The organism is Micromonospora sp. U56 (assembly GCF_018070095.1).
Classification (GTDB): domain Bacteria; phylum Actinomycetota; class Actinomycetes; order Mycobacteriales; family Micromonosporaceae; genus Micromonospora; species Micromonospora purpureochromogenes.
Map to the genome: position 1 here is coordinate 1 of NZ_JAGPYL010000032.1, position 53885 is coordinate 53885.

50 protein-coding genes and 1 pseudogene are annotated in these 53885 nt (G+C 73.0%); 33 read left to right on the forward strand and 18 right to left on the reverse strand.

Annotated elements, in window-relative coordinates; translation table 11 throughout:
* Window positions 1-125: 125 nt before the first annotated feature.
* A complete protein-coding gene (locus KBX37_RS13695) occupies window positions 126-1085 on the reverse strand; it encodes a heme A synthase (protein WP_210776276.1) in 960 nt (319 codons plus the stop codon).
* 161 nt (window positions 1086-1246) lie between these two features.
* Here KBX37_RS13695 and KBX37_RS13700 point away from each other — a divergent pair, with 161 nt between their 5' ends.
* The 9 genes from KBX37_RS13700 to KBX37_RS13740 all read left to right on the forward strand — a co-directional run bounded on the left by KBX37_RS13700 (window position 1247) and on the right by KBX37_RS13740 (window position 8831).
* Window positions 1247-1987: a helix-turn-helix transcriptional regulator gene (locus KBX37_RS13700; RefSeq protein ID WP_374103744.1), complete on the forward strand. Its 741-nt coding sequence runs from the start codon at window positions 1247-1249 to the stop codon at window positions 1985-1987.
* Window positions 1984-3414 (forward strand): Fe-S cluster assembly protein SufB, encoded by a 1431-nt coding sequence (sufB, locus tag KBX37_RS13705; protein WP_210776277.1) that lies wholly within the window; start codon window positions 1984-1986, stop codon window positions 3412-3414. Before KBX37_RS13700 ends, sufB begins: the two co-directional genes overlap by 4 nt.
* 87 nt (window positions 3415-3501) lie before the next feature.
* Window positions 3502-4644, forward strand: coding sequence for a Fe-S cluster assembly protein SufD (gene sufD, locus KBX37_RS13710; protein WP_210776278.1), 1143 nt, complete (start codon window positions 3502-3504; stop codon window positions 4642-4644).
* Window positions 4644-4970, forward strand: a complete 327-nt coding sequence (locus KBX37_RS13715; protein WP_210776279.1) for a non-heme iron oxygenase ferredoxin subunit — start codon at window positions 4644-4646, stop codon at window positions 4968-4970. Before sufD ends, KBX37_RS13715 begins: the two co-directional genes overlap by 1 nt.
* A complete protein-coding gene (gene sufC, locus KBX37_RS13720; RefSeq protein WP_088961258.1) occupies window positions 4970-5743 on the forward strand; it encodes a Fe-S cluster assembly ATPase SufC in 774 nt (257 codons plus the stop codon). Before KBX37_RS13715 ends, sufC begins: the two co-directional genes overlap by 1 nt.
* 25 nt (window positions 5744-5768) lie before the next feature.
* Window positions 5769-7073, forward strand: a complete 1305-nt coding sequence (locus KBX37_RS13725) for a cysteine desulfurase (RefSeq protein WP_210776280.1) — start codon at window positions 5769-5771, stop codon at window positions 7071-7073.
* Complete coding sequence (sufU, locus tag KBX37_RS13730; protein ID WP_154943622.1) at window positions 7073-7546, forward strand: Fe-S cluster assembly sulfur transfer protein SufU; 474 nt, start codon at window positions 7073-7075, stop codon at window positions 7544-7546. The genes KBX37_RS13725 and sufU overlap by 1 nt, the downstream gene beginning before the upstream one ends.
* Window positions 7543-7977 (forward strand): metal-sulfur cluster assembly factor, encoded by a 435-nt coding sequence (locus KBX37_RS13735; protein ID WP_210776281.1) that lies wholly within the window; start codon window positions 7543-7545, stop codon window positions 7975-7977. The genes sufU and KBX37_RS13735 overlap by 4 nt, the downstream gene beginning before the upstream one ends.
* A 230-nt stretch (window positions 7978-8207) precedes the next feature.
* Window positions 8208-8831, forward strand: coding sequence for a LysE family transporter (locus tag KBX37_RS13740; RefSeq protein WP_210776282.1), 624 nt, complete (start codon window positions 8208-8210; stop codon window positions 8829-8831).
* Between the two features lie 10 nt (window positions 8832-8841).
* Here KBX37_RS13740 and KBX37_RS13745 read toward each other — a convergent pair whose 3' ends face one another.
* A complete protein-coding gene (locus KBX37_RS13745) occupies window positions 8842-12108 on the reverse strand; it encodes a penicillin acylase family protein (protein WP_210776283.1) in 3267 nt (1088 codons plus the stop codon).
* 128 nt (window positions 12109-12236) lie between these two features.
* On the opposite strand from KBX37_RS13745, the gene KBX37_RS13750 reads away from it, so the two are divergent.
* The gene (locus KBX37_RS13750; protein WP_210776284.1) at window positions 12237-12896 is read left to right on the forward strand and encodes an acVLRF1 family peptidyl-tRNA hydrolase; all 660 of its coding nucleotides are present in this window, start codon (window positions 12237-12239) and stop codon (window positions 12894-12896) included.
* Between the two features lie 57 nt (window positions 12897-12953).
* Window positions 12954-13637, forward strand: a complete 684-nt coding sequence (locus tag KBX37_RS13755) for a TMEM175 family protein (RefSeq protein ID WP_210776285.1) — start codon at window positions 12954-12956, stop codon at window positions 13635-13637.
* A 114-nt stretch (window positions 13638-13751) separates the two neighbouring features.
* Here the strand turns inward: KBX37_RS13755 and KBX37_RS13760 are convergent, their stop codons facing one another.
* Window positions 13752-14666: a neutral zinc metallopeptidase gene (locus KBX37_RS13760; protein WP_210776315.1), complete on the reverse strand. Its 915-nt coding sequence runs from the start codon at window positions 14664-14666 to the stop codon at window positions 13752-13754.
* A 244-nt stretch (window positions 14667-14910) separates the two neighbouring features.
* Here KBX37_RS13760 and KBX37_RS13765 point away from each other — a divergent pair, with 244 nt between their 5' ends.
* Window positions 14911-16515, forward strand: coding sequence for an ABC-F family ATP-binding cassette domain-containing protein (locus KBX37_RS13765; RefSeq protein ID WP_210776286.1), 1605 nt, complete (start codon window positions 14911-14913; stop codon window positions 16513-16515).
* Window positions 16516-16664: 149 nt separating this feature from the next.
* Here KBX37_RS13765 and KBX37_RS13770 read toward each other — a convergent pair whose 3' ends face one another.
* Window positions 16665-17267 carry a cadmium resistance transporter gene (locus KBX37_RS13770; RefSeq protein ID WP_307849062.1) on the reverse strand — a complete coding sequence of 201 codons (603 nt, stop codon included), beginning with the start codon at window positions 17265-17267 and terminating at the stop codon, window positions 16665-16667.
* A gap of 210 nt (window positions 17268-17477) precedes the next feature.
* On the opposite strand from KBX37_RS13770, the gene KBX37_RS13775 reads away from it, so the two are divergent.
* The 3 genes from KBX37_RS13775 (at window position 17478) to KBX37_RS13785 (ending at window position 20613) form a co-directional block, all read left to right on the forward strand.
* Window positions 17478-17705, forward strand: a complete 228-nt coding sequence (locus tag KBX37_RS13775; protein WP_007462679.1) for a helix-turn-helix domain-containing protein — start codon at window positions 17478-17480, stop codon at window positions 17703-17705.
* A gap of 46 nt (window positions 17706-17751) precedes the next feature.
* Window positions 17752-18519, forward strand: a complete 768-nt coding sequence (locus KBX37_RS13780; protein WP_210776287.1) for an enoyl-CoA hydratase/isomerase family protein — start codon at window positions 17752-17754, stop codon at window positions 18517-18519.
* 114 nt (window positions 18520-18633) lie between these two features.
* Window positions 18634-20613, forward strand: coding sequence for an ABC transporter ATP-binding protein (locus KBX37_RS13785; RefSeq protein ID WP_210776317.1), 1980 nt, complete (start codon window positions 18634-18636; stop codon window positions 20611-20613).
* Here KBX37_RS13785 and mug read toward each other — a convergent pair.
* The 6 genes from mug to KBX37_RS13815 all read right to left on the reverse strand — a co-directional run bounded on the left by mug (window position 20610) and on the right by KBX37_RS13815 (window position 25089).
* The gene (gene mug / locus KBX37_RS13790; protein ID WP_210776288.1) at window positions 20610-21149 is read right to left on the reverse strand and encodes a G/U mismatch-specific DNA glycosylase; all 540 of its coding nucleotides are present in this window, start codon (window positions 21147-21149) and stop codon (window positions 20610-20612) included. The two genes, KBX37_RS13785 and mug, sit on opposite strands and share 4 nt — an antisense overlap.
* 209 nt (window positions 21150-21358) lie before the next feature.
* Window positions 21359-22120, reverse strand: a complete 762-nt coding sequence (locus KBX37_RS13795) for an SDR family oxidoreductase (protein WP_210776289.1) — start codon at window positions 22118-22120, stop codon at window positions 21359-21361.
* 85 nt (window positions 22121-22205) lie between these two features.
* Window positions 22206-22691 carry a hypothetical protein gene (locus KBX37_RS13800; RefSeq protein ID WP_210776290.1) on the reverse strand — a complete coding sequence of 162 codons (486 nt, stop codon included), beginning with the start codon at window positions 22689-22691 and terminating at the stop codon, window positions 22206-22208.
* On the reverse strand, window positions 22688-23506 hold the full coding sequence (locus tag KBX37_RS13805) for a DUF692 domain-containing protein (protein WP_210776291.1): 819 nt from the start codon (window positions 23504-23506) through the stop codon (window positions 22688-22690). The genes KBX37_RS13800 and KBX37_RS13805 overlap by 4 nt, the downstream gene beginning before the upstream one ends.
* On the reverse strand, window positions 23503-24411 hold the full coding sequence (locus KBX37_RS13810; RefSeq protein WP_210776292.1) for a TIGR04222 domain-containing membrane protein: 909 nt from the start codon (window positions 24409-24411) through the stop codon (window positions 23503-23505). Before KBX37_RS13810 ends, KBX37_RS13805 begins: the two co-directional genes overlap by 4 nt.
* A 105-nt stretch (window positions 24412-24516) precedes the next feature.
* Complete coding sequence (locus KBX37_RS13815) at window positions 24517-25089, reverse strand: TetR/AcrR family transcriptional regulator (protein ID WP_154936047.1); 573 nt, start codon at window positions 25087-25089, stop codon at window positions 24517-24519.
* Between the two features lie 105 nt (window positions 25090-25194).
* Here KBX37_RS13815 and KBX37_RS13820 point away from each other — a divergent pair, with 105 nt between their 5' ends.
* The 3 genes from KBX37_RS13820 (at window position 25195) to KBX37_RS13830 (ending at window position 27887) form a co-directional block, all read left to right on the forward strand.
* Window positions 25195-26067: a carbon-nitrogen hydrolase family protein gene (locus tag KBX37_RS13820; RefSeq protein WP_210776293.1), complete on the forward strand. Its 873-nt coding sequence runs from the start codon at window positions 25195-25197 to the stop codon at window positions 26065-26067.
* A gap of 60 nt (window positions 26068-26127) precedes the next feature.
* Window positions 26128-26772, forward strand: a complete 645-nt coding sequence (locus KBX37_RS13825; RefSeq protein WP_210776294.1) for an HAD family hydrolase — start codon at window positions 26128-26130, stop codon at window positions 26770-26772.
* 185 nt (window positions 26773-26957) lie between these two features.
* The gene (locus tag KBX37_RS13830) at window positions 26958-27887 is read left to right on the forward strand and encodes a serine protein kinase RIO (protein WP_210776295.1); all 930 of its coding nucleotides are present in this window, start codon (window positions 26958-26960) and stop codon (window positions 27885-27887) included.
* 82 nt (window positions 27888-27969) lie between these two features.
* Here the strand turns inward: KBX37_RS13830 and KBX37_RS13835 are convergent, their stop codons facing one another.
* Window positions 27970-28218 (reverse strand): DUF2630 family protein, encoded by a 249-nt coding sequence (locus KBX37_RS13835; protein WP_210776296.1) that lies wholly within the window; start codon window positions 28216-28218, stop codon window positions 27970-27972.
* Window positions 28219-28302: 84 nt separating this feature from the next.
* Here KBX37_RS13835 and KBX37_RS13840 point away from each other — a divergent pair, with 84 nt between their 5' ends.
* The 8 genes from KBX37_RS13840 to KBX37_RS13875 all read left to right on the forward strand — a co-directional run bounded on the left by KBX37_RS13840 (window position 28303) and on the right by KBX37_RS13875 (window position 37405).
* Window positions 28303-29223 carry a GNAT family N-acetyltransferase gene (locus KBX37_RS13840; protein ID WP_210776297.1) on the forward strand — a complete coding sequence of 307 codons (921 nt, stop codon included), beginning with the start codon at window positions 28303-28305 and terminating at the stop codon, window positions 29221-29223.
* Between the two features lie 181 nt (window positions 29224-29404).
* Window positions 29405-30787, forward strand: coding sequence for a cytochrome P450 (locus KBX37_RS13845; protein ID WP_210776298.1), 1383 nt, complete (start codon window positions 29405-29407; stop codon window positions 30785-30787).
* 5 nt (window positions 30788-30792) lie between these two features.
* Window positions 30793-31695: a terpene synthase family protein gene (locus KBX37_RS13850; protein ID WP_210776299.1), complete on the forward strand. Its 903-nt coding sequence runs from the start codon at window positions 30793-30795 to the stop codon at window positions 31693-31695.
* A complete protein-coding gene (locus tag KBX37_RS13855) occupies window positions 31692-33305 on the forward strand; it encodes a prenyltransferase/squalene oxidase repeat-containing protein (RefSeq protein ID WP_307849063.1) in 1614 nt (537 codons plus the stop codon). Before KBX37_RS13850 ends, KBX37_RS13855 begins: the two co-directional genes overlap by 4 nt.
* Window positions 33306-33395: 90 nt before the next feature.
* Window positions 33396-35924: a nitrate- and nitrite sensing domain-containing protein gene (locus tag KBX37_RS13860; protein WP_210776300.1), complete on the forward strand. Its 2529-nt coding sequence runs from the start codon at window positions 33396-33398 to the stop codon at window positions 35922-35924.
* Between the two features lie 86 nt (window positions 35925-36010).
* Window positions 36011-36433 (forward strand): roadblock/LC7 domain-containing protein, encoded by a 423-nt coding sequence (locus tag KBX37_RS13865; RefSeq protein ID WP_088961283.1) that lies wholly within the window; start codon window positions 36011-36013, stop codon window positions 36431-36433.
* A 5-nt stretch (window positions 36434-36438) separates the two neighbouring features.
* Window positions 36439-36822 carry a DUF742 domain-containing protein gene (locus KBX37_RS13870; RefSeq protein WP_210776301.1) on the forward strand — a complete coding sequence of 128 codons (384 nt, stop codon included), beginning with the start codon at window positions 36439-36441 and terminating at the stop codon, window positions 36820-36822.
* Window positions 36803-37405 carry an ATP/GTP-binding protein gene (locus tag KBX37_RS13875; RefSeq protein ID WP_210776302.1) on the forward strand — a complete coding sequence of 201 codons (603 nt, stop codon included), beginning with the start codon at window positions 36803-36805 and terminating at the stop codon, window positions 37403-37405. The genes KBX37_RS13870 and KBX37_RS13875 overlap by 20 nt, the downstream gene beginning before the upstream one ends.
* A 173-nt stretch (window positions 37406-37578) precedes the next feature.
* Here the strand turns inward: KBX37_RS13875 and KBX37_RS13880 are convergent, their stop codons facing one another.
* From KBX37_RS13880 to KBX37_RS13895, 4 genes are all read right to left on the reverse strand, one after another.
* Entirely contained in the window at window positions 37579-37767 is a 189-nt protein-coding gene (locus tag KBX37_RS13880; protein WP_210776303.1) for a DUF397 domain-containing protein, read from the reverse strand.
* The gene (locus KBX37_RS13885; RefSeq protein WP_210776304.1) at window positions 37758-38522 is read right to left on the reverse strand and encodes a DUF5753 domain-containing protein; all 765 of its coding nucleotides are present in this window, start codon (window positions 38520-38522) and stop codon (window positions 37758-37760) included. Before KBX37_RS13885 ends, KBX37_RS13880 begins: the two co-directional genes overlap by 10 nt.
* Window positions 38523-39323: 801 nt before the next feature.
* On the reverse strand, window positions 39324-39569 hold the full coding sequence (locus KBX37_RS35215; RefSeq protein WP_210776305.1) for a type II toxin-antitoxin system Phd/YefM family antitoxin: 246 nt from the start codon (window positions 39567-39569) through the stop codon (window positions 39324-39326).
* Between the two features lie 114 nt (window positions 39570-39683).
* Window positions 39684-42536, reverse strand: coding sequence for an aconitate hydratase (locus KBX37_RS13895; RefSeq protein WP_210776306.1), 2853 nt, complete (start codon window positions 42534-42536; stop codon window positions 39684-39686).
* A gap of 160 nt (window positions 42537-42696) precedes the next feature.
* Here KBX37_RS13895 and KBX37_RS13900 point away from each other — a divergent pair, with 160 nt between their 5' ends.
* Window positions 42697-43056: a VOC family protein gene (locus tag KBX37_RS13900; RefSeq protein ID WP_210776307.1), complete on the forward strand. Its 360-nt coding sequence runs from the start codon at window positions 42697-42699 to the stop codon at window positions 43054-43056.
* A 294-nt stretch (window positions 43057-43350) separates the two neighbouring features.
* Here the strand turns inward: KBX37_RS13900 and KBX37_RS13905 are convergent, their stop codons facing one another.
* Window positions 43351-44073: a hypothetical protein gene (locus tag KBX37_RS13905; RefSeq protein WP_210776308.1), complete on the reverse strand. Its 723-nt coding sequence runs from the start codon at window positions 44071-44073 to the stop codon at window positions 43351-43353.
* Between the two features lie 101 nt (window positions 44074-44174).
* Here KBX37_RS13905 and KBX37_RS13910 point away from each other — a divergent pair, with 101 nt between their 5' ends.
* Entirely contained in the window at window positions 44175-44555 is a 381-nt protein-coding gene (locus tag KBX37_RS13910) for an ArsC/Spx/MgsR family protein (RefSeq protein WP_210776309.1), read from the forward strand.
* A gap of 15 nt (window positions 44556-44570) precedes the next feature.
* On the opposite strand, the gene KBX37_RS13915 is transcribed toward KBX37_RS13910, so the two are convergent.
* Window positions 44571-44750, reverse strand: a complete 180-nt coding sequence (locus KBX37_RS13915; RefSeq protein WP_179806561.1) for a hypothetical protein — start codon at window positions 44748-44750, stop codon at window positions 44571-44573.
* 31 nt (window positions 44751-44781) lie between these two features.
* Between KBX37_RS13915 and KBX37_RS13920 the strand changes: the two genes are divergently transcribed.
* The 5 genes from KBX37_RS13920 (at window position 44782) to pulA (ending at window position 53168) form a co-directional block, all read left to right on the forward strand.
* Window positions 44782-45438: a hypothetical protein gene (locus KBX37_RS13920; protein ID WP_210776310.1), complete on the forward strand. Its 657-nt coding sequence runs from the start codon at window positions 44782-44784 to the stop codon at window positions 45436-45438.
* 37 nt (window positions 45439-45475) lie between these two features.
* The gene (locus tag KBX37_RS13925) at window positions 45476-45865 is read left to right on the forward strand and encodes a hypothetical protein (RefSeq protein ID WP_154936066.1); all 390 of its coding nucleotides are present in this window, start codon (window positions 45476-45478) and stop codon (window positions 45863-45865) included.
* Window positions 45866-46057: 192 nt separating this feature from the next.
* The gene (locus KBX37_RS13930) at window positions 46058-46723 is read left to right on the forward strand and encodes a cellulose binding domain-containing protein (protein ID WP_210776311.1); all 666 of its coding nucleotides are present in this window, start codon (window positions 46058-46060) and stop codon (window positions 46721-46723) included.
* Window positions 46724-46826: 103 nt separating this feature from the next.
* A complete protein-coding gene (locus KBX37_RS13935) occupies window positions 46827-47507 on the forward strand; it encodes a cellulose binding domain-containing protein (protein ID WP_210776312.1) in 681 nt (226 codons plus the stop codon).
* A gap of 162 nt (window positions 47508-47669) precedes the next feature.
* Window positions 47670-53168 (forward strand): pullulanase-type alpha-1,6-glucosidase, encoded by a 5499-nt coding sequence (gene pulA, locus KBX37_RS13940; RefSeq protein ID WP_210776313.1) that lies wholly within the window; start codon window positions 47670-47672, stop codon window positions 53166-53168.
* A gap of 77 nt (window positions 53169-53245) precedes the next feature.
* On the opposite strand, the pseudogene KBX37_RS13945 reads toward pulA, so the two are convergent.
* A pseudogene (locus KBX37_RS13945) lies at window positions 53246-53885 on the reverse strand (hypothetical protein); the annotation flags it as partial.

Genomic DNA, 53885 nt, shown 5'->3' on the forward strand with positions numbered 1-53885 from the left:
CACTCACCCCCCACCCCACCCCACCCCCAACCCCCTCAGCCCCGCACATACAGAGAAAGAGTGGCTATCCGAGCCGGAATAGCCACTCTTTCTCTGTATGAGCGTCCCCAGAGGGGTGGCGCCGGTCAGGCGGTGGCGGGGATCCGTTGCTCGGGGGAGGCGGTGGCCGGGACGGGGGCCGGGCGGCGTTCGCGGGTCGACCAGAGCACCGACAGGGTGGCCAGCAGCACCAGGCAGGAGCCGAGCATGTGCGCGCCGACCAGCAGCGCCGGCAGGTCGGTGAAGTACTGCACGAAGCCGATCACGCCCTGACCCAGCTCCACGGCGACCAGCACCACGGCGGCCCGGGCCGGGCCGGTCGCGCCGGCCGCCCGGAACGCGAAGACGAGCGCCACCGAGAGCCCGAGCAGCAGGAACACCGCGTCGGCGTGCACCTGCGAGATCTGTTCCGGGTCGAGGCCGTTGCGCGCCGCGCCGCCGTCGCCGGCGTGCGGGCCGCTGCCGGTCACCCAGGTGCCCACGACCAGCACCGCGACGCCGACCACCGTGGTGAGCGCCGCCAGGGTGCGCAGCGGGCCGGGCACCACGGCGACCGCCGGGCCGTCCGGGTCCTTGACCCGCCGCCAGAGCGCGTACGCGGCCGCGATGACCGCCATCGAGGCGAGGAAGTGCAGCCCGACCACCCACGGGTTGAGGTTGGTCAGCACGGTGATCCCGCCGATCACCGCCTGTGCCGGGATGCCCAGGAACACCGCCACCGCCAGCCCCAGCAGCCCCTTGCGGCGCGGCCGGTGCGCCAGCACCGCCAGCAGGGTGGCCAGCGCGATGAGGCCGACGGCGAAGGTGAGCAGCCGGTTGCCGAACTCGATCACCCCGTGCACGCCCATCTCGGCGGTGGTGTGGTACGACTCGTCCGTGCACCGCGGCCAGGTCGGGCAGCCGAGCCCGGAGGCGGTGAGCCGGACGGCGCCACCGGTCACGACGATGGCCACGTTCGCCACGATCGAGGCGTACGCGAGGCGGCGCAGCAGAGCGGTGGAGACCGGGAACCGGACGGATCGCTTCACGGAGCGAATCCTACGCACCGTAGTGGAGCACGATCGGGTGACTCCGCCGACCCGGTGTCAGGGATCACCGGGGGGCGGGTTTGCGGGCCTCCGGCGAATTACGTAACGTTGGCGTTGTGAAAAACGCGGCGGCGCTCTCCGAGCAGCAGCCGGCGACCGGGACGGTCGTCGGCGGCGGCTTGAGGTCGCGGCGCGGCGTCGGACGCGCCGAGCTGGAGTTGTCGCAGGCCGCGTCCACCGACCTCTCCACCCGGGACCGGGTCACCCAGCTGCTGCTGGAGCAGGGGGCGACCACCGCCGCCCAGCTCGGCTCGGCGCTGGGGCTCAGCCCGGCCGCGATCCGCCGGCACCTCGACGCGATGCTCGCCGACGGTGACGTGGTCGCCCGCGAGCAGGCCGTGCGCGGCAGCCGCGGGCGCGGTCGCCCGGCGAAGGTCTTCCTGCTGACCGAGGCCGCCCGGGTCCGCTGCGGCACCCACCACTACGACAACATGGCGACCGCCGCGCTGCGCTGGATCGCCCGCAACGGCGGTTCGTCGGCGGTCGAGGCGTTCGCCGCCGACCAGGTCGCCGCGTTGGAAGCCCGTTGTCGGGCCGCCATGGAGGACGCGGGGGACGACCCGCTCGCGCGGGCGGAGGCGCTCGCGAGCGCCCTCACCGCCGAGGGTTACGCTGCCAACGCCTCCACGATCGCCTCCGGCGGCCAGCTCTGCCAGCACCACTGCCCGGTGGCGCACGTGGCCGCCGAGTTCCCCCAGCTGTGCGAGGCCGAGACCGCGGTGATCTCCCGTCTGGTCGGCACCCACGTACAGCGCCTGGCCACCATCGCGCACGGCGACGGGGTGTGCACCACGCACATCCCGGCCCAGCCGCGTGCCCAGTCCGGTAACACCGTCACCACTGTGAGGACAGATAAATGACCGAGCAGATCGTCCAGCCCCTGACCCAGGAAGAGCAGCTCGCCGCCCTGGGTCGTTACGAGTACGGCTGGTCCGACCCCGACGTCGCCGGGGCGGTCGCCCAGCGCGGCCTCAACGAGGCGGTGGTACGGGACATCTCGGCGAAGAAGAACGAGCCGGCCTGGATGCTCGACCTGCGCCTGAAGGGCCTGCGACTGTTCGGTCGCAAGCCGATGCCGGCCTGGGGCGCGGACCTCACCGGGATCGACTTCGACAACATCAAGTACTTCGTCCGGTCCACCGAGAAGCAGGCCACCAGCTGGGAGGACCTGCCCGAGGACATCAAGAACACCTACGACCGGCTGGGCATCCCGGAGGCGGAGAAGCAGCGCCTGGTCGCCGGTGTCGCGGCGCAGTACGAGTCCGAGGTGGTCTACCACAAGATCCGTGAGGACCTTGAGGAGCAGGGTGTCATCTTCCTGGACACCGACACCGCGCTGCGCGAGCACGAGGACATCTTCAAGGAGTACTTCGGCACGGTGATCCCGGTCGGCGACAACAAGTTCGCCGCGCTGAACACCTCCGTGTGGTCCGGTGGCTCGTTCATCTACGTGCCGAAGGGCGTGCAGGTGGAGATCCCGCTGCAGGCCTACTTCCGGATCAACACGGAGAACATGGGCCAGTTCGAGCGGACGCTGATCATCGTCGACGAGGGTGCGTACGTGCACTACGTCGAGGGCTGCACCGCGCCGCTGTACTCCTCCGACTCGCTGCACAGCGCGGTGGTGGAGATCATCGTCAAGAAGAACGCCCGGTGCCGCTACACGACCATCCAGAACTGGTCGAACAACGTCTACAACCTGGTCACCAAGCGCGCCGTCTGCCACGAGGGCGCGACCATGGAGTGGGTCGACGGCAACATCGGGTCCAAGGTCACCATGAAGTACCCGGCGGTCTACATGACCGGCGAGCACGCCAAGGGCGAGGTGCTCTCGGTGGCCATGGCCGGCGAGGGCCAGCACCAGGACGCGGGCGCCAAGATGGTGCACGCCGCGCCGCACACCTCCTCGACCATCGTGTCGAAGTCGATCGCCCGGGGCGGTGGCCGGACCTCGTACCGGGGTCTGGTGCAGGTGCTGGAGGGTTCGCACCACAGCCGGAGCACGGTCAAGTGCGACGCGCTGCTGGTCGACACCATCTCCCGCTCGGACACCTACCCGTACGTCGACATCCGCGAGGACGACGTGTCGATGGGGCACGAGGCGACCGTCTCGAAGATCAGCGACGACCAGCTCTTCTACCTGATGAGCCGCGGTCTGAGCGAGGACGAGGCGATGGCCATGATCGTGCGCGGCTTCATCGAGCCGATCGCCAAGGAGCTCCCGATGGAGTACGCCCTGGAGCTCAACCGCCTGATCGAGCTCCAGATGGAGGGCGCGGTCGGCTGACGCCGCCCGCCGCACGGGCGGGCCGGCATCCCCGGTCCGCCCGACCCGGCACCAGACATTGTCGTCGTAGAACAGACCAAGGAAGAGATGACTACCCAGGCTTCCGCGCCGCCCAGCACCAAGACGCAGGCGCTCCGCTCGTACGACGTCGCCGACTTCCCGGCCCTCACCGGCCTGGAGGAGGAGTGGCGCTTCACCCCGCTCAAGCGGCTGCGCGGGCTGGTCGGTGAGCCGCAGGCCACCACCGCCACGGTCCGGCACGAGTACGGCGACCTGCCCGAGGGCGTCACCGTCGGGCGGATCGGCGCGGACGACCCGCGGGTGGGCAGCGTGCTCACCCCGGTCGACCGGGTCAGCGCCCTGGCGTACGGCAGCGCGGGGGACGCGCTGCTGGTGGAGGTCGCCCGGGACGCCGTGGTCGGGGCGCCGGTGTCCCTGCGGGTGGTCGGCGACGGCGCCGAGGGGCTGGCCTTCGGGCACACCTTCGTCGACGTGGGCCGGTTCGCCGAGGTCACCCTGGTGCTGGAGCACGTCGGCTCGGCCACCCTGGCCGACAACGTCGAGGTGTCGGTGGCCGAGGGCGCGAAGCTGATCCTGGTCACCGTCGCCGACTGGGCCGCCGACGCGGTGCAGGCCCAGCACCTCAAGGTCAAGCTGGGGCGCGACGCCAAGGTGACGCACATCCAGGTCAGCCTCGGCGGCGACCTGGTCCGGCAGTACACCTCGGTGGAGTACACCGGCCGGGGCGGCGAGGCCGAGCTGTACGGCGTCTACTTCGCCGACGGCGGCCAGCACCTGGAGCACCGCCAGCTGGTCGACCACAACGTGCCGGACTGCCGCAGCTACGTCGGCTACCGGGGCGCCCTGCAGGGCGACGACGCGCACACCGTCTGGGTGGGTGACGTGCTGATCCGCGCCGAGGCGACCGGCACCGACACGTACGAGATCAACCGGAACCTGCTGCTCTCCGACGGCGCGCGGGCCGACTCCGTACCCAACCTGGAGATCGAGACCGGCGAGATCGCCGGCGCCGGCCACGCGAGCGCGACCGGCCGCTTCGACGACGAGCAGCTGTTCTACCTGATGGCCCGGGGCATCCCGGAGGGCGAGGCCCGTCGCCTGGTGGTGCGTGGTTTCTTCGCCGAGCTGATCAACAAGATCCCGGTCGAGGAGCTGCGCGAGCGGCTCGGCGACGCGATCGAGGCCCGGCTGGCCAAGGCGGGCGCCTGATGATCAAGATCTGCTCGACCGAGGACGTGCCGAAGGGCACCGCGATCAGCGCGGACGTCGACGGCACCGCGATCGCGATCGTGCACGGCGAGGACGACACTTTCTACGCCGTGTACGACGAGTGCTCGCACGCCGCGGTCGCCCTCTCCGAGGGTGAGGTCGACGGGTGCACGCTGGAATGCTGGCTGCACGGATCCCGTTTCGACCTTCGGACGGGCGAGCCCACCGGGCTGCCCGCCACCGAACCCGTCCCCGTCTATCCCGTCGAAGTCCGCGACGGCGACATCTACGTCAGCCTGACGCCGAGCAATGGAGTGACCCGATAATGAGCACCCTGGAGATCCGCGACCTGAAGGTGTCGGTCAAGCTGCCCGAGGGTGAGCTCAAGCCGATCCTGGCCGGTGTCGACCTGACCGTCCGCTCGGGTGAGACGCACGCGATCATGGGGCCGAACGGTTCCGGCAAGTCCACCCTGGCGTACTCGATCGCCGGCCACCCCAAGTACGAGATCACCAGCGGCTCGGTGACCCTCGACGGCGAGGACGTGCTGGCCATGTCCGTCGACGAGCGGGCCCGCGCCGGCCTCTTCCTGGCCATGCAGTACCCGGTCGAGGTCCCCGGCGTCTCGGTGGCCAACTTCCTGCGTACCGCCAAGACCGCCATCGACGGCGAGGCACCGAAGCTGCGCACCTGGGGCGGCGAGCTGCGCGGTGCCATGGAGCGCCTGCAGATGGACCCGGCGTTCGCCCAGCGCAACGTCAACGAGGGCTTCTCCGGCGGTGAGAAGAAGCGGCACGAGATCGTGCAGCTGGAGCTGCTCAAGCCGAAGATCGCCATCCTCGACGAGACCGACTCCGGCCTCGACGTGGACGCGCTGCGCGTGGTCAGCGAGGGCGTGAACCGGGTCCGCGACACCGGCGACACCGGCGTGCTGCTGATCACCCACTACACCCGCATCCTGCGCTACATCAAGCCGGACTTCGTGCACGTCTTCGTCGCCGGCCGGATCGTCGAGCAGGGCGGGCCGGAGCTGGCCGACAAGCTCGAGGCCGAGGGCTACGAGCGGTACGCCGCCGGGGCCGGTTCGGCGCGGGCCTGACACGACACGACAGGGGCCGGCTGAGATGACCACCATCGCGATCCCGTCCGGGATGCCGCAGTACGACGACGTGCCACGCTTCGACGTGGCAGGAGTGCGCGCCGACTTCCCGATCCTGGACCGGGAGATCAACGGGCACCGGCTGGTCTATCTCGACAGCGCCAACACCTCGCACAAGCCGCGTCAGGTGCTCGACGTGCTCGCCGAGCACTACGCGATGCACAACGCCAACGTGTCGCGCTCGGTGCACACCCTGGGCACCGAGGCGACCGAGGCGTACGAGGGTGCGCGGGCGAAGATCGCCGCGTTCATCAACGCGCCGAGCGTGGACGAGGTGGTGTTCACCAAGAACTCCACCGAGGCGATCAACATCGTGGCGTACGCGTTCTCCAACGCGTCGCTGCGGCCCGACGCCGACCCCCGGTTCCGGCTCGGCCCGGGCGACGAGGTGGTGATCTCCGAGATGGAGCACCACTCGAACATCGTCCCGTGGCAGCTGCTCTGCGAGCGCACCGGTGCGACCCTGCGCTGGTTCCCGGTCACCGACAACGGGCGGCTGGACGAGTCGGGGCTGGAGGAGCTGGTCACCGAGCGGACGAAGATCGTCTCGCTGGTGCACATGTCCAACATCCTCGGCACGGTCAACGCCACCTCCCGGATCACCCAGCGGGTCCGTGAGGTGGGTGCGCTGCTGCTGCTCGACTGCTCGCAGTCGGTGCCGCACATGCCGATGGACGTGGTCGACTACGACGCCGACTTCATCGTCTTCACCGGCCACAAGATGTGCGGCCCGACCGGCATCGGCGTGCTCTGGGGCCGGGGCGAGCTGCTCGCCGCGATGCCCCCGGTGCTCGGCGGCGGGTCGATGATCGAGACGGTGTCGATGGCGGGCTCGACGTTCGCCGCGCCGCCGGCCCGGTTCGAGGCCGGCACCCCGCCGATCGCCGAGGCGGTCGCGCTCGGCGCGGCGGTGGACTACCTCACCGGCATCGGGATGCGCGCCATCCAGTGGCACGAGAAGGAGCTGACGGCGTACGCGCTGGACGCCCTCGCCACCGTGCCGGGGTTGCGGATCTTCGGGCCGACGGTGCCGGTCGGCCGGGGTGGGACGATCTCGTTCGCGCTCGGTGACATTCACCCGCACGACGTGGGGCAGGTCCTCGACTCGCTCGGCGTGCAGGTGCGGGTGGGGCACCACTGCGCGAAGCCGGTGTGCACGCGGTTCCGCGTGCCGGCCATGACGCGGGCGTCGTTCTACCTGTACACCACCACGGAGGAGATCGACGCCCTGGTGGCGGGGCTCGAGCAGGCGCGGAAGGTGTTCGACTGATGCAGCTCGACCAGCTCTACCAGGAGATCATCCTGGACCACTACAAGCACCCGCACGGGCGTGGCCTGCGCGACGCCGACCCGGACGCCCGGGTCGCCGAGGCCCACCACGTCAACCCGACCTGCGGTGACGAGATCACCGTCCGGGTGGCCACCGACGGCGACACGCTCGACGACATCTCGTACGACGGGATGGGCTGCTCGATCAGCCAGGCGTCGGCGAGCGTGCTGCACGAGCTGCTGCGCGGTCGGGGTGCGGGTGAGGCGTTCGCCGTGCACGAGGCGTTCGTCGAGTTGATGTCCGGGCGTGGCCAGGTCACGCCGGACGAGGACGTACTCGGTGACGGGGTGGCTTTCGCGGGCGTCGCCCGCTACCCCGCCCGGGTCAAGTGCGCGCTGCTGCCGTGGATGGCGTTCAAGGACGCCGCGGCACGCGCCGGCGTGGGCGTGAGCCCGACGGAGGTGAAGGCATGAACAGCGAGGACACCGCCACCGCGGCGACGCCGGAGGCCGGTGACGCCGCCACGACGCCGGCGACCGGCGCCGTGGCGACCGACGGCGCTCCGACGCCGGCGGGCGGCAAGGCCGTCGTCGCCGACATCGAGGAGGCGATGAAGGACGTCGTCGACCCGGAGCTCGGCATCAACGTGGTCGACCTCGGCCTGGTGTACGGCGTGCACGTCGACGACGAGAACGTCGCGACGCTGGACATGACGCTCACCTCGGCGGCCTGCCCGCTCACCGACGTGATCGAGGACCAGGCCCGGCAGGCGCTGACCACCGGCCCCGGCGGGGGACTGGTCAACGACATCCGGATCAACTGGGTCTGGCTGCCGCCGTGGGGCCCCGACAAGATCACCGACGAGGGGCGCGACCAGCTCCGCTCGCTCGGCTTCAACGTCTGACCCACTGCGCCGGCTGGCCGGACGAAAGGCCCCGACCCCAGGTCGGGGCCTTTGTCGTAGGTGCGGCCCGCACGCACCCACGGATAACCGGTGGCGCGCCCGGACGGCGTCCGGTGACAATCGCTGCGTGATCGAGTCGAAGTCGTCCCGCACCGTCCCTGTCGCCGCGGCCACCGCCGCCGGTCGACAGCGGTCGCTGCCGCGGCGGCTGCGACCCGGTACCCGCCGCCATGGGTGACGCGCTGCTCGCCGGCCTGCTCGCCGGCTACGGGGTGGCGGTGCCGGTCGGGGCGATCGCCATCGTGGTCATCGGGCTCACCGCCCGTACCTCGTTGCGGGTCGGCGCCGCCGCCGCCCTCGGGGTGGCCGCCGCGGACGGCCTCTACGCCGCGCTGGCCGTGCTCGGCGGCGCGGCCCTCGCCGGTCTGGTGCGCCCGGTGGCGACCCCGTTGCGCTGGGCGGCCGTCGTGATCCTGCTCTTCCTCGCGGGGCAGCTCGCCGTGGGCGCGCTGCTCCGGCACCGTCGCCCGCCCGGCCCGGCGCGGGCCGAGCGGGGTCTGGCCACGCCCGGCCGGGCCTTCGCCGGGCTGCTGGCGCTCACCCTGCTCAACCCGATGACCGTCGTCTACTTCGTGGCCCTGGTGATCGGCCGGCAGGCGTCCGGTGGGTGGACGCCCGCCGGCCAGGTGGTCTTCGTGGCCGCGGCGTTCGCCGCGTCGGCGAGCTGGCAACTGCTGGTCGCCGGCGGCGGCTCGCTGCTCGGCCGGCTGCTCACCTCCGACCGTGGCCGGCTGGTCACCGCGCTGCTGGCCAGCGCGCTGATCGTGCTGCTGGCGTTGCGGATGGTCTGGTGAGCCGGCCGGCTCAGTGCGGGTACACCTCCAGTTCCCAGAGCGAGAAGCCGTAGGGGGTGGCCCGGGTCAGCCCGACCATCCGCACGTAGCGGGCACTTGTCGCGGCGAACCGGTTGTTGTCGGTGCCGCCGTCCCCGGCGGTGGTGGACCAGACCGTCCGCCAGCCGGCGCCGTCGGTGGAGACGTCGATCCGGTACGACCGGGCATGCGCCGCCTCCCAGCGCAGCACCGCGCGGGCCACCGGCCGGACCGTACCGAGGTCCACGGTGATCGACTGGTTGTCCGACCAGCCGCTCGACCACCGGGTGCCCGGGTCGCCGTCCACCGCCCGGCTGGCCGGGAGGAAGAGCTGGCTGCTGGAGGCGGTGACCGGGCGGCCGGCGGCCAGGTTGGTCAGGTCGTCACCGCGGCGGGCCGGGAACGACACCACCTGCTGGTAGGTCGGCCGGTTCTGCCAGGCGATCACGGGCTGCCTCAGCCCGCCGAGCGGGGACTGCACGATGGCGTCGGCGCACCACTGGTCGCCGGCCGCGCAGCTCGCGTCGCCGGGATAGACCTCGGTCGCCGGCCGGGCGGCGGCGCTGCGCAGCGTGTCCAGCAGGATCTGCCGGCAGGCGGCGAGGTCGCCGCCGCCGCAGTACCGGCGGTCCGACCCGCCGGGCACCGGCTCGCCGAGCACCGCGCGCAGGTCGGCGTCGACGTAGCCCCACCAGCCGTACTGGAACGACGAGCCCTTGTGCCCCTGCGCCTCGTTGGCCGCGGTGGGCAGGGTGGACTCGTCGCCGCGCTGCTGCCCGGACGGCGACTCGTTGATCTGCATGGCGTTGACCAGCGCCTGGTACAGCTCCGGGCCGAGGGGTGCCTTGAACTGGCCGTTGACCAGCAGCGGCCACCAGGCGTCGAAGATCCGGATCGCGTCCGCGTGCCGGTACACCTTGGTGCCGGGGGCCGTCTCGACCCGCAGTGCGCCGTCGGCGCGCCAGGCCCGGAGCTTGCCCACCACGCCGGCCAGGTCGGCGTCGGTGACCGGCTGGCTCTCCAGCACCCGGATCAGCTCGTCGAGCACCTCGACGCCGCGCAGGTCGGTCAGGCCGGCCCGCTCGACCAGCGAGGTCAGCGTGGCCCGGTCGAAGGTGCGCCCGTCCGCCAGCGCCGCCCGGATCGGCCGGTCCAGCAGGTTCGCCCGGTGCACCGGACCGAAGCTGAAGTTGCCGTCGGCGGCGCCGAAGTCCTTGGCCTGCTTGTTGTTCCAGCTCACGTAGTAGTCCTGGTCCACCGAGTACGGATGCTCGGCCAGGGGTTGGTACGCGGCGGTGTTGGCGACCGGGTCGAAGTCGCGCCACTCGTACGCCGGGTCGGCCTTCATCGGCAGGTTCGGATCCGATCCGGCCGCGCGCACCGGGTTGAGCCCCGAGTTGGCGTACGCCGACTGGGTGGAGTTCACGTAGAACCAGTTGAACGCGTACCCGATGGTGCCGGCGGACTCGCGGAACGCCGCGGCGTCGCCCATCGCGGCCGGGTCGTTGAACATCTGGAAGCCGATCGCCGAGTCCGCCTCGTGCCGGTAGGTGGAGCGCAGGTGGGTGAAGGCGTGCGGCTGGCCGTCCACGGTGCCCCGCCAGGCGACCAGGCCGAGCGCGGTGCGCCGGGCGACCAGCCGGTACGACCCGGCGGCGGTGCCGTCGGCGAGGGTGGGCCGCCAGGCGTTGACGTGCGAGATCTCCTCCATCGGCTGGCACCGGCCCCGGTGGCGGTAGTGGTTGCTGGCCAGGGTGGGTGCGCTGCCGTCCACCGTGCACAGCGGCAGGGCGTAGGTGTCGGTGATGTCGTGGGCCGACGAGGTGGCGCTCCAGGCGTAGTCCTGGCCCCGGCCCAGCAGCACGTAGAGGTTGAGCCCGGCGAAGGCGGCGCCGCGCGCGCTGATCCCCGGCCCCTGCAACTCCTGCACCATCAGCAGCTGGGGTGAGAAGTAGCCGGTCTGCGGGCCGAACACGGCGATCGGGTGGCCGGTGGCGGAGTGCGCGGCCGAGATCACCGCCGCGTTCGACATACCTCGGCTGGCCCGGCCGATGGTCAGCCCGGACAGTGCGGCGGCCAGCTCGGACGGCCCGCCGGCGGCGGCACCGGTGGCCGCGCCGGTGGCGTCGCTGACGACGGGTTCCACCCGGGCCGAGCCGCCGTCCGGCAGCACCACGCTGGCCGCGTTCGCGGGGGCGCCACCGTACGGGAAGCTCTGCCCGTCGTGCAGGGTCAGCACCGCCTCCGGGTTCTCCTGGCTGCGGAAGGCGGTCCAGACCCGGTCACCCTCGACCACGCCGTAGCGGGCCCGCGCGGCCAGCCGGACCAGCGCCGACTGCATCTCGTTGCCGCCCCCGCCGCCGAACAGCCCGCCCACCACGCCGGCGATGGCGATCAGGTCGGTCATCCGGAACGGCTCGGGCCCACCGGCGTTGGTGACCGCGTCCAGGTGCCCGGTGAGCACGTACTCGCCGGGGCAGTTGCGGTGCGCCATGCAGTGCCCGATGTAGGCGTTGACACCGGCGATGTACTCCTGCACGTCGGCGTGGAGCTGCTCGCCCCGGGGGCCCTTGCGCCGCAGCGCCTCCACCTGCGCCGCCAGGTCCGCCTCGGTGTACGGCGAGTTGCGCCAGACGCTCTGCTCCAGCGCCCGGTTGCCGGGCGCGCCCCCGGCGAACGGGGTGAGGGTGCCCCGCCCGACGTGGCGCAGCAGGTCGATGGTGAACAGCCGGTCCTCGGCGCCGGCGTAGCCGGCCCCGAACATGGTGCCGCCGCGGGTGCTGCCGGTGACGTGCGGGACGCCGGTCGCCCGGTCGCGCACGATGGTCACGTCGGCGCGCGGCGAGTAGCGGCGCTCGACCTGATCGGCCGGCACCCCGAAGCCGGCGTCGTTGAAGAACGCGCCGAGCTGGTCCTCGCGCAGCCCCGCGTAGCCGTAGACCAGGTCGGCGTACCGGCCGAGCTGGTCACCGGCGTGCCGGGGCAGGGTGCCGAGGGCCTGGTTGGCGAGCACCTCGACGAGGGTGGCGTTGCCGTTCTGCCCCGGCGGCAGGATGTCGGAGCACTCGCCGAGACAGTGGTCGGCCGCGGCGAAACCGCTGGTGGTGGCGGTGGTGGCGGCGGGCGCGGCGGCGGCGGGGGCGGTGGGGGAGACGGTGAGCAGGGCCGCCACGGTGACCGACGCCGCGGCGGCGGCGGTCAGCCGGCGGGCGACGGCGCGACGGGCGGGGTGCGGTGGGACGGGACCGCGTGGCTGCATGGGGACCTCGCAGACGGAGGATGGATCCGAGAAACATTCGGTTACCGGATGGTAAGCGCTCATCGATGCCCATGAAAGCCCCGGAGTCGGGCGCCGCCCGTGGTCCGGCAGTTCGGTACCGTTCGGCCATGACCAGTCGACCCGCAGCCGGAGGTGGCCGGTGGGTCGAGGTCGACCCGACCCGCGTCGCCCGCTGGGTCGAGGGCTTCGCCGGCCGGCACGGCCCGCCCACCACCACCGTCGGCGGGTACGGCCTGCTGCTCGCCGCCCCGGACGGCGCGACCGCCGAGCTGCACACCCCGCCCGGGGCGCCGCCCACCCGGGACGTACCCGGATTCGTGGCCGCCGCGGCCGAGCCGCGCCGGATCGGCCTGCTGCTGGCCCGCAAGGGCGCGGTGGCGGTCGGCGTCGCGGTGGGAGAGGAGCTGGTGGTCTCCAAGGTGGACACCCGCTACGTGCAGGGCCGCACCGCCGCGGGCGGGTGGTCGCAGCAGCGCTTCGCCCGGCGGCGGGACAACCAGGCGAAGGCGGCCCTCGGCGACGCGGCCGAGCTGGCCGTACGGCTGCTGCTGCCGGAGGCGGCGACGCTGCGCGCGCTGGTCTGCGGCGGTGACCGGCGGGCCGTCGACATCGTGCTCGCCGACCGGCGGCTGGCCCCGCTCGCCGCGCTGCGGGCCGAGCGGCTGCTCGACGTCCCCGAGCCCCGGCACGCGGTGCTGGTCGCCGCGATCGCCGCGGCCCGCGCGGTGCGGATCCTGGTCCGCGACGCCGCACCCGACGCCGCCTGAACCGCTGCCCGGTGTGGCGTGGCCTATTCGTTGCGTGCCGGCCGCTAGCCTGCGGAAATGGCCGCACGCGAGGGGGCCGTGCCGCCGGCGCAGGGCACGACGACGACCGGGACCGACCGGATGACGGCGTTCAGCGACGGGGTGTTCGCGATCGTCATCACCCTGCTGGTGCTGGAACTTCGCCCACCGGCGTACGAATCCGGTGGGCTGCTCGACGCGCTCCTGCACGAGAAGGCCGCCTACCTCGCCTTCGTCATCTCGTTCGTCTACATCGGCGTGCTCTGGCTGAACCACCACGCGCTGCTGCTACTGGTCGGCCGGACGAACCTCGCACTCAACTGGATCAACCTCGCCCTTCTGCTCGGCGCCGTGATCATCCCGTTTCCCACCGCGGTGCTCGCGTCGGCATTCGCCCATGCGGGCACCGCCGACCAGCGGGTGGCCGTGGTCCTGTACGCACTGTCCGCCGCGCTGATGTCGGTGCCCTGGCTGGCCTTCTTCGCCTACCTGGAACGCCACCCCGCGCTGCTGGCACCCGAGATTTCCCCCGAGCACCTCCACGCCCAACGGGCCCGCCCCATCACCGGCATGATCCTTTACGGCAGCAGCGCCGCAGTCGGCTGGTTCGTCAACCCCGTCGTGGGCCTGATCGGGATCATCGTCATGATCATCTACCATGCCGTCACGAGCCAGGGCCTCCGGCGGCGCAGTCGCCGGCTGCCGGGTCGACGGCGAACCTGACTCGACGACAGCCGTCCTGGCCGGACGCGGCCGGAACCGGTGACCCGGAAACCCCACGGCGGCCGGTGGGTGGGGAACCCACCGGCCGCCGCCGGGTGCCTCGGACCGGGGCTTTCAGAGGCTGCCGCCGAAGGTGTCGCAGGACTTCGGGTCGCCGCTGTCGTAGCCGCGGCTGAACCACTCCTTGCGCTGCGCGGAGGAGCCGTGGGTGAACTCCTCGGGGTTCACCGGGCGGTTCGCCCGCTCCGAGATGGCGTCGTCGCCGATCTTCTCGGCGGTGTCGATCGCCTGCGCGATGTCCTGCTCGCTGACGCTCTCGAAGATCTTCTGGCCCTTCGCGTCGGCGGTGCCGGTGGCGTTCTTCGCCCAGGCGCCCGCGTAGCAGTCGGCCTGGAGCTCCAGCTTCACCGACAGCGCGTTGGCGTTGTCCGGGTCGCGCTGCTGCTGGCGGCGCATCTGCGCCTCGGTGCCGAGCAGGTCCTGCACGTGGTGGCCGTACTCGTGGGCCAGCACGTACGGCTGGGCGAACTCGCCCTCCGCGCCGAGCTGGTCGGCCAGCACCCGGTAGAAGGTCAGGTCGATGTAGACCAGGTCGTCGGCCGGGCAGTAGAACGGGCCCACGCCGGAGTCGGCCTGGCCGCAGCCGGTGTTCACGCCCTGGCTGAAGAAGACCGTCTTGGACGGCCGGTACTGCTCGCCGAACTTCTCCGGCAGCGCGGCCTGCCAGTAGGCCTGGATCGAGTTGACGTACGCGGTGTTGCGGCAGTCCAGCTGCTGGAGCGCGTCGTCGGCCGAGCACCTCTGCTGCAGCGAGGTGTTGTCGCCCTGCTCACCGCCGCCGCCGTTGGTCGCGGCGTTCAGCCCGAAGCCGCCGCCGACCAGCGCGACCAGGACGGCGATGATGATGCCGACGATCCCTCCGCGACCGCCACCGATCGGGATGGGGATGCCCATCCCGCCGCCCCCGCCGGACCCTCGCCGATCGTCCACCTGACTGGTGTCGATCTGCGCGTTCTCGTTCAGCTCCATGTTGACCCCGATCACCGATTCATCACGTTTGGTGGTTGCGGTACCGGACCGGGTCCGGACGGCGTTTCGGTACCCGATGATCTTGCTCGGTAATCCGGGCGGGGCGCCGAAGCCGGCCCGGTACACTTGCCCCGTGCTGCTCTGCGAAGGCTGAACCGCCCCGCGCCGACGGTCCATCGGGCCCGCCGGCCGTTTCGCGTGCCCTGAGTCAGCCCTTCCAGACCCCGAGAGCGAGTACCGGAAAATGATCACTGCCACCGGCCTGGAGCTGCGTGCCGGCGCCCGGATCCTGCTGTCCGACACCACCCTGCGGGTGCAGCCCGGTGACCGGATCGGCCTCGTGGGCCGCAACGGCGCCGGCAAGACCACCACGCTGAAGGTGCTGGCGGGGGAGGGGCAGCCGTACGCCGGCCAGATCGACCGGCGCAGCGCGATCGGCTATCTGCCGCAGGACCCGCGTACCGGCGACCTGGAGGTCACCGGGCGGGACCGGGTGCTCTCCGCCCGCGGGCTGGACGTGCTCATGGCCCAGATGAAGGAAGTCGAGGAGAAGCTCGCCGACGACGCCGACGACAAGCTGGTCCGCCGCTACGGCGCGCTGGAGGACCAGTTCGCCGCCCTCGGCGGGTACGCCGCCGAGGCCGAGGCGGCCCGGATCTGCGCCAACCTCGGGCTGCCCGACCGGGCGCTCGCCCAGACCATCGGCACCCTCTCCGGCGGCCAGCGCCGCCGCATCGAGCTGGCCCGGATCCTGTTCCGTGACGCCGGCGAGAACGGCGGCGGCATCCTGCTGCTCGACGAGCCGACCAACCACCTCGACGCCGACTCGATCACCTGGTTGCGCAACTTCCTCGCCAACCACAAGGGCGGCCTGATCGTCATCTCCCACGACGGCGCGCTGCTGGAGTCGGTGGTCAACAAGGTGTGGTTCCTCGACGCCACCCGCTCGGTGGTCGACGTCTACAACCTGGGGTGGAAGGCGTACCTGGAGGCACGGGAGACCGACGAGCGGCGCCGCCGGCGCGAACGGGCCAACGCCGAGAAGAAGGCCGGCGCCCTGATGGCCCAGGCCGACAAGATGCGGGCGAAGGCCACCAAGACCGTCGCCGCGCAGAACATGGCCCGCCGCGCCGAGAAGCTGATCTCCGGCCTGGAGGAGGTACGCGTCTCCGACAAGGTGGCGAAGGTGCGCTTCCCCACCCCGGCGCCGTGCGGCAAGACCCCGCTGACCGCGACCGGCCTCTCCAAGTCGTACGGCTCGCTGGAGATCTTCACCGACGTGAACGTCGCGGTGGACCGTGGTTCCCGGGTCGCCATCCTCGGGCTCAACGGCGCCGGCAAGACCACCCTGCTGCGGATGCTCGGCGGCCTGCTCACGCCGGACACCGGCGAGGTGCACGCCGGGCACGGCCTGCGGCTGGGCTACTACGCCCAGGAGCACGAGACCCTGGACGTCGAGCGGACCGTGCTGGAGAACATGCGGGCCGCCGCCATCGAGCAGTCCGACACCGACCTGCGCAAGATCCTCGGTGCGTTCCTCTTCTCCGGGGAGGACGTGGACAAGCCGGCCGGGGTGCTCTCCGGCGGCGAGAAGACCCGGCTCGCCCTCTCCACCCTGGTCTGTTCCGGGGCCAACGTGCTGCTGCTGGACGAGCCGACCAACAACCTCGACCCGGTCAGCCGGGAGCAGGTGCTCGACGCCATCGCCAACTACCCGGGCGCGATCGTGCTGGTCACCCACGACCCCGGCGCGGTGCTCGCGCTCAAGCCCGATCGGGCGATCCTGCTGCCCGACGGCGACGAGGACGCCTGGAGCGACGACCTGCTCGAACTGGTCGAACTGGCCTGACAGGCCCGTCCGGCGCCGCTGTCGTCGCCCGTCAGCATGATCGACTCCAGGACGGCGACGTGGCGGTGTCGGTAGCGTCCCGACCCCGCCACCTCGCCGTGACGGGGTCGATCACGGCGGCCGGACGGGGCCGCGCCCGGCGGGCGGGCTCAGGTGGCCAGGTCGGCCAGGCGGGTCAGCACGCCGGAGGTGACCAGGATGACCAGGCCGACGCCGACGAAGATCGCCGGTACCAGCCAGTGGCCGGCCCGGCCGACCAGCCGGACCACCCGGGGATGCCCGCCGAGCAGGGCGGCGACCGCGCACCAGAGCGCCACCAGGGCGGCGAAGACCACCAGCCAGACCAGCCCGGCCGCCGGCTCCAGGGAACGGAACACCGGCACGTAGACGGCGATGTTGTCCGCGCCGTTGGCGATGGTCACGCCGGCCACCCCGAGCGCGCCGCCGACCACGGCCGGTGGCGCCTCGTCGTCGGTGCGCGCCAGCAGGGCCCGGATTCCGAGGCCGATCGGCAGCAGGCCGAGCAGGCCGGTCCACGGGTCGGGCACCACGAGCAGCCCCGCCGCGACCACCAGGGCGGTCGCGACCAGTGCGCCGATGCCCAGGTACTGGCCCGCCACGATCCGCCAGGGCCGGGGCCGGCCGGTGGCGCGGGCGGCCACGAAGAGCACGGTGAGCACGACGATGTCGTCCACGTTGGTCGCGGCGAACACCAGGGCCGCACCGGCCGCGGCGGCGAGCGGGTCGGTCACGCCAGGCAGGGTACGGGCCGCGGGGCGGGCCCCGAACGGCCCCGGCGCGCACGTCCTGTGGGGCCGGTCGGAAGGATCACTCTATCGGGAAGCTGACATCGCATAGCGTGTCGGTTGGCGAAGAGTTGATATCTGGCGCATGATCGTTCGAGGCGGTCTAATAGGTGGGACCGTATCCGAACCGCACAGTCTGGGACGTGAGGAATCAGCATGGCAGCCACTGGCACAGCCACCAGCACTGAGAAGGGTCGCCGGATCGTCGGAGCCGAGCGTCAGACGCTCGCCAAGGACCTGGTAAAGCGGTACACCTCGGGTGAGAGCATCCGCGCGCTCGCGGCCTCGACCGGACGTTCCTACGGGTTCATCCACCGGGTGCTCACCGAGTCCGGCGTCCAGCTGCGGCAGCGCGGCGGCGCCCGGCGCCGCAAGAAGGCGTGACCCGCCCACCAGCGTCGTCCATCAGCGTCGTGTTCCGGGCCGTCCGGTGACCGCCGAGGCGACCGGGGTACGACTCGACTGCGACGGGCCGGTGGCGACGGTGACGTTGTGCCGGCCCGACGTGCTCAACGCCCAGACCCCGGCGATGTGGCGCGCGATGAGCGACTTCTCGCGGGATCTCCCTGGCGACGTGCGCGTTGTCGTGGTGCGCGGCGAGGGGCGATCCTTCTCCGCCGGCCTCGACCTGTCGGTGGCCGGCGCGTCCGGGCCGGGTTCGTTCGCCGAGCTGGCGACCCTGCCCGAGCAGGAGTGCGCCGACCGGATCGCCGAGTTCCAGGGCGGCTTCAGCTGGCTGCACCGCCCCGACGTGATCTCCGTGGCGGCCGTGCAGGGGCACGCCATCGGCGCCGGCTTCCAACTGGCGCTCGCCTGCGACCTGCGGGTGCTCGCCGAGGACGCCAAGCTCTCCATGGCCGAGGTGACCCTGGGTCTGGTGCCCGACCTCGCCGGGACGAAGCGCCTCGTCGAGCTGGTCGGCTACTCGCGGGCCCTGGAGATCTGCGCGACCGGCCGGCGGATGGACGCCGCCGAGGCGGACCGGATCGGGCTGGCCACGCTGGTGGTGCCCACCGCCGACCTGGACGGCGCGGTACGGGACCTCACCGCCGGGCTGCTGGCCAACAACCGCGACGCGGTGGTCGAGATCAAGGCGTTGCTCGCCGGCGCGGCCGGCCGCTCGCACGCCGACCAGCAGCGCGCCGAGCGGGAGGCGCAGACCCGCCGCCTGCGCGACCTCGCCGGACGGGGAGAATAGTAAGGACCGTTCGGGAAGATCCGGGTTACTACTGAGGTTGTCGTAGTCGTCGGGAGAATCGAACCCGACGGTGCGCGCTGCCGCAGATCCCGGAGGTGACCGATGTCCAACCCGATGTCCGGTGGGGGCATGGCCGGGTGGAGCATGCTCCGGTCGATGCGCAGCAGCGACGAGGTCTCCGCGCACCGGCTCAAGCGGGGCACCGCCCGGCGGATCGTCGCCTTCGCGGGGCCGTACCGGCGGGACATCGTCGTCTTCCTGGTCACGGTGGTGATCGCCGCGATCATCGGGGTGGCCACTCCGGTGCTGGCCGGAAAGGTCATCAACGCCATCACCCGGGGCGGCGCCGAGGCCGGGGCGACCGTGGTCCGCCTGGCGCTGGTGATCGCCGCGCTCGCGGTCGCCGACGCCCTCTTCTCCCTCGCCCAGCGGTGGTACTCCGCCCGCATCGGCGAGGGGATCATCCTCGACCTGCGCACCCGGGTCTACGACCACGTGCAGCGGATGCCGTTGCAGTTCTTCACCCGCACCCAGACCGGCGCCCTGGTCAGCCGGCTCAACAACGACGTGATGGGCGCCCAGCGGGCGTTCACCTCCACCCTCTCCGGGGTGGTCAGCAACGTCATCCAGCTGGTGCTGACCGCCGGGGTGATGTTCACCCTCTCCTGGCAGATCACCACGCTCTCGCTGGTCCTGCTGCCGATCTTCATCATCCCGGCCCGGCGGGTCGGGAAGCGGCTGGCCGAGATCACCCGGGAGTCGTACAACCTCGACGCCAAGATGAACGCGACGATGACCGAGCGGTTCGGCGTGGCCGGGGCGCTGCTGGTCAAGCTCTTCGGCTCGCCCGAGATCGAGGCCCGCCGCTTCGCCGGCCGGGCCGAGCGGGTCCGCGACATCGGCATCCAGTCGGCCATGTACTCGCGGACGTTCTTCGTGGCGATGCTGCTGGTCGCCTCGCTGGCCCAGGCGCTGACCTACGGGCTCGGCGGCTGGCTCGCGGTCACCGGCGCGGTCAGCGCCGGCACGGTGGTCACCCTCGCGCTGCTGCTCACCCGCCTCTACGGCCCGCTGACCGCGCTGTCCAACGTCCGGGTGGACGTGATGAGCGCGCTGGTCTCCTTCGACCGGGTCTTCGAGGTGCTGGACCTGCGCCCCGGCATCGAGGAGAAGCCGGACGCGGTGCCGGTGCCGCGCGGCAACGGGCGGGTCGAGTTCCGCGACGTGCGGTTCCGCTACCCGGCCGCCGCCGAGGTGTCGCTGGCCTCGCTGGAGGAGGTCGCCACCCTGGACCGTACGGTCAACGAGCCGGTGCTCAAGGGCGTGTCGTTCGCCGTCGAGCCGGGCCAGATGGTGGCCCTGGTCGGGCCCTCCGGCGCCGGCAAGTCGACGCTGTCCATGCTGATCTCCCGGATCTACGACGTCACCGACGGCGAGGTGCGGGTCGGCGGCGTGGACGTCCGCGACGCCACCCTCGCCTCGCTGCGCGACGAGATCGGCGTGGTCACCCAGGACTCGCACCTGTTCCACGAGACGATCGCCGAGAACCTGCGCTACGCCAAGCCGGACGCCACCGACGACGAGATCTGGGCGGCGCTGGCCGGCGCGCAGGTCGCCGACCTGGTCCGGGCGCTGCCCGAGGGGCTGGAGACGATGGTCGGTGAGCGCGGCTACCGCTTCTCCGGCGGCGAGAAGCAGCGCATCGCCATCGCCCGGCTGCTGCTCAAGGCGCCGTCGATCGTGATCCTCGACGAGGCCACCGCCCACCTGGACTCGGAGAGCGAGGCCGCAGTGCAGCGGGCGCTGGCCGTCGCGTTGACCGGGCGTACCGCGCTGGTCATCGCGCACCGGCTCTCCACGGTCCGCGACGCCGACCAGATCCTGGTCCTCGACGACGGCCGGATCGTGGAGCGGGGCCGGCACGAGGAGCTGGTCGCGGTCGGCGGGCTCTACGCTGAGCTGTACCGCACCCAGTTCGCGGTCGCCGACTCGCCGGCGCCGTACGCGGCGACGGAGCCCGAGCCGGTGATCACCACGGTGCCGCTGGGCACGTACGTCGCCCAGGAGGCGCTGCCGCCGGCGGCGGCCAACTAGCCCGGCGACGGCAACTGGCCGGCGACGGCCGCCCGCAGCTCCCCGAAGGCCGCCCCGAGCGTCTCCGGAGTGAAGTGGGCGTTCAGGCCGCTCGGGTTGGGTAGCACCCAGAGCCGGGCCCCGGCCAGCGTCTCCGGCTGCGGGCCGAAACCGGCCTTCGGCCGGGCGAACCCGATCCGGTACGCGGTCACCCCGACCACCGCCACCCAGGCCGGCCGGTAGTGGGCGACCTTGCCGGTCAGGATCTCCGCCCCGGTCACCAGCTCCGCCGGGGTCAGCTCGTCGGCGCGGGCGCTGGCCCGGGCCACCATGTTGGTGATGCCCAGGCCGAGGCCGGGGAGCTGGTCCTGTTCGCTCGGGTGCAGCTGGCGCGGGGTGAAGCCGCCCCGGTGCAGCGCCGGCCAGAAGCGGTTGCCGGGTCGGGCGAAGTGCCAGCCGGTGGCCGCCGACCAGAGCCCGGGGTTGATGCCGACGAAGAGCACGTCCAGCCCGGGCGCGATCAGGTCCGGGATGGTCCGGTCGGCCGCGGCCGCCAACTCGTCCTTTGTCGGCCGTCCCGCGCCGGAGGCTCCCCGCGTCGCGCCAGAGGCCCTTGGCGTCGCGTCCGGCGGCGCGCCGGTGGGCGGCCGACCGGACGCCGGCCCCGGCCGCCGGCCGGACTGCTGGCCCCGAGGCCCGGACCCGGCCCGGGCAGCCGGCCGACCCGGCCGGGCACCGGCCGGGTCGTCGGAGCGGTCGGCGGGGCTCACAGGCCGCGCAACGCGCCGCCGTCGGCCGGGACGGTGACCCCGGTGACGTAGCTCGCGGCGGGGGAGAGCAGGAACGCGGCGACCCGCCCGAACTCCGCCGGGTCGCCGATCCGGCGCAGCGGGATGCCGGCCTCCGCCTCGGCCCGGGCCGCCTCGGCGTCCCCGGTGGCGGCGAAGAGTTCCCGGTTGCGGTCGGTCATGATCCGTCCGGGCAGCAGGCCGAGCACCCGCACGCCGCGCGGGCCGTACTCGTCGGCCATGTCCTTGGCCACCCCGGCCAGGCCGGGACGCAGGCCGTTGGAGATGCCGAGGCCCGGCACCGGGCCGCGGGCCGAGGTGGAGAGCACCAGCCCGATCGCGCCGCCGTCGGTGAGCGCGCCGGCCACCGTACGGGCGGCGCGGACGCTGCCCAGGAAGACCGTCTCGAAGGACTGCCGCCACTGCTCGTCGGTCACCTGGGCGGCGGTGCCGCGGGGCGGGCCGCCGACCGAGACCAGGGCGCCGTCCAGCCGGCCGAAGTGCTCCCGCGCCGCCACCACGAGCCGCTGCGGCGTCTCCGGGTCGGTCAGGTCGGCGGTGAGCCCGATGGCGTGCCGGGGCCCGCCGAGCCGCTCGACGGCCTCGGCGACGCGCTCCGGGGCGCGGGCCGAGAGGACCACCCGCGCACCGTCGGCCACGAGGCACTCGGCGGTGGCGAAGCCGAGGCCCCGGGAGGCGCCGGTCAGCACGTACACCCGGTCGGTGAGTCCGAGATCCATGCCGTCGATCCTGCCGTACCGGAGTACCGGCCGCACCGGGTGGGCGGTCAGCGCCGGGCGGGGCGGTCAGCGCCGGGCGGGGCGGTCAGCGCCGGGCGGGGCGCAGCAGGCGTACCCGACCGGCGAGCTGCACCGCGACGGCGCCGCCGGCGCGGGCGACGGCCGGCAGTCGACGGGTTCGCGGCGGGTGGTGGCCGTCGTAGCGGCTGCCCGCCTCGCGCGCGACCAGCTCCTCCGCGCCGAGCGGGGGCAGCGTGCCCCGTCCGCGCAGCGTGCGGGCCAGGTCCCAGCCGTCGCGCAGCGAGCCGTTGGTGGGGCGGTCGGCCGCCCACTCGCGGAAGGTGTCCCACCAGGCGTCGCCGAGGGCGGCGGCGAGCAGCGGCCAGTGCCGGGCCACCTCGCCGGCCCGCTTGCCGAGCAGGGCGACCCGGGCGGCCCGCACCGGCCCGGGCGCGAAGCCGGCCGGGAGCGGCGCCCCGGCGACCAGCGCCGCCACCAGCGCCGCCTGCCGGGCGCCCAGTTCGCCGCCCGGCGCTGCGCCGGGCGGACCGGGGACCGTCCGGTCGCTCACGTCACCACCGGGAATCCGGAGGCGGCGGCGAGTGCGTCCAGCTCGGCCCGCAGGGCGGGCGCGGGCGGGTAGTGCCCGTCGCGTTCGAGCAGCAGCGCCGGGGGCCGGCGGCGGGCGCAGAGCGCGCCGACCAGGTCGAGCACCTCCGGCGGCACCGGGTCGGTGTGCGTGTCGTGGTAGAAACCGCCCCGCTCGGCACCGCCGGCCACGTGCACGTAGGCGACCCGGTCCAGCGGGAGCCGGTCGAGCAGGGCGAGCGGGTCGCCGCCCCGGTTGCGGGCGTTGGCGTGCACGTTGGCGACGTCGAGCAGCAGCGTCGCCCCGGTGGCGTCCAGGATCTCGGTGAGGAAGTCCGCCTCGTCCAGCTCGTCGTCCGGCCAGTCGAAGAGCGCGGCGATCGGCTCCAGGGCGATCGGCACCGGCAGCTGCGCCTGCGCCCGCCGGACGTTGGCCACCACCGCGGCCACCGCCTCCCGGGTGCGCGGCAGCGGCAGCAGGTGGCCGGCCTCCAGGCCGCCGGCCCGGACGAACGCGATGTGCTCGCTGACCAGCGGCGCGTCGAGGAGCTCGGCGACCCGGGCCAGGTGGGCCACCCGGGCCGGGTCGACCGGTTCCGCGCCGCCGAGGGAGAGCCGCACGCCGTGCGGTACGACCGTGACGTCGCGCCCGCGCAGCTCGGCGAGCCCCGGCGGGAGCAGGCCGGTCGACGGGACCGACTCGGCCACCACCTCGACGAAGCGCAGCCCGGGCAGCTCGGCGACGAACCCGGCGATCTCCGGCCGCCAGCCGATGCCCACCCCGCTCGGACCGGTCATCCGCCGCACCCACCACCGCCGCCGCACCCACCGCCACCGCCGTCACCGCCGCCCCCGCCGCCACCGCAGGAACTGCCGCCGCTGCAGGAGCCGCCGCCGCTGCCACCGCTGCTGTTCAGCGCCTGCCGCTGGATCTCCGCCTGCTCGGCGAAACCCGGGTCCAGGGCCCAGAGCGAGGCGGTACCGAACAGAGCGACCCCCATGGCCGCCCCGGTCGCGCCGTAGGTGGTGTAGGCGGGCGCGGACGCGGGGGAGAGGTGGATGTTGCTCCGGCGCAGCTCGCGCAGTGCAGCGTCGGCCGCCCGGGTTCGCCACGGCACCCGGGCGAGCAGCACCAGCGGGACGATCAGGGCGAGGACGGCGAGCAGCAGGAAGCCGACCGGTCGGTCGTTGGCCAACCCGGCGGCGATCCGGGCCGCGCCGAGCGCCATCAGGGCGAGCACCAGCCACGCACCGCGCCGGGCCGCAATGCGCTGCTCGGGCTGCAGCGCCAGGCCCTGCCGTTGCAGACCCTCGCGCAGCTCGGCGAGGGCGCGGGACACCCGCTGCTCGCGGGCCAGCTCCCGCGTGTACAGGTGGTTGCGGGCGGCGTGGTGGACCGCCTGGTCCAGCGGGGTGACGCCGCTGGGCAGGGGGCCGCCGGTGGTGAGGCGCCGGTCGGGACGCACCCCGACCGCGCCGCAGCCGCGCAGGCCGCCCAGCGCCGTCCAGATCGCGAGCTGGTCGCCGCCGTTGAGGTACGCGACCTGCTGCGGCCCGAGCTGGCCAACCCCGGCCGCCGGCTGACCGGCGAGGATCCGGGACCGGTACACGATCGAGCCGACGACGACCACCAGGGCCGCCAGCAGATAGAACCGGAGGAACGTCGGGCCGGGAATGCCCCAGGTGTCGGCCGCCAGCGTCATGGCTCTGCTCCTGTCACGCGAGGGGATCGCGGCCTCATTGTGGAGCAGGGCCGCCACGCGCCGAACGCCGTGGAGGCCGAGTTACCAAGCCGATACGTCGGGCGGTCAGCGCCGGCGGACGGCCTCCTCGACCAGGTCCAGCACCGGGCCCAGGTCGCCGGCCGGTCGGCCCATCGCCAGGTGCAGCACCAGGCCGTCGTACGCCAGCTCCAGGAACTGGGCCAGCACGTCGATCGGGACGTCCTCGCGCAGCACCCCGGCCTCCCGCTGCCGGACCAGCCGGTCCCGGGTGGCCTCGGCGATGGCGGCCGAGCGCTCGGCCCAGCGGCGGGCGAACGCCGGGTCGGTGCGCAGCCGGCGGGAGACCTCGAGCTGGCTGCCCAGCCAGCCGGTGGTGTCCGGCGAGATCGCCCGGGCCAGCAGGTCCCGCATGACCTGGACGAGGCCGTTGCGGGCCACGGTCTCCACCATGGCCGCCGCGTCGTCCTCGGCCACGGCGAGGAAGAGCGAGTCCTTGTCACGGAAGTGGTGGAAGATGGCGCCCCGGGACAGTCCGGTGGCCTCCTCCAGCCGGCGCACGGTGGCTCCCTCGTAGCCGTGCCGGGCGAAACAGGCCCGCGCCGCGGCAAGGATCTCCTGTCGGCGCGCGTCGAGCTGGTCCTGACTTACTCTGGGCACGGGTCGATCGTTCCAGCTGACCCTGCGTTACGCAAACCGTACGTACGGCTTGGGATCTTGCGTGGTGGGACGGGCCGGCCGGAACGCTCCGGTTAGGATCGGCGGGTGACGACGCCCCCGGTCGCCTCCGCCCCCCTTCCGTCCGCCCCGCTGACCGTCGCCGCCGTGCAGGCCGACCCGGTCCCCGGCGACGTGCCCGGCAACGCGCGGGTCGCCGCCGGCCTGGCCGCCCGGGCCGCCGGTGCCGGCGCCCGGGTCGCCGTGCTGCCGGAGCTGTTCCTGCCGGCGTACCATCCGCCGACCCTGGCCGCCGATCCGGCCGGCACGGACGTGGCCGCGACCGGCGACGGCGCGGTCGACGATCCCCGGCTCGACCCGCTGCGGGCCGCCGCCCGGGACAACCGGATCACCCTGGTCGTCGGCGCCGCGGTCCGCCACCCCGACGACCGCCGGACCATCTCCGCCCTGATCGCCGACCCGACCGGCGCGATCCGGGTCGGGTACGACAAGCAGCAGCTCTGGGGCGGCGAGCGGGAGCTGTTCGACGCCGGCCGGCGGGGCGCCACCCTGCTGGTCGACGACTGGCGGCTCGGGCTGGGCATCTGCTACGACGGATGCTTCCCGGAGCACGCCCGGGCCGCCGCGGCCGACGGCGCGCACGGCTACCTCTGCCCGAGCGGCTACCTCGCCGGGTCGGCGCACCGGCGCGACCTCTACTACGCCGCCCGGGCCCTGGACAACACCATGTACGTCGTCTTCGCCAACGCCGTCGGGGGCGCCGACCCGTGGCGGTTCAACGGCGGCGCGGCGGTCTACGACCCGGAGGGGCGGCCGCTGGTGCGCGGCGCCGACGACGGCGAGGCCGTACTGGTCGCCACCCTGGACCCGGCCGCGCTGGCGGCCACCCGCTCGGCCCACTCGATGCTCGCCGACCGGCCCGCCGACCAGGGGCTCCCCCGAACGGCGCTGCCGGCCTGACGGACGTCGCCGACCGCCCGGCCCTGTCGACGGCGACCCTCTCTCCCGTAAGGTGCCCGCGTGCCGCTGCTCCTGCTCGACCTGGACAACACCCTGCTCGACCGGGCGGGCCCGTTCCGTGCCTGGGGTGAGCGGTTCCTGGACAGCATCGGCGCGCCCCACACCGACATCGACTGGCTGCTCTCCATCGACGCCGACGGGCTCACCGACCGGTGGGACGTCGCCGACGCCATCCGCGACCGGTACGCGCTGCGCATCCCCTCCATCGATCTGGTCGAGGAGCTGCACGACGGGGTGGTGACGAACACCCGCCTCGATCCGCTGGTCGCCTGCGCGCTGCGGATCGCCGACGACGCCGGCTGGGTGCCGGTGGTGGTCACCAACGGCTCGGTCCGCCAGCAGGACGCCAAGATCCGGGGGACCGGGCTGGACCGGTACGTCGCCGACTGGGTGATCTCGGAGGAGGCCGGGGTCAGCAAGCCCAATCCGCGGATCTTCGCGCTGGCCGCCCAGCGGGCCCGGATGCCGCTGCGCGGGGCGTGGGTGGTGGGGGACAGCCCGGAGGCGGACATCGGCGGGGCCGCCGCCGTCGGCCTGCCCAGCGTCTGGCTGCACCGGGGGCGTACCTGGCCGGACAACCGGTTCGCCCCGACCCGCACCGTCGACTCGCTGATCGCGGCCGTCGCCACGGTGCTCGCCGCCTGAGGACGGGCGGCCCGGGCGGGGTCCGGTAATTCGGTTGCCGCCGGATCGGGCGTCGGTCAGCATGGGGCCCGCGCGGGTGCGCAGCCGGGTCGAGCCCGGTCGAGGAGAAGGAGGTCGGTCATGGCCGTCTTTGCAGGGTCGTTCCACCTGCCTCCATCAGCCTCGATCAAGGGATCACCACTTCCGTGCGCGAACACGACCTCCCGGCGCCGCAGCGCCGTGGCCGCGGCAAGAGCCGCTTCGACGACGACGAACCACACTTCCTGAAGCACGGCCGGCACGTCGAGCCGGCCCTCGTCGAGCCCGACGACGAGCCCGAACCCGAGGACCGCTGGTCCTCCTGGGACGAGGCCGTCCACGGCCCCGAACCTCACCCCGAGTGGCTGGTCACCGAACTGGCCGCCCGGGACACCGAGCTCGGTGTGCTCAAGACCGGCAAGGAGGCGGACGTCCACCTCGTCCGCCGCGCGGTGCCGGACACCGACCGGTCCTGCCTGCTGGCCGTCAAGCGCTACCGGGACGCCCAGCACCGGCTCTTCCACCGCGATGCCGGCTACCTGGAGGGGCGCCGGGTGCGGCGGTCCCGGGAGAACCGGGCGATGGCCGGGCGTACCGCGTTCGGCCGGCAGATGATCGCCGGACAGTGGGCCGCGGCCGAGTTCGCCGCCCTCAGCCGGCTCTGGGAGATCGGCGCGGACTCCGGGCGGATCGCCGTGCCCTACCCGGTCCAGTTGATCGGCACCGAGCTGATGCTGGAGTTCGTCGGCGACGCCGACGAGGGCGCGGCGGCGCCCCGGCTGGCCCAGCTGCGCCCCGAGGCGGGCGAGCTGCGCTCGCTGTGGGAGCAGATGGTGGACGCGCTGGTCGTGCTGGCCCGCGCCGGGTACGCCCACGGCGACCTGTCGCCGTACAACCTGCTGGTGCACCGGGGGCGTCTCGTCATGATCGACCTGCCGCAGGTGGTCGACGTGGTGGCCAACCCGCAGGGGCCGGAGTTCCTGGCCCGGGACGTGAAGGTGGTGGGCGCCTGGTTCGCCGCGCGGGGGCTGCCGGCGGCCGAGGTGGACTCGGCCGAGCTGACCGGTCTGCTGCTGCGCGAGGCGGGCATCCGCTGAGCCGCGCACGCCCCGGACGGTCCGTGGACCGTCCGGGGCGTACCCGCCTCACCTGCCGGGCGTCGCCACCCGGCGTGCCGCGCTACTGGAGGTAGCGCTCGACCGCCGGGATCGGGCGCTCACCCTGGGCGTCCGGGTCGCCGTGCGCGCTCCGGGCCGCCCGGCGGCGGCGCAGCAGGTCCCAGCACTGGTCCAGGGACTCCTCCAACGCGCGCAGCCGCTCGCGCGCCTCGTCGTCGGTGCCGGACTCGTTGGCCTGCGCCGCGGAGCGCAGCCGGTGCTCCTCGTCGACGAGTTCGGAGATCCGGTTCAGGATGGTGGTGTCGTCCATGCCCCTGAGCCTGGCACAGGGCGCCCCGGCGCGCCCGGATTCGCACCCCCCGGACGGCGCCGCGTCGGGGTAGGTTCGGCCACCATGGCCCCTGTCGTACGCCCACTGCGACCCGCCGACGTGCCGGCGGTCGCCGAGGTGCTGGCCGCCGCCGCGCCGTACCAGATGATCACCGAGGAGTGGTTGGGTTGGCGCCTCACCGGCGCGCCGGCCGCCGAACGGTTCGGCGTGCTGGTCGCCGAGAGCGCCGGCAGAGTGGTCGGCGAGGCGCGGACCGGGCTGCTGCACGAGAGCGCGGAGCCGGGGCTGGGCTTCGCCAACCTCTCCGTGCACCCGCGGTGGCGCGGCGGGGGTGCGGGCACCGCCCTGCTCGTCGCCGCCGAGCGGCGGCTCGCCGAGCTGGGGGCGGTGGCCGCGTACGCGAAGGTGGCCGACGACCCGGCCAGCACCGGCTTCGCCGAGCGGCGCGGCTACCGGCGCGGACGGCGGGCCGAGTTCCTGCTGCTGGACCTGGCCGAGGCGGAGCTGCCGTCGGCCCCGGCGCTGCCGGCCGGGGTGCGGCTGCTCGCCGCGGCCGAGCTGCCCGACCCGCACCCGCTCTACCTGGCCGACCTCGACGCCTCCCGGGACGAGCCGGGCGAGGTGACGATGGACGAGATCAGCTACGCCGACTGGCGGACCGCCTACTGGGAGCGCCCCGACCTGGACCGGGACCTGACCACGGTGGCCGTCCGGGACGGGGAGGTGCTCGCGTTCGGCTTCGCGCTCACCGACGGCCGGACCCGCTACCGGTCGGGGATGACCGGCACCCGGCGCGGGCACCGGGGCCGGGGGCTGGCCCGCGCGGTCAAGCACCGCTCGCTGAGCCGGGCCCGGGCGGCCGGGCTGCGGTACGCGTACACCAGCAACGACGCCGGTAATGTGCCGATGCTCACGCTGAACCTCGGATTAGGTTATCGGCCGGTGGCTGCGGAGTGGCGCTACCTGCGCGATCTGTCGGGCTAGCGTCCGGTTGGGACTGTGCACAGTGGACGACTATCGTTGACTGTGAGAATTTCTCCGGACGCAAGATCTGGAAAAGCCTTTTCATCAGTGACATGCTCACCGCAACCGTCACGCGCCATCACCACGGCACCACGTAGCGCGAGGCGGTGCAGCACCGGAGGAGGACCCGTGCAGGTGAGCCATGACTGAATCGACCGCCCCGGTTCACCGCAAGCCGCACGTCGCCACCCTGCGCCACACGTTGCCCAAGCTGCTCCGCGACCCGCTGGGCACCCTGGTCGGTCTCGCGGACGCGACGCCCGGGCAGGTCGTCCGGCTGAACCTGGGCACCATCCGGCCGTACCTGGTCACCGAGCCGGCGCACGTCCAGCACGTGCTGCGGGACAACGCCGCGAACTACACCCGGGCCGGCGACAGCATGCTGTGGCGGTCGGTCCGGAAGCTGGGCGGCGACGGAATCCTCTCCGAGGGCCCGAAGTGGGAGGCGAGCCGGCGGCGGCTCCAGCCGCACTTCACCCCCAAACGGCTCGACGCCGCCGTGGCCGACATGAGCCGGGCGATCAGCGACGCCGTGGACGAGCTGGCCGGCCCGGCGCGCGACGGCACCCCGGTCGACGCGGCCGTCGAGGTCTCCCGGATCATCTGCGCGGCCGTCAGCCGGGTCTTCTTCGGCGCCAAGATCGACACTGCCGACGCCAGACGGGTGGTCGTCGAGCAGAACACCGTGGCGACCGCGCTGCGGTTCCGGCTGCTCGCCCCGTTCCTGCCGGACGCCGTGCCGATGCCCGGCGACCGGGCCTTCCGTCGGGCCGTGCGGAACATCGACGAGATCCTGCTCCCGCTGGTCCGCGCCGAGCGCGCCCGCCCCGAGGGCGGCGACGACATCCTCGCCGCGCTGGCCCGGGCCAGGGACGCCGACGGCAACAAGCTGGACGAGCGGCGGGTCCGCGACGACGTGGTGTCCACCTTCGCCACCACCACCGAGACCACGTACACGGTGCTCACCTGGCTCTTCCCGCTGCTGGAGCAGGTGCCCGACGTCGCCGCCCGGCTCTACGAGGAGATCGACCGGGTGGTCGGCCCCGGCGACGTGGTCAACCGGGAGCAGGTCGGCGAGCTGCGCTACACCCGGATGGTGCTGGACGAGCTGCTCCGCGCCTATCCGTCGGGTTGGCTGGTCCCGCGGACGGCGGTCGCCGACGACGTCATCGGCGGCACCCGGATCTCCGCCGGCGCGACGATCGCCCTCAGCCCCTACGTCACCCAGCGGCTGGCCCGGTTCTGGGACCGCCCGGAGGTCTTCGACCCGGAGCGCTTCGCCCCCGACGCGCCCCGGCGCGCGCACCGGTACGCCTACTTCCCGTTCGGCGGCGGCGCCCACCAGTGCATCGGGCAGTACCTGTTCCAACTGGAGGCGACGCTGATCCTGGCAACCCTGTTCAGCCGGTTCCGGTACCGGCTCTGCGAGCCCGGGATGCCGGCACCGCAGCTCGCCGCGTCCCTGCGAGCCGGGGGGCCGGTGCCGCTGATGCTCACCCCGCACCGGCAACCGGCCCTGGCCTGACCGCCGTGGCACCTGACGTACGGGCGGTCGACGAGCTGCGGGAGGCCGCCGAGCACGGACGGATCTGCGCCCTCGCCGCGCACGGCCAGCGGGACCTGCAACGCTGCCTGGCCGCCCACCCGGCCCTCTTCGCCGCCGGCCCCTTCGACGCGGCCCTGGCCAGCAGCGTCGCCCTGGCCATCGCGTTCAGCGCCCCCGAGTGCGACGCCGCCGAGCTGCGGTTGACCAACCGGGCGGTGCTCTGGGGGTTCGCGCTGGACTGGCAGGTGGACCACCTGGCCACCTCGGCCGCCGACGTCGACCAGCTGGTGCGCCGGCAGCTCGCGGTCGCCGCCGGGGCGCCCGCGACGGCGAACGACCCGCTGGGCCGGTTCCTCGCCGAGTTCCGCGCCGACCTGGCCGCCGCACCGGCCTTCGCGACGCTGGGCGGGGCGTGGCGGGAGGCGGTGCGCCGGACGCTGGAGGCGATGCGGCGGGAGTGGCACTGGCGGACGGCCGGCCGCGACGGCCTGCTGCCGCTGCCGTCGCTCGCCGACTACCTGGCCAACGCCGACAACCTGGCCTGCACGGTGGTGAACGTGGGGCACTGGATCTCCACCGGCGACCCGGACGCACCCGACCGGCTCGATCGGCTGGTCGCCGCCAGCGACGCGGTGCAACGCGCCCTGCGGCTGGTCAACGACCTGGCCACCTACGAGCGGGATCTGCGCTGGGGCGACCTCAACGCGATCCTGCTGGTCGAGGACCGGGCCGTGGTCGAGCGGGAGCTGACCGGCCTTCTCGCGCGGGCCACCGAACTCCTCGACGAGCTGCGCCCCGACTGCCCCCGGGAGGCGGCCTATCTCACCAGGCAGCTCGGCTACACCAGCGGCTTCTACCGGTCGACCGACTTCTGGGGGGTGGCGTGAGCACGGAGGCTCTGGCCCGGGACGCCGCACCGCCGGAGGATCCCGGGTACGCGATGGCGGCGGGCGACCTGGTCGCCGGTTTGACCGTCCGTCCGGCAGGCCGTACGTCCGCCTCGCCGTACGAGACCGGCCGGCTGGTGTCCCTGGCGCCCTGGCTGCCGCAGCACGCCGAGCGGATCCGCTTCCTGCTCGCCGGGCAGCGCCCGGACGGCGGCTGGGGCGGGCCGGAGGGCTACGCGCTGGTGCCTACGCTGAGCGCCGTCGAGGGGCTGCTCGCCGCGCTGGAGCGGGACGCCCCCGTCGGCTGGTCCCACGACGGCGTGCGCAACGCCGTGGACCGGGCGCTGCGCCTGCTGTACGACCGGGCGGCCGGCCCGGCGACGTACCCCGTGCCGGACCTGCCGGCCGCGGACCTGATCGTCCCGTCGCTGGTCGAGCGGATCGGCGACCGGCTGGCCGAGCCGCCGGCGGCGCTCGCCGACCGGCGCGCCGCCGGCCCGCCGCCACTGCCGGCCGGCATGGACTCACAGCGCCTCGACCGGGGACGCCTGCTCGCCCGGTCCGGCCGTCCGATGCCACCGAAGCTGTTGCACGCGTTGGAGGTGCTCGGCCCGGCGGCGCGGCGGCTGCCCACCGTGACCGCCACCGGGTCGGGCGCGGTCGGCGCCTCCCCGGCCGCCACCGCCGCCTGGCTCGGCGGCCCCGACGGGAGCCCACCGGCCAGCGTGGACTACCTGCGCCAGGCGATCGCCGGCCACGGGGGGCCGGTGCCCTGCGCCACCCCGATCACCGTCTTCGAACGCTCCTGGGTGCTCGCCACCCTGGCCCGGGTCGGCGTACCCCTGTCGGTGCCGGCCGGGATCCTCGCCGAGCTTCGGGCCGCGCTCGGCCCGGACGGCGCCGCCACCGGACCGGGCCTGCCCACCGACGCCGACACCACCGCGGTCACCCTGTACGCGCTGGCGCGGCTGGGTCAGCCGGCCGACCCGGCGTGCCTGGCCGGGTATGACACCGGGGAGCACTTCTGCACCTGGCAGGGGGAGAACGGCGCATCGGTGACCACCAACGCGCACGTGCTGGAGGCGCTGGGCCGGCAACTCGGCGACGCCGGCCCCCGGGCGGCGGGAGTGGTGCGCCGGCTCACCGGCTGGCTGCTCGACCGGCAGGAGGCCGACGGCCGGTGGTCCGACCGCTGGCACGCTTCGCCCTACTACGCCACCTGCTGCGCGGTGCTCGCCCTGCGCGACCACGGCGGTCCGTCGGCCCGGCCGGCGGTGGAGCGGGCGGTCGGCTGGGTGCTCGACAGTCAGCAGCCCGACGGCTCCTGGGGGCGGTGGGCCGGCACGGCGGAGGAGACCGCGTACGGCCTGCTCGTGCTCCTGGCGGGGCGGCCCTCGCCCTCGCTCGACGCGGCCGTGACGGCCGCGACCGGCCGACTGTCCGCGATGGACGATGAAGGCGAGTGCCCTCCACTGTGGCACGACAAGGACCTGTACCATCCTGGACAGATCGTCCGGGCGGCCGTGATCGCCGCGCGCAAGGCGGCTGGCGACCGACTGCGCGATGGCGCCCATACCCCGACAGACCCCTGGTCTGCACTGCTTGAGTGAACTTCCGGACACTGCTAGCGTGCGCCGGGGCCGGGGTCGCCTATTCGGCCAATCCGAAACGTGAATCAGGACCGGCGAGGGACGGGTGTGATGGGTTCCCGCAGTGCAAGTCTGCGCACCAAGGTTGTGGCCCTGCTGGTCTCGCTGGCCGCGCTCTGGGCTTTCGCGGCCTGGGTGACCCTGCGCGACGGTCTCAACGTGCTCGGCGTGCAGACGCTCGACGCGCAGGTCGCCGAGCCGAGTGAGTCGCTGCTCACCGAACTCCAGCGGGAACGCCGGATGTCGGCGGCCTACCTCGGCCGCCCGAGCCAGGAGCAGGCGGAGCAGCTGCGCGAGCAGCGCCGGCGCAGCGAGGAGCGGGCCGCCGACTTCGCCGAGTCGGCCCGCAGCTCGCGGGCCCGGCTCGCCTCCAGCGACGAGCTGGTGAAGCGGATCGACGAGGTGGTCACCCGGCTGGACGCCCTGGGCGCGGTGCGGGACGCGGTAGCCACCCGCGCCGTCGACCGGGCCGGCGCCGTCGACTCGTACACCGGGGTGCTCGACTCGCTGTTCCGGGTGTACGCCTCCCTGGGCAAACTGGACGACGAGCAGATCGCCAAGGACACCGCCACGCTCACCCAGCTGGTCCGGGTGCGGGAGCTGATGTCGCAGGAGGACGCCCTCTTCGCCGGGGTGGCCGCCGCCGGCCGGATCAACGACCGGGAGTACGCCCAGTTCGCCCACCTGGTCGGCGCGCAACGGTTCCTCGCCGGCGAGGCGCTGGCCGAGCTGCCCGACGCCGACCGGGAACGCTACGTGCGGATGACCGAGGGGCAGTCCTTCGTCCGGCTGCGGTCGATGGAGGACCGGCTGGTCCGTGACGGCCGCCCCAACGCGCCACTGCCGGTCGAGGCCGACGACTGGCAGGCCGCCATCGCCCCGGCATTGCAGGAGCAGGAGGCCACGGTGCTGGCCAGCGGCGACGCGCTGGTCGACCGGGCCACCCCGGTGGCGGTCTGGGTGATCGTCCGGATGGTGCTCGCCGCCGGCCTCGGCCTGATCGCCGTCATCGCCTCGGTGATCGTCTCGATCACCACCGCCCGCGCCCTGGTTCGTCAGCTCGAACGGCTGCGCGAGGCCGCCTTCCGGCTGGCCAACGAGCGGCTGCCCGGCGTCGTGGAGCGGCTCGGGCACGGCGAGCAGGTCGACGTCGCCACCGAGGCGCCACCGCTGGAGTTCGGCGACGACGAGATCGGCCAGGTCGGCAAGGCGTTCAACGTGGTGCAGGAGACCGCCGTGCGGACCGCGGTCGAGCAGGCCGAGTTGCGCCGCAACGTCCGCGAGGTCTTCCTCAGCCTGGCCCGGCGCACTCAGGCCCTGGTCCATCGCCAGCTCACCCTGCTCGATGCGATGGAGCGCCGCGAGCAGGACGCGGAGGAGCTGGAGGACCTGTTCCGGGTGGACCACCTGGCCACCCGGATGCGGCGCAACGCCGAGAACCTGATCGTGCTCTCCGGCTCGACCCCGGGCCGCGCCTGGCGACGCAACGTGCCCATGGTGGACGTGGTGCGCGGCGCGGTCGCCGAGGTCGAGGACTACACCCGGGTCAACGTGCTGCCGCTGGGGCCCGTCTCGCTCGCCGGCCGGGCGGTCGGTGACGTGATCCACCTGCTGGCCGAGCTGATCGAGAACGGGCTCTCCTTCTCCCCGCCGCACACCTCGGTGGAGGTGCGGGGCCAGCTGGTCGCCAACGGCTTCGCCCTCGAGATCGAGGATCGCGGCCTCGGCATGACCGAGGAGGACCTGGCCGCCGCCAACGACCGCATCGCGGACCGCTCCGAGCTGAACCTGGCCAACGCCGCCCGCCTGGGCCTCTACGTGGTCAGCCGGCTGACCGAGCGGCACGGGGTGAAGGTGCAGCTCAAGGAGTCCGCGTACGGCGGTACCACCGCCATCGTGCTGATCCCCCTCGACCTGGTGGAGACCGGCCAGGACGCGAACACCTCCGGCGGCTTCCCGGTCGGCACCGGGTCGGTCCCGCCGGTCGCCGCCGGCGAGGGCACGCCGCCGACCGGGGCCCCGGCGGCCGACAGCGACACCGCCGCGGCCGACGATCCGGTGGACACTCCGGCGCTGCCGGTCGGGGCCGCGCCGTCGCCGTCCACGTCGGGGCTGCCCACCCGGTCCCGGACCGGGGCGGGACAGGGTGCCCTGACCGGTCCCACCGTGCCGACCGGCCTGCCGACCACCGTGGCCCGGCCCGCCGCGCCGCAGCGGCCCGCGACGGTCCCGACGCCGGTCGACGCGGCCGTGCCGGACGCGGCCACCGACGAGCGGACGCCCGCCGACACGGACGACCGGACGCCCGCCGGCACGGACGACCGGGTGACGGATTCCGGCCTGCCGGTGCGGGTACGGCAGGCGAACATCGTGCCGGAGCTGCGCGCTGAGCAGGCGGCGGCCGACGACGAGCCCGACGAGCAGGCGGCGCGCCTGCCGGAGCAGGTGCGCAAGATGATGAGCTCCTACCAGACGGGCACCCGGCGTGGCCGGACCGATGCCGCCCGCCTGCTGGGAGGCGCCGCCACCGGGGCGCGGTCCGGCAACGGGCCGGAGAACGGGGACGGTCAGGCGACCTGACGGCGGCGCGAGGAGAAGCGACCGCGCGACGGGGCACGGCAACACCGACGTACGGCGACACCAGCCGGGGGAGAAGAGGACGACGAGTGGGGCAGAAGACGGCTTCGAGTGCCGACCTGACATGGCTGCTGGACGATCTGGTCGGTCGGGTGAAGCAGGCCGAACACGCCGTGGCGCTCTCCTCCGACGGCCTGCTGATGGCCTCGTCACGGGGGCTGAGCCGGGACGACGGTGAGCACCTGGCGGCGATGGCGGCCGGGATCCAGAGCCTGGCCCGGGGCGCGGGCAAGCGGTTCGGCGGCGGGCAGGTCCAGCAGACCATCATCGAGATGCAGTCGTCGTTCCTCTTCGTGACGGCGGCCGGGCGCAACGCCTGCCTGGCGGTGCTCGCCGCCGAGGACGCCGACGTCGGTCTGATCGCCTACGAGATGGCGATGCTGGTGACCCGGGTGGGCAAGTTCGTCGCGTCGCCGACCCGGGGGCTCGACCAGCCGGCCGGCGGGAAGTAGCGGCGATGAGGGTCGAGGGCGGTTCCGAGGACAGGTGGGTGGACGACCACGCCGGGCCGGTGGTCCGGCCGTACGCGGTCACCCGCGGCCGGGCCCGCCCGGTCACCGGCACGTTCGACCTCATCTCCCTGGTGACGGCGACCCGCGCGGATGCCGGCGCGGAGTCCGGGCTGGGCCCGGAGCACCTGGCGATCGTCGCGCTCTGCCAGCGGATCCAGTCGGTGGCGGAGGTCGCCGCCCATCTGGACCTGCCGGTGGGGACCGTCCGGGTCCTCCTGGGCGACCTGATGGCCCGCGAACTGGTGATGGTGCGGCCGCCGCGCGGCAGCGCCAACCTACCTGACGAGAGCGTCTTCGAGGCGGTGATCAATGGACTACGGGCACTCTGACCGGCCGGCGGGAGCGCCGCCGCTGCCCACCGCGATCAAGATCTTGATCGCCGGCGGCTTCGGCGCGGGCAAGACCACCATGGTCGGCTCGGTGAGCGAGACCAGGCCGCTGCGCACCGAGGAGGTGCTGACCGAGACGGGCATCGGGGTCGACGACCTGTCCGGCGTGGAGGACAAGACCACCACCACGGTGGCGATGGACTTCGGCCGGATCACCATCAGCGACGACCTGGTGCTCTACCTCTTCGGCACCCCCGGCCAGGACCGGTTCTGGTTCGTCTGGGACGAGCTGGCCCTGGGCGCGATCGGGGCGGTGGTGCTGGCGGACACCCGCCGGCTGGCCGACTGCTTCCCCTCGATCGACTACTTCGAGGAGCGGGGCACCCCGTTCGTGGTGGCGGTGAACTGCTTCGAGGACGCCCGGCGCTACCAGCTGCACGAGGTGCAGGCGGCGCTCAACCTGGACCCGGGCGTGCCGGTGCTGCTCTGCGACGCCCGGCAGCGGGAGTCCAGCCGGGACGTGCTGGTCACGCTCATGGAGCACGCCATGAAGACCCGGGAGGCCCGCCGCCGGGAGGGCTGACCCGCGATCGACACCGTTTGCGGCGTGTCGCAATGTCCGGCTAACCGGATACGGCGACACGCCGCATTTCCCGTGCGGCACAGCGCTTGGCCGGGCGGGTGGGACCCGCGTACGTGGCCCGAGAACGTCGACGGCCCCCGGCGGATCGCCGAGGGCCGTCCGGAGCCGGCGGATCAGCCGCGCTTGGTCGTCTCCACGAACCGCCGCCAGGCGGCCGGTGCGAAGGTGAGGGCCGGACCGGCCGGGTCCTTGGAGTCGCGTACGCCCACGACGCCCGCGAGGTTGTCCGCGACCTCGACGCAGTCGCCGCCGTTGCTGCCGCTCTTCGTGCTCTTGCGCCACTGTGCGCCAGTCAGGTCCATGATGCCGCTGCTTCTTTCAAGAGGTCCAGGGATCGCTGTCGGGGCAGAGCCTCGCCGCGTAAACGTTCCCACCTTCGCTCCAGCGTAGCAATCTCGGAAGCTTGCTCGATGATCTGCGCACGCGCCTGGCTGTCGACGTGCCCGACCCGCGTTCCGTCCGGCAGTTCGGCGAGCATGAATGGTCCGTTCAGCCCGGGATACGCGACCGTGTCTCGGGGCACCACATGAAGCTGAACGTTCGGTAGCTCAGCGCAGCTCACAAGGTGTGCGAGCTGAGCGGCCATGAGATCCCGATCGCCGACCTGCCGACGAATGACACCCTCGTCCAGCACCGCCACGAACAACGGCCCGCACTCGCGGATCAGGATCGTCTGTCGAGCTATTCGCGCCGCGACCAACTCCTCGACCTTGGTCGGCGGCAAGGCCTCCCACTCAAGCGTCGCGCGCGCGTACGCCTCGGTCTGAAGCAGCCCGGGCACCCAGGCGAGTTGGAACGCACGCAGTGCGACGGCGTCACGCTCGATGTCGACCCACGGCCGGAACCACACGGGCTCGCGCCGGTGAGTCGCGTCCGGCCAGAGCGTGTCGGGGTGCTGTCCGAGGAGGCTCGCGACCGTGGCGCGGTGCCGGCTCTGCGGGATGTGCCCGGGGTTGGCCCACCGGGCGACGGTCTTCGGGTGCACCCCCAGGTGGCCCGCCAGGCTCTCGGCCGTGTGGCCCGCCTCGGCAAGCGCGGCGACAAACGCATGGTTCATGCCTGTCCTCTCAGGAACAAAACAACCGTCCGAAGAAGATTAGCGAACGCTGTGTGATTGTCCGACAACCCTCGGCAAGCTGCGGGTTAGCCGATGTCGAGGAGCAAAGACGATGCCTGAGGACAAGCCGCGGCCGGTTCCGAAGCCGAGAAGCGATTCGCCGCCGGCCCGGACCATTCCCGGACCGATCGGGCCGCTCACCCCTGCGTACCGTGGCCCCGGCGGGGTGACGAACGTCGTGCCCGGATCGCGCTGGCGGACCGGGAGTGGTCCGCTCGCCGCGCACACCGCAGGCGGACCGTGGTGGAGGTGCGACGCCTGCGGTCGGGACTGGCCCTGTCCGACGCTGCGCGCGACTCCGACGGACGCGTCCCGACGGGCGACCCTGATCCCCGAGTTCTCCCGGATCACCCGCCGCGCGATCCGCGACCTTCGCGGCCGGCCCGGCGGCCCGGACCCGATCGCCGTCGTCCGCCGCTTCCTCTGGTTTCTGCCCCTCACCGATGAGGAGGCCCGTGCGGTCGCGCTGAGGCTGCGATGAGCAGCGGGCCGCGTGCGAGGTTCGGTGCCGGCGACGTGGTTCTGCTGTCCCGGGCCGCCTCTCCGCAGTTCGTGGCACCGATTATCGTCCGCGTGATTCGCGAGATGCGCGACCGGCACCCGCCCCACGGGTGGACCTGGATCGAGGGCTACCAGCTCGACTCCCGGGGCCTCGCGACCGTCAAGCGTGAGCTGTTCGTGCTGGTCGAGGGGGTCCGTCGCGAGAGCGCGGCCGGCCGCCCCCGAGTCAAGCCATCAGCCTCATCCGACGTCCCGGGCGATCGCCTCGTTCACCTCGTCGGAGTCGCAGTCCGCGGGCAGCGTCACCCGGCCGCGCAGTGATCCCCGCCCACTGCGGCGCCGCGCGCGTAGCGGGATGACCTTGGCGACCGGAGTGCCGGCACGGCTGATGACGATCTCTTCGCCGTGCTCCACCCGCTCGATGATCCGCGACAGGTTCGTCTCGGCGTCATGAATGTTGAACTGTGCCGCAGCCTCACCTGACACCGGACACCTCCCTAGCTGACAGGCTAGCCCGCTGCCGGCTTGAGGGCGAGCACCCGCCAGCGGAGTCGGCGAAGGGCCGCCCCCCGCGGGGAGCGGCCCTTCGATGGTACGAGGTCAGCTGGCGATCATCCGGCGCAGCACGTACTGCAGGATGCCGCCGTGCCGGTAGTAGTCCGCCTCGCCCGGGGTGTCGATCCGGACCACGGCGTCGAACTCCACGCCGGTGTCGGTGGTGACCTTCACCGTGCGCGGGGTGTCGCCGTCGTTGAGCGCGGTCACGCCGGTGATGGAGAAGGTCTCCGTGCCGGTGAGGCCGAGCGACTCCGCGGTGGTGTCGACCGGGAACTGCAGCGGCAGCACGCCCATGCCGATCAGGTTGGAGCGGTGGATCCGCTCGTACGACTCGGCGATGACCGCCTTGACGCCGAGCAGCATGGTGCCCTTGGCCGCCCAGTCGCGCGACGAGCCGGAGCCGTACTCCTTGCCGGCCAGGATGACCAGCGGGACGCCCGCCTCCTGGTACGCCATCGAGGCGTCGTAGATCGAGGTCTGCTCGCCGGTCAGGTGGTTGACCGTGAAGCCGCCCTCGACGCCCGGGACCAGCTGGTTGCGCAGCCGGATGTTGGCGAAGGTGCCCCGGATCATCACCTCGTGGTTGCCCCGGCGCGAGCCGTACGAGTTGAACTCGTGGCGCGGCACGCCGTGCTCGGCGAGGTACTTACCGGCGGGGGAGTCGGCCTTGATCGAGCCGGCCGGGGAGATGTGGTCGGTGGTCACCGAGTCACCCAGCTTGGCCAGCACCCGGGCGTCGGCGATGTCGGTGACCGGGCTCGGCTCCTGCCGCATTCCCTCGAAGTACGGGGGCTTGCGGACGTAGGTGGAGTCGTCGGCCCAGGCGAAGGTGTCACCGGTCGGGGTGGGCAGCGACTGCCAGCGCTCGTCGCCGGCGAAGACGTCGGCGTACGCGGCGCTGAAGCCGGTGGCGCCGATCGCCTGGGCGATGACGTCCTGGATCTCGGCGCTGTTCGGCCAGATGTCGCGCAGGAAGACGGGGTTGCCCTCGTTGTCCTCGCCGAGCGGCTCGTTGGCCAGGTCGATGTCCATCGTGCCGGCGAGCGCGTACGCGACCACCAGCGGCGGGGACGCCAGGTAGTTCATCTTGACGTCCGGGTTGATCCGGCCCTCGAAGTTCCGGTTGCCGGAGAGCACCGAGACGACGGCGAGGTCGCCCTCGTTGACCGCGGCGGAGACCTCCTCCGGCAGCGGGCCGGAGTTGCCGATGCAGGTGGTGCAGCCGTAGCCGACCAGGTTGAAGCCGAGCTTGTCCAGGTAGGGCGTGAGGCCGGCCCGGTCGTAGTAGTCCATGACGACCTTGGAGCCCGGCGCCAGGGTGGTCTTGACCCACGGCTTGCGGGCCAGGCCCTTGTCGACCGCGTTGCGGGCGAGCAGCGCCGCGCCGATCATCACCTGCGGGTTGGAGGTGTTGGTGCAGGAGGTGATGGCGGCGATCACCACGGCGCCGTGGTCCAGCTCGTACTCGACACCGTCGGCGCTGGTCACCCGGACCGGGTTGGTGGCACGCCCGCCGGCGCCGGCAGCGGCGGTCTCCAGGTCGCGCGGCTCGTCGGCCGGGTCGCTGAACTCGTTGGCCGGCGGGTCGCTGGCCGGGAAGGACTCGGCGCTGGCCTCGTCGGCCGGGCCGTTGGCGCCGCGCGGCAGCTGCTCGCGGGCGACGCCCGGCTTGAGGTCACGCTCACCGGCGGAGTCGTCGGCGACGTAGTCGGTCAGCGCGGAGCGGAACAGCGTCTTGGCGCTGCCCAGCGGCACCCGGTCCTGCGGGCGCTTGGGGCCGGCCAGCGACGGCTCGATGGTGCCCAGGTCCAGCTCCAGCCGCTCGGAGTACTCCGGCTCGCGCTCCGGGTCGTGCCAGAGGCCCTGCTCCTTGGCGTACGCCTCGACGAGCGCGACCTGCTGCGGGTCGCGGCCGGTCAGCTCCAGGTAGCGGACGGTCTCGGCGTCGATCGGGAAGATCGCCACGGTCGAGCCGTACTCCGGGGACATGTTGCCGATGGTGGCCCGGTTGGCCAGCGGCACGGCGCTGACGCCGGGGCCGTAGAACTCGACGAACTTGCCGACCACACCGTGCTTGCGCAGCATCTCGGTGATGGTCAGCACCAGGTCGGTGGCGGTGGTGCCGGCCGGCATCTCGCCGTGCAGCTTGAAACCGACGACCCGCGGGATCAGCATGCTGACCGGCTGGCCGAGCATCGCGGCCTCGGCCTCGATGCCGCCGACGCCCCAGCCCAGCACGCCCAGGCCGTTGACCATGGTGGTGTGCGAGTCGGTGCCGACCACGGTGTCCGGGTACGCCTGGCCGTTGCGCTCCATGACCGTGCGGGCCAGGTACTCGATGTTGACCTGGTGCACGATGCCGGTGCCCGGCGGGACGACCTTGAACTCGTTGAACGCGGTCTGGCCCCAGCGCAGGAACTGGTAGCGCTCCTTGTTGCGCTCGTACTCCAGCTCGACGTTGCGCGCGAAGGCGTCCTCGCGGCCGAACAGGTCGGCGATGACCGAGTGGTCGATGACCAGCTCGGCCGGGGCGAGCGGGTTGACCTTGGTGGCGTCGCCGCCGAGGTCGCGGACGGCCTCCCGCATGGTGGCCAGGTCCACGACGCAGGGCACGCCGGTGAAGTCCTGCATGAGCACCCGCGCCGGGGTGAACTGGATCTCCACGCTGGGGTTGGCGGTCGGGTCCCAGCCGCCGAGCTGGCGGATGTGGTCGGCGGTGATGTTCGCGCCGTCCTCGGTCCGCAGCAGGTTCTCCAGCAGGACCTTCAAGCTGTAGGGCAGCCGGTCGTGGCCCTGCACCTTGTCAATCCTGAAAATCTCGTAGCTCGCGTCTCCGACGCGTAGCTGGGTCTTCGCACCGAAGGTGTCGAGGCTCGCCACGTCGTACTCCTTCACACCAGCGACCGTGAGTAGTCCTGAGCAGTCTGTCGCACCGGTCGGAGCGCCGCCCACGTTAGGTGACACTTACCGCCGATTCTCGTCATCAACAAAACCGTACGTCCGTCTTGCTATTCGCGCAACCTCGTGCCAGGGTTCGGGACGAGGAGGTGCCACCATGATCCATCACGTCCTGCTCGCCTGCCCACGCGGCTCCGAAGAGGCCTCCCGGGACTTCTACGCCGGCCTGCTCGGCCTGGTCGAGAAGCCCAAACCGCCGGCCCTCGCCGCCCGCGGTGGTTGCTGGTTCACCGGGTACGGCGCGGAGCTGCACCTGGGCGTCGAGGACGGCTTCCGCCCCGCCCGCAAGGCGCACCCGGCCCTGCTCCGCCCCGACCTCGACGACCTCGCCGCCCGGCTGGCCGCCGCCGGACACCCGGTCACCTGGGGCGACGACGAGCTGCCCGGGATGCGGCGGTTCCACACCGAGGACCCGCACGGCAACCGGCTGGAATTCGTCGCCCCGATCACCGGCTGACCGCCCCCGCTCCGCACCCGCTGATCTCCTGGGCGGGGCCTGGTCCTCGCGGTGCTCGCCGGACAAGCCGGACAGCTAGCCCCAGCGAACCACCCGAGTCAATCCGGGCATTCGGCGTCGAATAGGCGAAGCGGGACGGCGACCCGAGGCATACGACGATCGAGCGATATTGCCCGTGAGGCATAAATATGACTCACAGGCATATCGCTTACTATGGCAAGTGGGGGCGGACGTAGCCGGTGGCCCGTACCTCGGCCTCGCGTCGACCGGGACCCCGCACCCAAGCCGGCCGCGTCAGGCGTCGCGCAGCAGCGCGACCACCGCGTCGCGGGCCGCGCGCACGGCGTCCCGGGACTGATCGGTGTGGTCCAGTGCGTCGAAGCCGTGCCGCCCATCTGGTACGTCGAGGACCCGCACCGAACGGCCACTCGTCGCCGCCGCCGAGGTGAACGCCTCGATCCCGGCCAGCACCGGCGGCATGTCCCGACCCGCGCGGACCAGCAGGATCGGCAGGTCGCCGGCGGACGCCACGGCGTCGACCGGGTGGAACCGGGCCTCGACCTCCCAACCGGGCAGCGGCTCCAGCAGCGGATAGGTGCCGACCAGCCCGCGCAGCCACGACGGCGCGGCGCGCAGCCAGTCGCCCAGCAGCAGGCCGCCGCCGGAGAAGAACCAGAGCACCAGCCGGTCGGCGTCGACCCGGGGATCGGCGCGGACCTGCGCGACGGCCGCCGCGACGTCCTCGGCCGCGGCCGGGAAGCCCGTCAGCTCGTCCACCCGGTAACTGACGACAGCGGCGACGAGGCCCTGCTCGGCCAGGAGGGCGCCGTATCCCCGGTAGAGGAGCCAGTCGCGCGGGTCGGACGCGCCAGGTGGCAGCGGTGCGCCGTGGACCAGCACCACGGCGGGCCGGGGCCCGTCACCGGCCGGCAGGTGCAGGTCCACCTGGCCGTCCCGCTCGACGGGGGCAGCCAGCGGGGACAGGACGAACGGTGTCCGGTCGAAGGGCGTCGCCATGCCGGCATGGTAGCCGCCGAGCCCCTGCTCCGACGCCCCGTCGACCGTCCACCCTGGATGAAGTGGGACACGTCGGCAGGTGGTCTGTCACCATGTCGGTCATGGAGATCTGGCACAACCCGTCCTGCTCGAAGTCCACCTGCGCGCGCACCACCCTCGACGAGGCGCGGGTGCCGTACCGGCTGCGGGCGTACCTGGAGCAGCCGCCGAGCGCAGCCGAGTTGACCGAGGTGCTGCGCCGGCTCGAGGCGCGCGCGTGGGACATCTGCCGCACCGGGGAGCCGGCCGCGGTGGCCCGGGCCATGGTCGACTGGCCCCGCGACGACGCCACCGAGCCCCGCTGGATCGAGGCGATGGTGGCGCATCCGGAGCTCATCCAGCGGCCGATCCTGCTGCTCGACGACGGCAGCGCGGTGCTCGGGCGTACCCCCGGAGCGCTCGACGAGGCGCTGCGCCGCGCCGGGGCCGAACCCGAGCGCTGAGCCGCGCCCGCCGGGTCAGGCCTGCTCGCCGGCCGGCGTGCCGTTCCCCGCGGCCTGCGCGTGCCGCTCGCGCAGCCGGTCCCGGATCTCCTCCGGCGTGTACGACCGGCGGCGCCGCTCGGCGCGGGCGATGACCACGCCGGACGCCGCGACGCCGGCCAGGCCGGCCAGACCGAGTACCTTCCACCACCGCATTCGTTGCCGCATCGGCCTAGGGTAGACGTTCATGAGCATCAGCCTGGACGAGGCCGTCGACCTGACCCGTACCGGAGACCTGTGGGTGTTCCGTGGCCGGAGCGTGCCCGACCGTGCCATCCAGCTCACCACGAACAGCCCGGTCAACCACGTCGGCATGGCCGTGGTGCTGGACGACATGCCGCCCCTGATGTGGCACGCCGAGCTGGGCCGCTCGCTGCCGGACATGTGGACCGGCAGCCACCAGCGCGGCGTGCAGTTGCACGTACTGCGCGACGCGGTCTGCGTCTGGGCCAACCGGTACGGGCAGCGGGCCTGGCTGCGCCAGCTCGACCCGCCCGCCGACGCGGCGATGGAGCAGGCGGTGCTGCGTACCGTCGCCCGGCTCGATGGCACGCCCTTCCCCTCCACCGCCCAGCTCGCCTGGCGCTGGGCGCGGGGCCGCGTGCCGCAGGTGCGACTGCCGGGCCGCCGGGACCGCTCCGGGGTGCGGGTGCCGGACCGGGCGCTGGAGACGGCGTACTGCGCCGAGGTGGTGGCGGTGACCTACGAGGCGATGGGGCTGCTGCCGGCCGGCCGCCGTCCGAACTGGTACGACCCGGGTCGGTTCTGGAGCGGCGACGACCTCGACCTGGCCGGTCACGCCAAGCTCGGCGCCGAGGTCGAGGTGCACATCCCGCCGCGCTGAGGTTTGCCGGCGCCCGCCGGCGGCAATTGGTGACGCCGTGAGAGCCTCCACCGATCTCGACACGCTGACCGACTTCTTCGACCGGTACGGCGTGGCGCTCACCGCCGGCGACGTACCCGCCCTCGCCGGCTGCTACGCCCTGCCCGGGCTGGTGGTCGCCGACACGTACAGCTTCTCCTTCAGCACGCTGGCCGCCGTCGCGCTCTCCTTCGTCGGCGCCGCTCCGGACTACCAGGAACGGGAGCTGGTCGCGGCGAACGCGTTGATCGAGGACGTGCAGCCGGTCTCCGCGCTGCTGACCGAGGTGGCCGTGCAGTGGGAGTTCCTGGACAGCCAGGGTCGGGCGGTGCCGGGCGAGCGGTACCGCTACCTGCTGCGCACCACCGAGGACGGTCCGGCCATCTGCACCGTCATCCGCGCGGCGTGACGCAACGTCTCCCGGGCGGCCGTTCGGTGGGCGGCGTCGGTGCGGGGCTGACCCGACCGGACCCCAATCGGTCTCATGCCGCCAGCCGTTTTCCGACCCGTACCGGCCGGACGGACCGTACCGGGCGGGCCCTCTGCTGTCCGGCGTCCGCGCTGGCTAGGCTGGCGCGGCTGCTCCGACAAGGGGGACCTCATGTCCGACCGCTCGGCCCCACGGCCGGCGCGATCCGCACCCGCCGTGCTGGCGTCGACGCCGTGGATCGTCGTGCTGCTCGGCGCCGGTCTGCTCGCCGTCCTGCTGGTGTTCGCCCTGCTCTCCTTCCGCGGACCGGAGCACGCGGCGGCGCCCGAGCCGGCGCCGCCGATGTACCTGCCGAGGATGCCCTCCGTGACGTCGTCCGGGACGCCACCGGCCGACGCCCCACTGGTCGCCCTGAACGCCACCCCGTCGCGGACGGCCACCGCCACTCCGTCGCCGCGGGCCAGCACCCGCCGGCCGGCCGCGACGCCGACGACCCGCGCACCGGCCGCCGGGTCCGGCCGGGTGAGCGCGGACTACCAGGCCACCTCCAGCGACCGGGACTCGTTCTCCGCCCGGCTGACGGTGCGCAACACCACCGGCGGGGCCCGGGAGTGGCGGGTGGAGCTGCTGTTCACGGGCAACGTCAAGTCGATCCGGGCGTCGTCGGACTCGGGGCTGTCGGTGCGTACCCAAGGAAGTGGCTGGTTCGTGCTGAGCGGCACCAGGCCCCTGCCGGCGGGGGAGAGCGCCGTGGTGTCCATGACGTTCGGCCGGACCGGCAGCGGTGACCGGCCGGGCCAGTGCACCGTCAACGGGGCGGACTGCACCATCGGCTGAGCGCCGGACGCGTCCGTACCATCAGGACGGTGCTCGGGGCACACACTTTCCGGCCCTGCCGATGATGGCTACGCTCGCCCGACGGCACGGATGAGGGAGGGGCATGTCCGGCACGCGTCGCCGCTCGTCCCGGGCCGCCGCCACGGCGCTCGCCTCGTCGCCCTGGCTCCTGGTGGCCACCGGGGTCGTGGTGATGGTGGTGCTGCTGGTCGTCGCGTTGACGGCGTCCCGCGGCCGCGAGCCGGAGACCGCCCGACCGGCTGACCTGCCCGCCACCATGGCGCTGCCCGACCTGCCGTCGAGCCCGCCGTCGCGAGCCCCGGTCGCCCTGCCCGCCCCGGGCGCCCCGCAGCTCACCCCGCCCCGCAGCGATCCGCCGCCCGGCCCGACGCCCAGCGGACGCCCCGCGTCCTCCGCCGCGGGACGGGACACGCGACCGGAGTCGGCCCCGCCGCCCCCGTCGCCGGTCACCGGGCGGTACCGGGTGATGGAAGCCTGGGACGACGGCTTCATCGGCGAGGTGCTGCTCGCCAACGCCGCCGCCGGTCCCCGCCCCTGGACGGTGCGCCTGGTGCCGCCGGCCGGCAGTCGCGTGGCCAGCTCCTGGGTGGAGGGTGCGCCGCAGGGCACCTCCCGGATGTCCGACGGCGTCTTCACGTACACCAGTGGGGTGGACCTCGACGGCGGCGCGTCCGTGGCGCTGCGGTTCCACCTCGAACACACCGGCGAGAACACCCGCCTGAGCGGGTGCACCGTTGACGGCGCCGCCTGCGCCGGCCTCTGATCCACCCTCTGTCCGGCGGCGCCGGGTGACCTCCCCCTGCGGCGGAACGACGGCACGTTTCGCAAGGAGGCTGCTTTGTTGCGACCATGTTTGCAAGGTATTGCAGAATGTTTCGGCAAGAGCTAGCGTGCGGGCGAATCAGCGACCAGAGGAAGGCCGTCGATGAAACCCCCGCCGATATCTCGCAAGGCACTGCTCGCCTTGGTCTCCACCCTCACTCTCGCCCTCGTCGGCGTCCCGGTCGCCGTCAACCAGCTCGGCGCGGATGCCACCGACCGGACGCCCACCGTCGACACCCTGGCCGCGGCCGGCGCCGCCCAGTGGGGCGCCGAGCCCTCGACCGAGGCCCTGCTGAAGGCCGGCGCCGGCACGGGACGCGCCGAGCAGTTCTACTTCGTACTGCCGGACCGGTTCGCCAACGGCGACCCGCGCAACGACTCCGGCGGCCTCACCGGCGACCGCCTGCGCACCGGCCTGGACCCGAAGGACAAGGGCTTCTACCACGGTGGCGACCTCAAGGGCGTCATCGACAAGCTGGACTACATCCAGGGCCTGGGGACGACCGCCATCTGGCTCGCGCCGATCTTCAAGAACCGCCCCGTGCAGGGCAGCGGCGCGGACGTCTCGGCCGGCTACCACGGCTACTGGATCACCGACTTCACCCAGGTCGACCCGCACTTCGGTACGAACGAGGAGATGCGGAAGCTGGTCAAGCTCGCCCACCAGCGCGGCATCAAGGTCTACCTTGACGTCATCGTCAACCACACCGCCGATGTCATCAAGTACGGCGAGGACAAGTACGCGTACGTCGACAAGAAGACCTCGCCGTACACCGACGCGCAGGGGCGCGCCTTCGAGGACCGCAACTACGCCGACGGCACCCGGGACTTCCCGACGGTCACCGCGGACGCGGGCCCGTACACCCCGACCTTCGCCACCCCCGCGGACGCCAAGGTGAAGGTGCCGGCCTGGCTGAACGACCCGACGATGTACCACAACCGCGGTGACTCGACCTTCGCCGGAGAGAACAGCGAGTACGGCGACTTCTTCGGCCTGGACGACCTGTGGACCGAGCGTCCCGAGGTGGTGCGGGGCCTGACCAAGGCCTACGGCGACTGGATCGCCAGCACCGGCGTCGACGGCTTCCGGCTCGACACCGTCAAGCACGTCAACCTCGACTTCTGGCCGCAGTTCAGCCGGGGCATCAAGCGGGCCGCCGACGCCGCCGGCAAGAAGGACTTCTTCATGTTCGGCGAGGTCTACAGCGCCGACCAGGAGGTCACCTCGGCCTACGTGCGGCGCGGTGGGCTGCCGGCCACCCTGGACTTCTCCTTCCAGGAGGCCGCGCGCGGCTACACCGCCGCCGACGGTTCCGCCAAGGCCCTCGCCGACGTGTACGCCCGCGACGACCTGTACGCCGCCCGGGACACCGGCGCCAACCGGCTGACCACCTTCCTCGGCAACCACGACATGGGCCGGATCGGCTCCTTCATCGCCGCCTCCGGCGGCGATGACGCCACCCAGCTGCGCCGCGACCAGCTCGCCCACCAGCTGATGTTCCTCACCCGGGGCCAGCCGGTCGTGTACTCCGGCGACGAGCAGGGCTTCACCGGGCCCGGCGGCGACAAGGACGCCCGGCAGGACATGTTCGCCACCAAGGTGGCGGACTACCTCGACGACGACCTGATCGGCACCACCCGCACCCACGCCGACGACCAGTACGACACCGGCCACCCGCTCTACCGCACCATCGCCGAGCTGGGCACGCTGCGCCAGGCTCACCCGGCGCTGCGTGACGGCCTCCAGGTCACCCGGTACGCGGCCGACGGCCCCGGCGTCTTCGCCTTCTCCCGGATCGCCCCGGCCGACCGCACCGAGTACGTGGTGGCCGTGAACAACGCCGCCACCACGCAGTCCGTCTCCGTCGACACCTGGTCCGCCGGCACCGCCTTCACCAGCGTCTACGGCGGCGCCGCCACCGCCACCACCGGCGCGGACGGCAAGCTCGGCCTGACCGTGCCGCCGATGGCGGCGGTGGTGCTCAAGGCCGGCCGGCCCATCCCGCAGGCCACCGCCGCGCCGGGCATCACCCTCAGCGCGCCCGGCGCCGACCCGGTCGCCACCCGGACCGCCGTCACCGCCCAGGTCACCGGCGACCCGCTGGCCACCGTCACCTTCGCCGCCCGGGTGCCCGGCGGCAGGTGGACGCTGCTGGGCAGCGCGCACACCGCCCCGTACACCGTCCACCACGACCTGACCGGCCTGCCCGGCGGGACGAAGGTCGAGTACAAGGCCGTCGCCCGCGACGGCAAGGGGCGGACCGCCGGCACCCGCGCCACCGGCGTGGTCGGCACCCCGGCGCAGAGCGCCGCCCGGGACTGGGCGGTGGTGCACTACCAGCGTCCCGCCGGCGGGTACGACGACTGGGGCCTCTACACCTGGGGTGACATCGACCCGGCGTACGCCACCGAGTGGCCCAAGGGGCAGCCGTTCGCCGGCGAGGACTCCTACGGCCGGTTCGCCTGGGTCAAGCTCAAGCCGGGCGCGAAGTCGGTCGGCTTTCTGGTGGTCGACAAGAACGGCAACAAGGACGTCGCGAACGACCGCACCATCGACGTGACGCAGACCGGCGAGGTCTGGGTCAAGCAGGGCGATCCGACGCTCTACCCGACCCGGCAGGCCGCCACCGGCGAGCCCGACCCGGCGGTCGACGAGAGCACCGCGGTCATCCACTGGCGCAAGGCCGACAACGACTACGCCGGCTGGGGTCTGCACCTCTGGGACGGCGCCGCCAACCCCACCGACTGGTCCAACCCGCTCAAGCCGGAGAAGATCGACGCCTACGGCGCGGTCTTCCGGGTGCCGCTGGCCGCCGGCGCCACCGGGCTGAGCTACATCATCCACTCCGGTGACACCAAGGATCAGCCCGACGACCAGCGGCTGGACTTCGCCAGCGCCGGTCGTGAGGTCTGGCTGCTCGCCGGGGTGAAGGGCCGGCTGCTGCCGCCCAGCTCGTCCGGCCCCGCCCGGGACCTGGACATCACCAAGCAGAAGGCGCACTGGATCGACCGGTCCACCGTCGCCTGGCTGACTCCTCCGACCGACGGCAAGCAGTACGCCCTGGTGGCCGCCCCGGCCGGCGGGCTGAGCATCGCCGACGGCGAGCTGGCCGGGACGTACACCTCACTGCCGCTGCGGGCGCAGCGCAACGGGCTCACCGAGGCCCAGCGCACGGCCTTCCCGCACCTGTGGTCCTACCGCACCTTCACGCTGGACCGAGCCGACCTGGCCAAGGTCCCGGCGGCGCTGCGCGGGCAACTGGTGGTGACCGAGCGCGACGCCGAGGGCGGGCTGCTCGGCGCGACCGGCGTGCAGATCCCGGGCGTGCTCGACGACGTCTACGCCCGGGCCACCGACGCCCGGCTGGGCGCCACCTTCGCCGGCCGGGTGCCCACCCTCGCCGTCTGGGCGCCCACCGCCCGGACGGTGTCACTCCAGCTCTTCGACTCGCCCACGGCCGAGCCGAGGACGGTGGCGATGAGCCGCAATGACCGCACCGGCGTCTGGTCGGTGCGCGGCACGAAGGCCTGGGCCGGCAAGTACTACCGCTACCAGGTCGAGGCCTGGCAGCCGGCGGCGCAGAAGGTGGTCACCGCCGCGGTGACGGACCCGTACTCGGTGGCGCTCGCGCCGGACTCGACGCACAGCCAGATCGTCGACCTGTCCGAGGAGGCGCTGGCCCCGTCCGGCTGGGCCAACCTGCGCAAGCCACCCGCGGTGCCGGTGTCGAAGGCGCAGATCTCCGAGCTGTCGGTACGGGACTTCTCGATCGCCGACGCCACCGTGCCGGCGGAGAAGCGGGGCACCTACCTCGCCTTCACCGACCCGAACACGGCCGGCATGAAGCACCTGAAGGCGCTCGGCGACGCCGGGGTCAACTACCTGCACCTGCTGCCCTCGTTCGACTTCGCCACCATCCCCGAGAAGCGGGCCGCCCAGCAGCAGCCCGACTGCGATCTGGCGCAGCTGCCGCCGGACTCCGACCAGCAGCAGGCCTGCGTGGCGAAGGTCGCCGAAAAGGACGGCTACAACTGGGGGTACGACCCGCTGCACTACACCGTGCCGGAGGGCGGCTATGCCGTCGACCCGGCCGGGGCCAAGCGGACCACCGAGTTCCGGCAGATGGTCGCCGGGGTCAACGGCGCCGGGCTGCGCGTGGTGCTGGACGTGGTCTACAACCACACCTCCGCCTCGGGCACCGACCCGAAGTCGGTGCTCGACCAGGTGGTGCCGGGCTACTACCACCGGCTGCTGGAGGACGGCAGCGTCGCCAACTCGACCTGCTGCGCCAACACCGCGCCCGAGCACGCCATGATGGGCAAGCTGGTGGTGGACTCCATGGTCACCTGGGCCAAGGCGTACAAGGTGGACGCGTTCCGGTTCGACCTGATGGGTCACCACCCGAAGGCGAACATCCTGGCCGTGCGGGCCGCGCTGGACCAGCTCACCCCGGCCCGCGACGGCGTGGACGGGAAGAAGATCCTGCTCTACGGCGAGGGCTGGAACTTCGGCGAGGTCGCCAACGACGCCCGGTTCGTGCAGGCCACCCAGGCCAACATGGCCGGGACCGGCATCGGCACCTTCAACGACCGGCTCCGCGACGCGGTGCGCGGCGGCGGCCCCTTCGACGGCAACCCGCGCATCCAGGGCTTCGCCTCCGGTCTCTACACCGACCCCAACGGTGACACCGTGAACGGGACGGCGGCCGAGCAGAAGGCGCGGCTGCTGCACTACCAGGACCTGATCAAGGTGGGGCTCGCCGGCAACCTGCGGGGCTACCGGTTCACCGACTCGTCGGGCCGGCAGGTCACCGGCGCCCAGGTGGACTACAACGGCTCGCCGGCCGGCTACACCGCCGCGCCGGGTGAGGCGGTCACCTACGTCGACGCGCACGACAACGAGATCCTGTACGACGCGCTGGCGTACAAGCTGCCGCAGGGCACCTCGGCGACGGACCGGTCGCGGATGCAGGTGCTGGCGTTGGCGACCACCACCTTCGGACAGGGGGCGGGCTTCGTCACCACCGGCTCCGAGCGGCTGCGCTCGAAGTCGCTGGACCGCAACTCGTACAACTCCGGTGACTGGTTCAACCAGATCCGGTGGGACTGCGCGCAGGGCAACGGGTTCGGCGCCGGCCTCCCGCCGGAGCAGGACAACAAGGACAAGTGGCCGTACGCGAAGCCGCTGCTGGCCGACCCGAAGCTGGTGCCGGACTGCGCCGCGATCAACCTGGCCGACGCCCGGTACGCGGAACTGCTGCGGATCCGGGAGTCCTCGCCGGTGTTCGGGCTGGCCACCGCCGGCCAGGTGCAGCGGCGCGTCGCCTTCCCGCTCTCAGGCGAGAACGAGACGCCGGGCGTGCTGACCATGACCCTGGACGCCCGCGGGCTGGACGGGACGTGGAAGTCGCTGACCGTCGTGTTCAACGGCACGCCGGAGACGGCGAAGCAGACGGTGACCGGCCTGCGGGGCGCGGACGTCGCGCTGCACCCGGTGCTGGTGAACTCGGCCGACCCGGTGCTCCGGACGGCCTCGTTCGACCGGGCGGCCGGCACGTTCACCGTGCCGGCGCGCAGTGTGGCGGTCTTCGTCCAGAAGTGACCCCATGACGGTCCGGCCCCCTGCCACCGAGGTGGCAGGGGGCCGGACCTGTGTGTGGATCCCGCGCTGACCGGCGGTCAGTTGAAGCAGTCCTTGACGGTGCCGGCGCAGTTGGTGGGGTCGTTGTTGGTCACGGTCGACTTGTCGTCGAGCTTGACCTTGCCGTCGTTGTTGAGGATGCCGCCGGCGACTCGGTGCTGCTTTGAGGCGTCGGTGGCCTTGTTCTTGGTGACGTGGGTCTTGGTCAGGGTGACGGTGCCCTTGTTGTTGAAGATGCCGCCGCCGTTGAGGGCGGTGTTGCCCTTGACCTCGGTGTCGCGCAGGGTGAGGTGGGCGCCGTCGCGGTCGCGGTCGCGGTCGTTGTCGTGGTCGCCGTTGTCGTTGTTGTCCTGGAAGCCTTCGGCGAGTTTGACGTCGGCCTTGCCGTTGAAGATGCCGCCGCCGAAGCGTCCGGCGTTGTTGTCGACGATCTTGCTGTCGGAGATGGTGGCGCTGGCCTTGTTGTCGTCGTCCTTGTCGTCCTTGTCGTTCTTGTCGTTGTTGCCGTTGTTGCCGTTCGGGCCGTTGTTGCCGTTCGGGCCGTTGTTGCGGTCGTTGTGGTCCTTGTCGTTGCGGCGTTCGTCGCTGACGTTGTAGATGCCGCCGCCGTCCTTGTCGGCGTGGTTCTTGGCGACGATGACCTTGTCGAGGTCGAGGGTGGTGTCCTTGGCGTAGATG

Excerpts from the sequence above, each read along its gene's own strand:
- KBX37_RS13750 (WP_210776284.1), top strand. The coding sequence starts at position 12,237 with ATGACCAGTCGACCCGCAGCCGGAGGTGGCCGGTGGGTCGAGGTCGAC.
- KBX37_RS13810 (WP_210776292.1), bottom strand. The coding sequence starts at position 24,411 with ATGACGCTGGCGGCCGACACCTGGGGCATTCCCGGCCCGACGTTCCTC.
- KBX37_RS13795 (WP_210776289.1), bottom strand. The coding sequence starts at position 22,120 with ATGGATCTCGGACTCACCGACCGGGTGTACGTGCTGACCGGCGCCTCC.
- KBX37_RS13900 (WP_210776307.1), top strand. The coding sequence starts at position 42,697 with ATGATCCATCACGTCCTGCTCGCCTGCCCACGCGGCTCCGAAGAGGCC.
- KBX37_RS13725 (WP_210776280.1), top strand. The coding sequence starts at position 5,769 with ATGACCACCATCGCGATCCCGTCCGGGATGCCGCAGTACGACGACGTG.
- sufB (WP_210776277.1), top strand. The coding sequence starts at position 1,984 with ATGACCGAGCAGATCGTCCAGCCCCTGACCCAGGAAGAGCAGCTCGCC.
- KBX37_RS13715 (WP_210776279.1), top strand. The coding sequence starts at position 4,644 with ATGATCAAGATCTGCTCGACCGAGGACGTGCCGAAGGGCACCGCGATC.
- KBX37_RS13745 (WP_210776283.1), bottom strand. The coding sequence starts at position 12,108 with ATGCAGCCACGCGGTCCCGTCCCACCGCACCCCGCCCGTCGCGCCGTC.
- KBX37_RS13920 (WP_210776310.1), top strand. The coding sequence starts at position 44,782 with ATGAGCATCAGCCTGGACGAGGCCGTCGACCTGACCCGTACCGGAGAC.
- KBX37_RS13860 (WP_210776300.1), top strand. The coding sequence starts at position 33,396 with ATGGGTTCCCGCAGTGCAAGTCTGCGCACCAAGGTTGTGGCCCTGCTG.
- KBX37_RS13775 (WP_007462679.1), top strand. The coding sequence starts at position 17,478 with ATGGCAGCCACTGGCACAGCCACCAGCACTGAGAAGGGTCGCCGGATC.
- sufC (WP_088961258.1), top strand. The coding sequence starts at position 4,970 with ATGAGCACCCTGGAGATCCGCGACCTGAAGGTGTCGGTCAAGCTGCCC.
- KBX37_RS13735 (WP_210776281.1), top strand. The coding sequence starts at position 7,543 with ATGAACAGCGAGGACACCGCCACCGCGGCGACGCCGGAGGCCGGTGAC.
- KBX37_RS13875 (WP_210776302.1), top strand. The coding sequence starts at position 36,803 with ATGGACTACGGGCACTCTGACCGGCCGGCGGGAGCGCCGCCGCTGCCC.
- KBX37_RS13765 (WP_210776286.1), top strand. The coding sequence starts at position 14,911 with ATGATCACTGCCACCGGCCTGGAGCTGCGTGCCGGCGCCCGGATCCTG.
- pulA (WP_210776313.1), top strand. The coding sequence starts at position 47,670 with ATGAAACCCCCGCCGATATCTCGCAAGGCACTGCTCGCCTTGGTCTCC.
- KBX37_RS13905 (WP_210776308.1), bottom strand. The coding sequence starts at position 44,073 with ATGGCGACGCCCTTCGACCGGACACCGTTCGTCCTGTCCCCGCTGGCT.
- KBX37_RS13740 (WP_210776282.1), top strand. The coding sequence starts at position 8,208 with ATGGGTGACGCGCTGCTCGCCGGCCTGCTCGCCGGCTACGGGGTGGCG.
- KBX37_RS13840 (WP_210776297.1), top strand. The coding sequence starts at position 28,303 with ATGGCCCCTGTCGTACGCCCACTGCGACCCGCCGACGTGCCGGCGGTC.
- KBX37_RS13910 (WP_210776309.1), top strand. The coding sequence starts at position 44,175 with ATGGAGATCTGGCACAACCCGTCCTGCTCGAAGTCCACCTGCGCGCGC.
- KBX37_RS13870 (WP_210776301.1), top strand. The coding sequence starts at position 36,439 with ATGAGGGTCGAGGGCGGTTCCGAGGACAGGTGGGTGGACGACCACGCC.
- KBX37_RS13930 (WP_210776311.1), top strand. The coding sequence starts at position 46,058 with ATGTCCGACCGCTCGGCCCCACGGCCGGCGCGATCCGCACCCGCCGTG.
- KBX37_RS13835 (WP_210776296.1), bottom strand. The coding sequence starts at position 28,218 with ATGGACGACACCACCATCCTGAACCGGATCTCCGAACTCGTCGACGAG.
- KBX37_RS13845 (WP_210776298.1), top strand. The coding sequence starts at position 29,405 with ATGACTGAATCGACCGCCCCGGTTCACCGCAAGCCGCACGTCGCCACC.
- KBX37_RS13785 (WP_210776317.1), top strand. The coding sequence starts at position 18,634 with ATGTCCGGTGGGGGCATGGCCGGGTGGAGCATGCTCCGGTCGATGCGC.
- sufD (WP_210776278.1), top strand. The coding sequence starts at position 3,502 with ATGACTACCCAGGCTTCCGCGCCGCCCAGCACCAAGACGCAGGCGCTC.
- sufU (WP_154943622.1), top strand. The coding sequence starts at position 7,073 with ATGCAGCTCGACCAGCTCTACCAGGAGATCATCCTGGACCACTACAAG.
- KBX37_RS13915 (WP_179806561.1), bottom strand. The coding sequence starts at position 44,750 with ATGCGGTGGTGGAAGGTACTCGGTCTGGCCGGCCTGGCCGGCGTCGCG.
- KBX37_RS13760 (WP_210776315.1), bottom strand. The coding sequence starts at position 14,666 with ATGGAGCTGAACGAGAACGCGCAGATCGACACCAGTCAGGTGGACGAT.
- KBX37_RS13885 (WP_210776304.1), bottom strand. The coding sequence starts at position 38,522 with ATGAACCATGCGTTTGTCGCCGCGCTTGCCGAGGCGGGCCACACGGCC.
- KBX37_RS13755 (WP_210776285.1), top strand. The coding sequence starts at position 12,954 with ATGGCCGCACGCGAGGGGGCCGTGCCGCCGGCGCAGGGCACGACGACG.
- KBX37_RS13805 (WP_210776291.1), bottom strand. The coding sequence starts at position 23,506 with ATGACCGGTCCGAGCGGGGTGGGCATCGGCTGGCGGCCGGAGATCGCC.
- KBX37_RS13935 (WP_210776312.1), top strand. The coding sequence starts at position 46,827 with ATGTCCGGCACGCGTCGCCGCTCGTCCCGGGCCGCCGCCACGGCGCTC.
- KBX37_RS13880 (WP_210776303.1), bottom strand. The coding sequence starts at position 37,767 with ATGGACCTGACTGGCGCACAGTGGCGCAAGAGCACGAAGAGCGGCAGC.